The sequence below is a fragment of the Sphingomonas sp. GC_Shp_3 genome (assembly GCF_026540945.1).
Taxonomy (GTDB): Bacteria; Pseudomonadota; Alphaproteobacteria; order Sphingomonadales; family Sphingomonadaceae; genus Sphingomonas.
In genome coordinates this window covers 1-55,002 of record NZ_JALNUT010000012.1, presented here as the reverse complement: position 1 = coordinate 55,002, position 55,002 = coordinate 1, and the positions used below count along the sequence as shown (strand labels likewise).

Here is a 55,002-nt window from a genome sequence, read left to right as displayed (position 1 = left end):
TGGGACGTGGTAGCGCGCGCGAGGCGGAAAGGCAGCACCGATGCGGCGCTCCGCGACATCTGCGTCAACGATGTCGCAGCGCTGCTCGCCACGTTGCCCGATCTTCGCGCGATCGGCTTCAACGGTGGGGCGTCCTTCACGCACGGGATGCGGCAGATCCGCACTCAGGCCGAACAGTATGCGGTGCACTGCCTGCCCTCGAGCAGCCCGATGCACACGATCGGCTTCGAGGCAAAAAGATCCGCATGGCAGGCATTGGCATCGTATCTTCGATAAGCCGGCCGAAAATGTCTTCGTTTTGAGTCGCGGCGGAGGCTGCAGAGCCGCCACGGTTGGGACCAATTGTTACTGCACATTGCTGTTCGTACAAAAATTCCCGATCACTAAGGCCGCCTCATACCGCGCCACGGCAAAAACATTTTGTTGCGCACACAAGGTGGTTGACGCGATCTTTGGCATGGGCGAAGCAGTTGCACCATGAAAAAGCTGCTCCTCCCCGTCGCCGCCCTTGCCTTGGTCTCGCTCGCCGCGTGCGACAACAAACCGACCGTCGTCAGCACGACCGCGCCCGATCCAAACGCGGCTGAACTCGCCAAGCGTGGCCCGGTCGAACTACCACCGATGATGACCAAGGAAGTCACCTTCCGCTGCAAGGACCAGAGCGTCCACATCGTCGACTTCTTCCAGGGCGACAAGCAAGTGCTCATCAAGCCCGCCAAGGAAGGCAGCGTGACGACCCTGACCGCCGACAAGGCAGGCGATCCATACAAGGGTTCCGGTTACGAAATGACCGGCGGTCCCGATGGAATTACCCTGACTGAGCCAAACAAGCCCGCTCAGGCTTGCAAGGCCTGAAGCGCGCGGGCGGCAATGTCCGCCTAGCCAATCTGCGCGCCGCGATATAGCGTTCCCGCTGCGGGAGGTTGGTTCGTGTCGACAATTGCGGTCTACAGCCTCAAAGGCGGCGTGGGGAAGACCACGCTTGCCGTAAACCTCGCTTGGTGCGCCGCGACGCTATCGTCCCGGCGCACTTTGCTGTGGGATTTGGACGCACAGGGCGCCAGCACCTTCATGCTCGCGCCGCCAACGGCTGCCAGCGTGCGCGAAACGGCGCACTCGGTTTTCCTTAAAGATGCCGAGGCAATCGACCTCGTGCGTCGAACGGCAGTGCCGCGGCTCGACATCATCGGCGCCGACACCTCGCTGCGCCGCCTTGACGTGCTCTTCCACGAACTTGACCGCAAGAAGCGTCTGCAGAAGCTATTGGCCGGACTGCGCAAACGGTATGACCGCATCCTGCTGGATTGTCCGCCCGGCCTGACTGAAACGAGCGATCAAGTGATGCGCGCCGCTGATCTTATCATCGTACCAGTTATCCCCTCGCCACTGTCCGAGCGGGCGTTTGCGGATGTGATGAAACACCTTGCTGGTAAATCAAACGTGCTGCCGGTCCATTCGATGGTCGATCGCCGTCGAAAGCTGCATGCAGCAGCACTGGCCGCGCATCCCGACTGGCCGGTGATCCCGATGACGAGTGTGATCGAGACCATGGCGACCCGGCGCGAAGCGGTCGGTGCATTTGCCGCAAGATCTGCAAGCAGCAAGGCGTTCGCGCAACTCTGGCAGGCGATCGAGCGCCGTCTCGCCGCATGAGGTCGATACCGTGAGAACACCGCGCAGCGAGACTGCCGCCAGCAAGACGCAGCTAGACCCGCAGCTCGTGCTTGGTGCCTATTCGGTCGGCGTGTTCCCGATGGCCGACGCTCGGGATGCCGACAGCGTCTATTGGGTAGAGCCGCGCCGGCGCGCAATCTTGCCGCTAGACGGATTTCACCTTTCACGTTCGCTGAAGAAGACGATCACGGCAGATCGTTTCCGAGTCACCGCGGACACCGCCTTCCCCCAAATGATCGAACTGTGCGCGCAAAGCGTATCCAATCGGCCCGATACGTGGATCAACGGTCAAATCGAACGGGTGTTCTGCGAATTGCACGCGATGGGCTTCGCCCACTCCGTCGAGATCTGGGACGATACGAAACTGGTGGGCGGCCTCTACGGGCTTGCGCTCGGCCGCGCGTTCTTTGGTGAGAGCATGGTCAGTCGCGCGCGCGATGCGTCCAAGGTCGCGATCGCCTGGTTGGTGGCGCGGCTTCGGGTCGGTGGCTTTTCGCTCCTCGACTGCCAGTTCATGACCGACCACCTCGCCTCGCTCGGCGCGGTCGAGGTATCGCGCGCAGCCTACCTTGCGTTACTGTCGTCTGCGCTTGAGGGGTCCGTCGGCGTCGCTGGTGCATTATCCCCATCAGGGCCTGCCGACTTTTTTGCGCTGGAGCGCACCGTGGCGGCTTCGTTACCGATGGCTACAGTATCCGGGCCGCCCGCCGGGAAGGTCATCGCACAACTTTTGGGCCAAACATCATAGATCGCGTTCGGCACCACATTCAGAGATGGCCGCTCTTTATAGAGCCAACCTGAAAACACGCGATGCCACTTCTGATCGTATTGCCGCACGTCAAGCTGCACGAATGCGCCGGTGTAATGATCAGGCTCCCAGGGAGCAGTCTGCTCACAGGCACGCAAGCGGATCACAGCATCACCGATCCGCGCCGACTGCCCCGGTTTCAGCGTTACTTCGCGCGTTGCTCCATTGCGCTTGTTGAGCACGCCGAGAACCGCCACGCGCTGCGCCATCGGTGTCGCGCCAAGCGACGGATCGGTTGCGTGATCGACATCGACGGTCACGATATCAGACGAGCCGCTTTCCTCTTCCAGCGCCGTACGCGGAGCCGAGGTTTCGGCAGGCGCCGGCCCCGCCTGCTCGCTCTTGCCGCACCCGCCGCAGGCGAGCAGCGCGCAGAGCGCCGCCCCGCCCAGCAGCCGCGTCATCACGCGTCGGGCGTCCAGGCTTCATAGTCGCCGGTCGCGGGGGCACGATGACCGCCCTTCTCCAGCGCTCCGGGCGGTCGGTACGCCAGCGCGGTGCCGGTCATGTTCGGCAGGGGATCTTTCTGCCACGGGCGCGGCGCAGGCATGGCCCGGCTAGGTATGTCGTCGACCTGATGGTGCAACCAACTGAACCATTCTGGCGCGATCCGGCTCGCGTCGTTCGAGCCCTCGTAGATTACCCAACGGCGTGGATTGCCGGCGGTATCCTTACCACCTTCGTAATATACGTTGCCGAGCGCATCATCGCCGACCCGCGCCTTGCCGCGCAGCCCGATAATGGTGCCGAGAGTGGCGCCGTTCCACCACGTAAACGGATTGAGGTTCAGTCCCATAACCGCCGCTTAGCCTGTGCTGCGGCCGTCATCAACCGCGATCATCGTGCGTCACGACCATTCCGCGCCCCACGACGGTGGTCAGACGGCCATCGCGACGACGACGGCGAGCGGCCCCTTACCGCCATCGACGATCCTAGCCGTCAGCGGCTGTTCCGGCTCGACCTCGTCGAGCCCTGCGCGACGCAGCGTCTCCATATGGATGAACACGTCGCTACCATCGCTCGCACGCACCAGGAAACCATAGCCTTTCAGACGATTGAACCATTTGACCTGCACCGGCTCGAACGTACCGGCGGTCTCGATAAGCGCAGTCGGGTCTACCCGATCACCGCGCTCACGAACGCGCGCAGGCGGTTCAATGGCGCTGCTGAGATCGATTGTCAGAATCTCACTCGCCTGCAAACCGCGATCGCGCGGCACGGCAAGGCAATCGATCCGCGCGCCCTCAGGCAGGCTACGCCGCCCGTGCAGACGCAGAACCGAGAAATGGATCAGGATATCACCGGCGGCGGGATCGTCCGCGACGAGAAAGCCAAAGCCACGCGTCACGTCGAACCATTTCACGACGCCGCTGTACGGCTGGCCTTGTTGCTCGCCTGGTGTCAACGCTTCATCCATGTCGCTCCAGCCGCTGTCGCCCGCAGCGGTAATCATTTCATTACGCATGCCCAACGATCCCCCATGAGGAGATTAGCACGTGCGCTCACGATGAAAAAGGTCAGTCTAGCGCTTCAACCTCTTGGTCAGGCGTCGAATCAACGATTTTCCTCGCGAGGTCTATATCGTGACCGGCGCGGATCATCGCGGCAATCTGCTTTTGACGGGTTTCTCGGTCCGGAATGGCGTTTCCGAACGGGCCGATGCGGCGGCGTCGTGCGAAAGCCAATGCCGCTGCCTGTTCGCCCGCCGCGACCGCCGGTGCGATCGCGGCGGCATCCTCCTCACCAACGCCAGCCGCGCGCAGTGCACCCGAGACGCGGCGACGGCCAAGCCCCCGGCGTAACATTGCGCCAGCGCGCGCCTCGCCGAATGCACGGTCGTCGATATAGCCAAGCTCCGCCATGCGTTGGGCGAGTCCACGCGGATCGGCCGCGTCGCCTTGCCAACCCCGTTCGCGGATCTTCCGCGTGAGGTAGTCGGCCAGACGCGCGCGCGTGGTCGCGAAGCGTTCCACATACCGCAACGCAAGCCGTTCGAGGGCAGCGCTGTCGAGCGGCGGCGCCTGACGGCGGCCCTTGGGGTCGGTATGGAACATTGCGCCATCATTGTGCCACAGTCGAAACCGATTTTGAACGCTTGGCGAAAGCAGGGGTGCACGCTTAGATCGCGGCGGAGATGGCTAACTTCCGCAAGCAAGGGCGCAGACGATAATGACGACGAACATTGCGGGCTCGGGAAAAGCGCTGGAACGGCCGGCCTTCGACGCCACCCCCACCGATGACGCGCTCCCGCGGCGCCTGGCTGATTTCGAGACGCTGGGCGAGGCGCTCGACTATGCGGCAGCCGGAACCCGCGGACTGAACTTCCATGATGCGCGCGGCAATCTGCTCCAGCCGTACCCCTTTGCAGACCTGCGCCGCGACGCTCTGGCGACCGCGCGTCGTCTGATCGCCTCTGGTATAGCACCGCAAGACCGTATCGCGCTTGTCGCCGAAACCGGGCCGGAGTTTGCCGCACTGTTTTTCGGCGTGGTTTACGCGGGCGCATGGCCGGTGCCGCTGCCCTTGCCGACGTCTTTCGGCGGCCGCGAATCATACATCGAACAATTGCGGGTTCAGCTTTCGAGTTGTGACCCGAAGCTTCTCGTCTACCCGCCCGAACTTGCCCAGATGGCGGGTGAAGCCGCTCGCTTGGTCGGCATTGACGGCGTTGACTGGACCACCTTTGCGCAGCATCCCGCGCCTGACGTCACGCTTCCGACCGCCGCGACCGACGACATCGCCTACTTGCAATATTCCAGCGGCTCGACTCGCTTCCCGCATGGTGTCGTCATCACGCACCAGGCTTTGCTTAACAATCTCGCCGCGCATAGCCACGGGATGCGACTGGAGGCGCAGGATCGCTGCATATCGTGGCTGCCCTGGTACCACGACATGGGGCTGGTCGGCTGTTTCCTGTCGCCGATCGCCAATCAGGTTTCGTGCGATTACCTCAAGACCGAGGATTTCGCCCGCCGGCCGCTCGCCTGGCTCGACATGATTTCCCGCAACCCTGGCACATCGATCAGCTATTCGCCGACGTTCGGCTACGATATCTGCGCGCGCCGCATCTCCAGCCAGACTCGCGCCGGCGACCGGTTCGACCTGTCGCGCTGGCGGCTGGCCGGTAACGGCGCGGACATGATCCGCCCTGACGTTATGCAGGGGTTTGTCGACGCTTTCACGGACGCGGGTTTCAAGGCAAGTGCGTTCCTGCCGAGCTACGGCCTTGCCGAAGCGACGCTGGCAGTGTCGATCATGCCACCGACCGAGGGCATCCGCGTAGAACTGGTTGAAGAGACGCAGCTTTCCGGCGTTCCCGCCGGTCAGGACCGGCCGCAACGCTACCGCGCGATCGTCAACTGCGGCAAGCCGGTCCGCGACATGAAGGTCGAGATCCGCGAGGAAGACGGGACGGCTCTACCCGAACGCGCGATCGGCAAGGTGTGGTGTTCCGGCCCATCGGTGATGGTGGGGTATTTTCGCGATGCCGAGGCGACCGAGTCGTGCCTGATCGACGGCTGGCTCGACACCGGCGACATGGGCTATCTGTCGGACGGCTACATCTACATCGTCGGTCGCGCCAAGGACATGATCATCGTCAACGGGCGCAACCACTGGCCGCAGGATATCGAGTGGGCGGTCGAGCAATTGCCCGGCTTCAAGGCGGGCGACATCGCGGCCTTCGCGATCACCACGCCGGGTGGCGAGGAGACGCCCGCCGTGCTCGTGCAGTGCCGCAGCTCCGACGATGCCGAGCGCGTGCGCCTGCGCGACGAGATCCGCGAGCGAGTGCGATCGGTGACGGGCATGAACTGCGTGATCGAGTTGATCCCGCCGCGCACGCTGCCGCGCACCTCCTCGGGCAAGCTCAGCCGGGCGAAGGCGCGTAATCTTTACCTCAACGGCGAGATCAAACCTTACGATCTTGCCGCTTGAAGTTGCCGGAAGCCGGCGTTAAAGACCGCTTCCGCACAGGGGTGTAGCTCAGTTGGTTAGAGCGTCGGTCTCCAAAACCGAAGGCCGTCGGTTCGAGTCCGACCTCCCCTGCCACTTCTTATCGCCGCGCTTGATTTTGCGGATCGCCGGCAGTAACGCTTTCCCATTCCGAAATCGGGAACATACGTCTTCGGCCCCTTGGCGGGGCCGGACGGCGGGCCCATGTCCCCGGCTCCGGCGCTAACCAAGGCGAGTGCAGACAGTGGCCAAAACGACCCCGATCGAATTCTACAAGCAGGTACGCGCCGAAACCGCCAAGGTGGTGTGGCCGACCCGGCGCGAGACGATCATGACTGGCGTTATGGTGATGATCATGACGACTCTGCTGGCAGTGTTCTTCTTCGGCATCGACACGATCTTCGAACTGATCGTCAAATATCTGCTCACCCTCGCGAACTGATTACGGGACGACACATGGCACGCTGGTACATCATCCACGCCTACTCGGGTTTCGAGGGCAAGGTTCGCGATTCGATCATGGCCGAAGCGACCCGCATGGGTCTCGAACAGCTTGTCGAACAGATCGAGGTGCCGACCGAAACCGTCACCGAGGCGCGGCGCGGCAAAAAGATCGCGGTCGAGCGCAAATTCATGCCGGGCTACGTGCTAGCCAAGCTCAACATGAACGACGACGTGTACCATCTCGTCAAGAACACGCCGAAGGTGACCGGCTTCCTCGGTTCGATGGGCAAGCCGCAGGCGATCAGCGAGAGCGAGGCTGCGCGCATGCTCAACTCCAAGGAGGAAGCCGCTGCCGCCCCGAAGGCGAAGGTCAAGGTCGATTTCGAGATCGGCGACTCGGTCAAGGTACTGGACGGTCCGTTCGCAAGCTTCAACGGCCTGGTCGAGGAACTCGATTTCGATCGCAGCCGCGTCAAGGTGTCGGTGTCGATCTTCGGTCGCGCAACTCCGGTCGAGCTTGAGTTCGAGCAGGTCGAACGCAGCAAGTAGGCTTGCAGCGGTAATCGCGGCAGCCGGTCGCGTGGATAGCCGCTGTGTATAGCTAACGATGACATTCAGTTCGTACAGCACGGCGGCTTTCGAGCCGCCGCTATCGTTCGTTTAGCGATTCGCGCTTGGCGACGACTAGCCAGATGATGCGGATTTGCTTCAAACCTCCCCGGCCAAGCTTGGGTGTCCGTGCGGATTAGGTAGCGCACGGCGTGAACACTCAGACGATCAGCACACGCTCACTGCAATCCTACGCGACAAGATCAAAGCTTCGCCGGCAGCGAAGACTTACACGAAGATCACAGGATTAGTGTGATCACTACGGGCCATCACGTTTCGGCATCCATACCGACGTGTCGGTAGCGCGACAGATCTCCCGCTCCATGCGTGAGCGATCGCGCGCCGGGGCCTTCCCCAAAGCTCCGGCGCACCCGCTCCCCCGATCAGGAGCCTTAGAACTTCACCCCGCCACGCAGGCCGATCGTGCGCGGCGTGCTCGTCACGATGTACGACCGCTGTGTGCAGACACCGCACACCTGGAAGCGCGAAAGCTGCGCGCGTTCGTCCCACAGGTTCTGCGCAAACAGTTCGAGGCTGAACGTCGCCCATTCAGCGCCCAGCGCGAGATCGCCGGTGGTATATTGCTTCAGCCGCCCCTGCGTCGCCGCATAGGCCACGCGGATGTCGGACGAGGCTGAACTCTGGTGCGCGACCAGCACCTGAGCGTAAGCCTTGGCCGCGCCGACCGGCACGGTATAACGCGCGGTGCCGTTGATCTTGAAACGCGGTGTGATCGGCAGGCGCGTACCGCTGGGCGCGAGCAGATCGTCACCCGAACAGGTCGAGATCGCGGTCGTGCACAGGTTGCTGGTGGTCTTCGCGTCGTTGTACGCGCCCGCCGCAGTCAGCGCGAGCCCACCGAGCGTCAGGCTCGCGTCTGCCTCAATACCACGAATGCGCGCATTCGGGCCGTTGTTGATGATGGTGAAGCTGTTCGGCCCAAGGAAGCTGAACTGGAACTTGCGCCAGTTCTGCTGATACAGCGCACTGCTGACGCGCAGCTTGCCACCAAACAGCGTCGCCTTCGCGCCGATCTCGTAATTGGTCAGGTAGTCCGGGTTGTACGGCGCGATATCGCCGCGCCGGTTGATGCCGCCCGGGCGGAAGCCGCGCGACCAGGTGCCGTACAGCAGGAACTGCTTGCTCGGCTTCCACGTCAGGTTGAGCTTGTGGGTGAAACCCTCGCCGCGTGCGGTGATCGGCTCGATCCCGGCGCCCTGCACGTAATTGGCGAGATTGGTGCAAGGCCCGCCCCGCACGGCTGCGGGCAGCAGCACGCGGGTGGTGCTGCTCGGCTGGTCGCCATAGCCGGTCAGCCGCAGCCCGTCGGTGGCGAAGCAGCGCGCCACGCCGGTGCCCGAGGACAGCGCCCCGTTATAAGGCTGCGCGGTATAGCCGTCGCCAGGATTGCGACCGAAACCGTAAAAGCCGATCAGCGAGTTGTCGTAGATGAACGCGCGTCCACCGGCGGTGAGTGTCACGGTCGGCACGATGTCGAATGACGCTTCGCCGAACATCGCATAATCATTGTCGACGCGGTGCTGCTGCGTCAGCCACAAGGTGCCGGGATGGCCGTTGACCGATAGATCCGGCGCGAGATTGTCGACCTGATAATCCTGGTGGATCGCATTGCTCTGCCGTTGATAGAACAGCCCGGCGGTGACGCGCAGCCGCTCGTCCTGCGGGGACTGCACCCGGAACTCCTGGCTCAGCTTCTTGAAATGGTCACTGGCGACGATGTGCTGGCGCGGGTCGATCTGCTGGCCGGCGGCGTTGGCATAATCGCCGTAGTAGAAGATGCCGCCCGACGATGCGTAGATCTGGTCGTACGCCTCGGCATAATCGGTGTAGTCGCTCGATTGCTGGTCCTGCCGGTCGAGATACGCGCCGGCATAGGTGACGTCCCAGTTGCCGACCTTGCCCTCGATCGTCAGCGCGGCCTGGATGAAGCGATCGTGGCGATATTCCTGGAAGAAGCGCTGGATCTGCAAGTCGCCGACCTGCGGGTCCATCGCATAGGCGCCGTGATACTTGGCCTCCTGATACAATACGGTCGGTGTTACGGTCCAGCTATCGTCGAGGTCGATCTTCAGCGCAGCGCGACCGCCCCACAGATCGGACTCGTTGTAGTCCTTCTTTACAAAGGCCTTGTTGTCGATTGTGAGACCGTCACGCACGCAGCCATCCGCGGTCAGCGTGGTGCCGCAGAACGAGCGGGTGCCCGGCACGTTGTCGATATAGCCGGCGTCGCGCTCGTAGAAACCGGACACTCGGAAAGCCATGCTGGCGTTGATCGGGGCGTTGATGAGGCCTTCGACCTTGCCGCCCTGCCCGCCATGCGCGACCGTGTTCACCTCGCCGTCCATCCGGCCGTAAAAGTGGCTGAGGTCGGGTTTGTTGGTGATGATGCGTACCGTGCCGGCCTCTGACGAGGCGCCGTAGAGCGTACCCTGCGGCCCGGCGAGACTTTCGATCCGCGCGACGTCGTAGATGTGGATGTCGAGCGTGCCGCCGATCGTGGTGATCGGCTGTTCGTCGAGGTAGAAGCCAACCGAGGGCAGCGAGCCGGAATGGTTGCCGTCGCCACCCGACGCCACGCCGCGCATATAGACAGTGGTCGATCCCGGCTGTGTCGTCTGGAACGAGACGGAGGGCAGCAACTGGGTATATTGGTTGAAATTGCTGATGTTGAGCTGGTCGAGCTTCTTGGTGCCAATCGCCTGGATGCTGATCGGAACGCTTTGCAGGCTCTCCTCGCGCTTCTGCGCGGTGACGATGATGTCGCCATTGTCGGGCTGCTGATCGGCCTCGGGCGGGGCGGTCGGGGCAGATTGGGTCTGCGCCTGCACCGTGGCCGGCAGGAACGCCGCGGACGCCAGCAATACCGACGCGACTGCGCCTGCCCCAAATCTCATTCCCGCTTCCCCCTAGGAACCAACTGTTCTTGTAAGGGTGTGCGGCGGTGCAACAATCGTCAACAAGGACCGTTGCGGGCGTGTCATTTCGCTGACGCTGCGTTGCGGATATGCAACGCTATAATGCTGATGCGTGCGGGTACATCGTCAGAACGTCACCCAACGTGGCACGAAGCGGATCAAGATAGAGCGCGAACGGCAACCACGCCGCCTTGCCCTCGCTGAAGATCGGGCGGCGGACCTGTTCCGAACTGGCAGTACGCACGGCACGCTCTGTTTGGTGGAAGGCAAGACAGGCCGGCTCGTACTCCAACCCGCACGCATCCAGCAACGCGCGGACCTGTGCTTCGGTGTCGTCGACCATGGTCTCGTAGAACACCCGGTACGGTGGGCGGGGCATGGCAATGTCGAGGTGATCCATCAGCCGCACGTAATCGCGGTAGTAGCGACCCATCTCGGCGAGATCGTAGCTGAACGCCTGGCCGCGCGCGAAATGTTGTTTGAAGTTGGAGAAACAGCAACCGAGCGGATGGCGGCGCGCGTCGATGATCTTCGCATTGGGCAGGATCAGCCGGATCAGCCCGGCGCGTGCCCAGTTGTTGGGAAGCTTGTCGATGAACAACGGCTTGTCGGTGCGGCGCTGGATCGCAGCGCGGCGAAGGTAGTCAGCACCGATGGCGGCGAGTTCGTCAGCGGACAGGGTGGCGACGCCGGCCGGATAGTCCGCGATGGTACGGGCGAGCGCCGGGATGTCAGGCAGTTCGGAGGTCCCTTCCACCAGCGAATGGCTCGACAGGATCTGTTCGACCAGCGTCGATCCCGCGCGCGGCATGCCGAGGATGAAGATCGGATCGGGCGCGGGGCACCCCTGCCCTTCGCGCCCCGCAAACAGGTCGGCGGTAAAGGTCGCGATGCTGTCATCGACGAAGCGCGTCGTCTCATCCGCGTCATACTGGACGGTGGTGCGACGAAGCGCGTTGCCGGCGGCGTAATGGCGGAACGCCGCTTCGGCCTCGCGGCGATCTTCGTACGCCTTGCCGAGTGCGAAATCGAGGTGGAAGCGGTCTTCGGTCGAGATGTCGGCTTGCTGCAACGCCGCCTCCATCACGGCGATATCGGCATCGTCGAAGCGGATCGTCTTGAGGTTGGCGAGGCTCCACCACACTTCGCCCAAGCCCGGCGCGAGATCGAGCGCGCGGCGATAGGCGGCGATGCCGTCCGCCTGCCGCCCGACCGTCTTGAGCATATGGCCGTAGCTCATCCATATGCGCGGCTGGCGCGGCATCTGTGCGAGCACCTGTTCGTACAACACGATCGCCTCGTCGAAACCGCCGATCCGCCCGAGCGCCGCCGCCTTGAGATTGGCGTGACCGGGATGATCCGGCTCATCCTGCGTGACGATGTTCAGTTCGGCGATCGCCTCCGCAGGGCGATTGAGCCGATGCAGGACGACCGCCAGGTTGGCGCGCGCGGCGGTAAAGTCGGGCGACAACTCCAGCGCGCGGCGCAGCAACGCCTCGGCGTCCTTATAGCGGCCGATCCGCCCGGCAAGCTCCGCCATCATGCGGATAGCGGCAACATCGAACGGATCGTCCTTCAGGTGGGCGCGCAGGCGCGGCTCGGCATCGGCAAGACGATTGTCGTGCAGCGCGAGCGCCGCTTCGAGCAGGCGGGGTGGCCAGCGCAGGCTGGTCTGGTCGGGAGAGATCGAACGGTCCATTGCGTCCGGTTCTAGCGCCTATCGCTCGCACGGCCAGATGGATCATGAAATGCCGGTGAACCCAATACGGCTCGTCGCTCAGGCAACGACCCGCCAGATCACCAATGCGACGAAGTGGTGGTCGGCACGATCACACGCAAAATATTTCCGACGAACTTTGCGCAGACGCGAAATTAAAATACAGTCCCATATTATCAAAAATATTAAGCAACGCTCTGTTTTTGCATAAGAACTTCGCGACGTTTGCAATCTCGGCCAAATTCGCGTTGCAACGCATCAACATCGTCGCCTCCATGCTGCACCTGCTTCGATTGAAGTCCGTCGGGCGGAACATCAAATGCTGCTTATAAACGTGTCTTAAGAATAGGTCGCGCAGATGAAGTCCTCGCCAAACGCCTTCCGTTCAGACAATGCTGTTGGCGCCACCGCACGCGCCTTGCCGCGTGCGTTCTGGAGCACGACCCCGTTCAAACGCAGCCGCCAAAGCAGCGATCTCGGTCATGAGGGCGAAGTGATGCGCGCTCTGACGCTGGCGGTGCCGATTTCGCTCGCGCTTTGGGCGCTATTGATCGCGGCAGCCGTATACCTGTTCTGACGAACGTGGCGCGCCGCCCCGCCGGGCAGACGCGCCGACCGGGTTATTTAGAGAGATCGCTGAACAACGACATATAATAGGTGATCGACGGCGCGACGTTGGCGATCGGCGCGCGTTCGTTGAGGCCATGGCTGAAATCCTCCGAGGCCTTGGTGAACATCGGGCTGGCGCCATAGCTGTCGACTCCATTGGCACGGAACCACATGCTGTCGCTTGCGCCGGAAGCCTGACTCGGGAAGACCGGCACGCCGGGATAGACGCTGCCCAACGCCTTCTTGACCGCGCCGACGAAATCCGCTCGCACCGGTGAGGCCGCCGTCGCAACCGAGCCTTCAGTCACGTCCTTGAAGGTCACAGCCGGGTCGTTCGCCACCCGCGCCAGTTCGGCCATGATGTCCGACGGCTTGTGACCGGGGAAGATGCGGCAATTGATGTTTGCGGTCGCCCGCTGCGGAAGCGCGTTTTCGGCGTGGCCACCCGAGATCAGCGTTGCCACGCAAGTGGTGCCGATCCGACCGACCGTGGCCGGGTCCGCCGCCAGCGTCTCGATCGCGGCCTGATCTTCCGGGTTCGCGGCGAACGCACGCATCGCCGCGCCGATCTCAGGAGTCTCGTACTTCGCCGATTCTGTCAGCGAGGCGCGCGTGAGGTCGTTGACTTCGGGCTTAAAACGATACGCACCGATCCTCAGCAGCGCGGCCGACAGTTCGTAAATCGCATTCACCTTGCGCGGGGCGGACGAATGACCGCCGGGATTGGTAACCGTCATCTGGAAGTCGGAATAGCTCTTTTCCGCACCCTGCCAGGTGAAGTAGCGCGGCTTCCCCGTCACCTCGTCGAGCACGCCGCCGCCGCCGTCGATGTTGAGCACGATGTCGGCATTGCGGAGTTTGTCGGCGATGATCTTGCCGGTCTTCATCGTAGTTTCCTCGTCGCCGGAAAATTCGATGATGATGTCGCGGCGTGGCTTGTAGCCTTCGCGCTTCAGCTCGATCAGGGCAGCGACCGCGATCGCGCCGTCGAACTTCATGTCGGTCGCCCCGCGCCCGAACAGATAGCCGTTCTCCACCACCGGCGTGAACGGGTCACGCTGCCAGTCCGCGGGTTTGGCCTCGACCACGTCCATATGACCGGAGATCACCAGCGGCTTCGCCTTGGGGTCGCTGCCCGGCCAGCGGGCGATCATATAGGCGGTGTCGTCGACCGGCGTGATCGTCACGTCCGCAGCGTTGAAGCCGCCGGCGACGAGCTGGTCCTTGATGTACGCCAGCGTCTGCGGCGTCTGGTTGCCGGGGCCACGCACCGATCGGAAGGCGATCGCCTTCTTCGCCATTTCCAGCGCCTGCGCATCAGCGACCGGGTGCGATGCGACCTTCGCGCTCGCGGGTACGATCGCCGCCGCCATCATCGTTCCAAATGCTACGCTACGAAGTACCACCGCCGTTCCCCCTTGGCTTTAAGTGGCCAAGCTATGGGATTGCTGCACCGCGTCAATCGGAAAGCGGCATCTGCGCGGGCGGAAGCGGTTCGGTGCGCAACATTCCATCGAGGCCGCCGAGCGTTTCGCCCGCCGCCTCGGCAAGCTTTGCCTCCAGCGCACGGTAGGCGGCGAGCACCGTACGGCCGGTGTCGGTCAGCCGCGCGCCACGCGCCTTGCCGCCGCCCGCCGTGGTATCGACCAGCCGGTCCCGCCAGCAGCGGTTCATGCTGTCCACCAGCAGCCACGTGCGCCGGTAGCTCATGCCGAGGGCGCGGCCCGCCGCCGAGATCGACCCGTCGCGCGCTATCGCCTCGAGCAGATCGGCCTTGCCGGGGCCGATCGCGGGTTCGTCACCGCAGTAGAGCTGCGCCTTCAGCTTGAGCGCACCGACGCGCAGGACGCTCACTTGCCGATCAGCACGTCGCTTGCCTTCACGATCACCGTCACGCTGTCGCCGACAGCAAGGCCGAGGTCGGCGATCGCTTCCTCGGTGATGCTCGACGTGATGATATTGCCGCCGCCGATATCGACCTTGACCGTGCCGTTGACCGCACCCGGCGTAATCGCGGTGACGGTGCCGGTGATCTGGTTACGTGCGCTGATCTTCATGTGTTTGCTCCCCAATGTGCGGCGCGTACGTTAGCATGTGTGGCAAGCGAAGGTGAAGAAGGTTACGGCTCGGCCATGGCGAAGACGCACCCGTTCCACTCGATACACACCCACCAGATGATTCGCGCTGGCGCCTGTACGCCGCGCGCCGGCGTCGGCGATCCTGCCGCCAACGCCGCGGCGACGATCGCGCTGGCGCACGCCGGCAATGCCGAGGGCGCGGACCTGCTTGTGTTCCCGGAGCTTAATGTCACCTCCTACGCGGTCGACGATCTGCATCTGCAGGACGCTTTGCAGCGCGCGACCGACACGGCGCTCAGCGACGTCGTCGCGGCCAGCGTCGATCTGCGGCCGGTCTTGGTGGTCGGTGCCGCGCTGGTGCGGGGTGCGCGGCTGTATAACTGCGCGGTGGTGATCTCGCGCGGGCGGGTGTTGGGCGTGGTGCCCAAGACGTTCCTGCCCAATTACCGCGAATATTACGAGAAACGCTGGTTCGCGAGCGGGGCCGGGCTGAGCGGGCTGGACATTACTGTGGCGGGGCAGACCGCGCCGTTCGGCACCGACCTGATCTTCGCCGCGTCGGACCTGCCGCACTTCGTGTTCCACGCGGAAATCTGCGAGGATTACTGGGCGCCCACCCCGCCTTCCACCGCTGGCGCGCTGGCAGGGGCGCTGGTGTGCTGCAACCTGTCGGCATCGAACATCGTGATCGGCAAGGCGCGCGAGCGGGCGTTGCTGTGCGCGGCGCAGAGCGTGCGAGGCGTGTGCGGCTATGTCTATTCCGCCGCCGGGCCAGGTGAGAGCACCACCGATCTCGCCTGGGACGGCCAGGGCATGATCCACGAACTGGGCGAACTGCTGGTCGAATCGCCGCGCTTCGCGGAGGCGCCCGGAACGGTCTATGCCGATATCGACTGCGGGCGACTGATCGCGGAGCGGCTGCGGGTCGGCACATTCAACGATGCGGCGGTGTTGGCCGGGCACCCGGAGACGCGATTTCGGCGGATCGCGTTCGAGCATCGGCCTGATTTCGCCGACGTCGGGCTGCGCCGCCAGATCCGCCGGTTCCCGTTTGTGCCGAACACGCCCGAACGGCTCGACGAGGACTGCTACGAGGCTTTCAACATCCAGGTGCAGGGTATCGCCAAGCGGATGGCGGCGGCGCGTGCGCAGAAGCTGGTGATCGGCATTTCGGGTGGGCTCGATTCGACGCACGCGCTGATCGTCGCCGCCAAGGCGCTCGACCGGCTGGGCCGGCCACGCACCGACATCCTCGGCTATACCATGCCCGGTTTCGCGACCAGCGACGGGACCAAGGGCAACGCATGGGCGCTGATGAACGCGCTCGGCATCACCGGGGAGGAGATCGACATCCGCCCCGCCGCACGCCAGTTGCTCGCCGATATGCGCCACCCGTTCGCAGGCGGCGAGCCGGTGTACGACGTGACGTTCGAGAACGTGCAGGCGGGGTTGCGGACCGATTATCTGTTCCGGCTTGCCAACCATAACAATGGCTTGGTGGTGGGAACGGGCGATCTGTCTGAACTGGCGCTGGGCTGGTGCACCTACGGTGTCGGCGATCAGATGAGCCATTATGCGGTGAACGCAGGCGTGCCCAAGACGCTGATCCAGTTCCTGATCCGCTGGTGCATATCGAGCGGGCAGTTCGACGACGAGACCAACCACGTCCTCGCCGCGATCCTGGGCACCGAGATTTCGCCGGAGCTGGTCCCGGCGGATGCGAACGGACTGATCCAGAGCACCGAGTCGAAGGTCGGGCCATATGCCCTCAACGACTTCTTCCTGCATTATGTGGTGCGGCACGGCATGGCGCCGTCGAAGATCGCGTTCCTCGCACTGCATGCCTGGGCCGACGCGGCGGCGGGGCGCTGGCCGCGTGATCTGCCCGATGAGGCCCGCGTTGCCTATGATCTACCGGTGATCCGCGAATGGCTGGAAAAATTCCTGCACCGCTTCTTCGTGACGAGCCAGTTCAAACGCTCGGCGATCCCGAACGGGCCGAAGGTATCGGCGGGCGGCGCACTGTCCCCGCGCGGCGACTGGCGCGCGCCATCGGACGGAACGGCGGCGGCATGGCTGAAGGAATTGGCAGACAATCTACCCTGACGTGCCGGTAGGCGCTGCCTTCCAAGACACAACGCAAGACGACCGGCCCGCAATGCCGCGGCCGGTCGCTGAACATGCTTATCGCGGAAGAAACGCGGCGCCGCGCGCCCCGCCCTTACTTCTTGCGGGCTTTCCGCGCGGCGTACTTGGCGTCGCGAGCAGCTTTCTTTTCAGCGTCGGTCATTTGCGCCTTCTGCGCGGCTTCCTCGGCGGCGCGCTTGGCCTCTTCGGCCTTGGCGATCTTGTCGAGTTTGGCCTGTTCAATCGCGGCCTTCTTGTCGGCGCGCTTCTGCGCCTCGGCGGCTTCCTTGACCTCGCGCGCGGCAAGGCGCTGCGCGACGACCTCGGGGTCGAGCGGCGGCTTCGCCTTCAGCTTCTCGAGTGCACGCTGCTTGGCATCCGCCGACAGCGATGCGCGATCCTTGAACGAAGGTTCCTTATAAGCCATGCGGCGGTCTTACGATCCCAGTCATAGAGAGGAAGTGGCGGAGAGGGTGGGATTCGAACCCACGGTGAGCTTGCACCCACGCCGCATTTCGAGTGCGGTACATTCGACCACTCTGCCACCTCTCCGCGAGGTCATATGATGCCAATCTGCGAACGTGCCGCAGATCCGCACCGGTCGGTGAGCGGGCGCCTCTAACGCAAAGGCGGTGGGCGCACAAGTCCGATCATCGCAATCTTCTTGTGCGGCCGCGAACATGCCCTAGATTGGGCTCATGCAGCGATCGACCCTTTCCGTTCCGCCGTTCGACACGGCCACCCCCCTGCCCCCGGTCGCGCACGCCCGCTTTGCGATCGGCGACGTGGTCCGTCACCGCAGCTTCGACTTCCGCGGCGTGATCTTTGATGTCGACCCGGTCTTCGCCAACAGCGAGGAATGGTACGAGTCGATCCCCGAGAGCGCACGGCCGCGCAAGGACCAACCGTTCTACCATCTGCTCGCCGAGAACATGGAGTCGACATATGTCGCCTATGTCAGCCAGCAGAACCTTGTGGCCGACGATACCGACGAGCCGGTCGATCATCCCGCCATCTCCGGATTGTTCACCGATTTCGCGGATGGCCGCTACACGCTCCGGCGCGAGCATCGCCACTGATCTGACCCGGGCATTCTGCTCGTCTCCGCCAAAGGGCGGCAGGCGGCGACGCGGCAACGGGCGGCGACCATCTCCGGTCGCCGCCCGCCACCCGTCACATCACCAACGCAGCGTCGCGCGGGCGTAATAATAGCCGCCGTTAATGCCGAACGGTGAGAACGTCGGGTACACGTTGGATGAATAGGTCCGTGAGCCCGAGGCAAGCTGTGCCCCGCGAATGTTCTCGAACGATGTCTTGGTCGGATAGTGGTTGGTCAGGTTGTTCGCGCCGATCGAAAGTTTCAGCGGCTTGAGAACCTGCAAACCGAGCTCGAGATCGGTGAGGAACGCTGGGGCAATGCGGACCTCGTAGTCGGCGCCCTTGAGCGGACTGTTGCCCGGCGTGGCGACTAGGTTCTTGGTCACCGAATAGAAACTCTCGCGCAGGTTCACACTGAACTTGCCAAGCTCCCAATACGCCGCCGCCGTCGCGCGGAACTTCGGTGTGCTCTCCTCAAGCTGGCTAACACTGTAGCGGTCGATCAACTGCGTCTTCGTCGGCTGCGTGGTGCTGGTGTAGAGCGCGGACGGCAGCGCGTTGATGCCCAGCACCTTGTTGTCGTTGTAGTTCGCGGTGAACGACCAGTCGACATGGCCGAGGTTGTCGAAATCGGTCGAATAATTCGCCACGAAATCAATACCGCGCGTCCGCATCTTCACGCCGTTCACGAACGACTGGATCGAGACCGAACCATCGATGTTGCGGGTGCCGAGGTTGTTGAGCAACACATAGCTCGGGATGCTGCCGCCAAGCGCGCCGGCGACCGCATCGAGCACGACCTGCTGGTTCTGGATTGCATAATTGTCCGCGTTGAACGGCTGGCAACCCGTGGCGGTGACACCCTGCGGGCAATAGCCGCCGCTGAAGCCCGAAAAGCTGCTCGAGATGACGATGCGGTTGCGGATTTCTATCCAGTACCCGTCGAGCGTGAAGGTCACGCGCGGGGCGGGATTGACAACGAAGCCGAGGCTGAAGTTGGTCGACTTCTCCGGCTTCAGCCCGCCGAAGCCAAGCGACGCCGCACCCGCCGAGTTGGGCGGCAGCACGCCGCTGACCGAACTCGGGCCGACGTTGATGCCCGAGTAGAAGCCCTCCGCCAGCGTCGGCGCACGGAAGCCGGTGGAGACCGTACCGCGAACCGCAAATTCCTTCGACAGATCGAAGCGCGTCGTCAGCTTGAACACCGTGGTGTCGCCGAAATCGCTGTAATGTTCGTGGCGGACGGCGCCGTCGATCAACCACGGCTCGATCGGCTTGACGCTGACGTCGAGATATTGCGCGAACACGTTACGCGTGTTCGAACTGGCATCGTTCGGGCTGTACCCGAAGAAGGACTGCGCGCCGCCACCATAATAGGAAGCGGGATCGCCGGCGAGGAGCTGGTATTTTTCATGCCGGTACTCGAGACCGCCGGCGACGTTGAGATCACCAGCCAGCCCGATATCGAACGGGTGGGTCAGATCGAGCGTGTTGTCGAGCTGACTGTTGACGAAATCGCCGTCGTGGAAGGTGGTCGGCGTAGTACCGGTCGCCTTGTAAAGCTGTGCGTTGGCCGAATTGAGCACGTATACGCCGACAAAATCGCGACCGTATGTCGATGCCACATCGAAGGTCGTCTCGCCGAGTGCGCCCTTGAAGCCGCCGGTGAACGAATAATCCGTCTCACGGATCGATTCCTGCGGCTGGAACCCGCCAGCATAGAACGGCACGCCGGCGACGCCGCCCGCCGCGATCGTGCCAGCGCCGCTCACCACGGTGTCGGGTGGCCGGGTGTTTTCATAGGCGCTGGCGATCTTGTGACCGTAGCTGCCGAAGCTGTAGAGTTCGAAATCGCCGAACTTGTAGCCCGCGTTGTACATCACCGAGGTTTGGTCGATCTTGGGATCGCCCTCGATGCGGTTGGTGTAGGGATAATATGGCAGGTTGAGGATCGCCGGATATTTGGCGAGATAGGCGACTGCGCCCGGCGTGTTACCATAGACCTGCGGGTTGACGTCGCCGCGGAAGCTGTAGTCCTTAAACTTCTTCTCGGCGGTGACGTTCAGGTACGCGCCGTCGAAGGGCGCGATGCCGATGTTGCCGCTGATGGTATAGGATTTGCCCCCCTGATCGAAATACTGGCCGCCGGTCGCGCTCAGTACGCCGCCATGGTCGGCGGTCTTCTGGATGAAGTTGATGACGCCGGCGATCGCGTCGGTACCGTATTGGGCGGCGGCGCCATCCTGCAGGACTTCGACGTGATCGATCGAGTCGGGCAGGATGAAGCTGATATCGGGCGCGGCGCTGCCGCCATAGGGGCCGCCGGCGACCGACACGTTGGCGGTACCGTGGCGGCGCTTGCCGTTGACAAGGATCAGCGTGTGGTTCGGGCTGAGGCCGCGCAGCTTGAGCTGGAGGTTGTGCGCCTGAAGATCACTGCCGAACGACTGCGCCTGGATCGACGGCAGGTTCTGCGCGAGGCTCTGGATCAGGTCGGGCGATCCGGTGCGCTTCAACGCGTCGTTGCCGAGGATCTGGATCGGCGCGGGGCTGTCCGCCGCGCGCATGCCGGTGGTTCGCGTGCCGGTGACGATGATGTCGGTTCCGTCGCTGTCGGCGACCTGCGGATCGGCGGGCTCGGCGGCCGGCGCGGGATCCGCCGGTGTTGCGGCGGGCGCGGTCTCGGCGAGCGCTGGCGCGACCCAGGCCATCGCACAGGCCAGCGCAGCCAAGGATATCGAATGTCGTGTCATCAATGTCTTTCCCCCAGGTGAATGCATTCCGTCAGACGTCCACTCCGATATTCTGTTCTCATTGCGCTCCGTTCGCGATGATCGGCACATCCCGACAATCAATAACGGTCGGCGGAAGTCACACCTTTACCTGCCGCAAAGCAGCATCTTCAAAATGTTCGCGTTCTTCTTACACCCCTTGAGGCAGCCGCGTCCTAATCTGACGCGACCACCGGTCAAACACTACGCTCAGCTGCCGCGGCACTTACCCGAAGCCGCTTGACGTCATGTCGACACGCGAATGACGCCATATCGATCGCCGCATTGCAACATAAACATCATGCCTTGAGCGCCACTATCTTCAGGAAAACCAGTTTCTCAGGAATGTGATGCATATGTGCAACGGTTCGCCCGATCCGCGATCGGTGCGGTTCTGCGGTTGACAGCGCGGCCACCGTGCCATAGCTGGCGCTTCTTTCCCGCGCCGGGTCCGTCCTGAGCGTGGGGTATCGATGTTTTGAAAGTGATGAGGGCCATGTTCGCAATCGTGCGCACGGGCGGCAAGCAATACCGCGTTGCCGCTGGAGACAAGATCGTCGTCGAAAAGCTCGACGGTGAAGCCGGTGCGTCGATCACGCTCGGCGATATCCTGCTTGCGGGCGAAGGCTCGGAGCTGAAGTCGATCGAGGGGCTGACCGTCTCTGCAGAGATCATCGCGCAGGCGAAGGCCGATAAGGTCATCGTCTTCAAGAAGCGTCGTCGTCATAACTATCGCCGCAAGAACGGGCATCGTCAGCAGCACACGATCCTGAAGATCACCGCCATCGGCGGTGAGTCGGCGCAGGCGTAAGGAGTCTCACGATATGGCACATAAGAAAGCAGGCGGTTCGTCGCGCAACGGTCGTGATTCGGCCGGTCGTCGTCTTGGCGTGAAGAAGTTCGGTGGCGAGATCGCCATTCCGGGCAACATTCTCGTTCGTCAGCGCGGTACCAAGTTCTACCCGGGCACCAACGTCGGCATGGGCACGGACCATACCCTCTTCGCGCTCGTCGAGGGCCGCGTAGTGTTCAAGGAAGGCAAGCTCGGCCGCAAGTTCTGCTCGGTCGAGGCGCTGGCGCAAGCCGCAGAATAACGGGTAACCGGACGGGTTGCCCACCAGGGCGACCCGGATGTCCACAGACATCGAATAAGGGAGACGGGTCGCCCCGGCTCCCTTTTTTCATGCTCCCTCCACGGCACTGTCGTCGCCATGTCATCCCGGCATGGCAGACGTCCGCGCAAAGACGAGGAGAGTTTTCAAGATGTTCGCCCGGACTTCCAGATTGACGCTGCGCCCCGGCTGGCCCGAGGATGCCGCTGCCGTCGCAGCAGCGATCGCGCATCCGTCGGTCGCCGCCAATCTGTCGCGTGTGCCCTGGCCCTATACGGAAGCCGATGCCCGCACGTGGCTGGCGATGCCGCGTGGTGCGACCGACCCCTGCTTGCTGATCTTGGCGCATGAGCGGGCCGAGCCGAGCCTGATCGGCGCGATCTCGATCGAGGCGGTGGCGAACGGCCCGCCTGAACTCGGCTATTGGTTGACGCCGTCTGCCTGGGGGCGCGGTTATGCCACCGAGGCCGGTCATGCCATGCTGCACATGGCGCGTCACGCACTCGGCATGACGCGGCTGAACGCGCGGCACTTTATCGACAACCCTGCCTCGGCACGCGTGCTCGCCAAGCTTGGCTTTCGCGAAACCGGTCGGGCCGCGACTTTCTCGCGGGCGCGTGGCCGTGAGGTGGCGAGCGTCACCATGGCGTGCGACCTCGCCGACTCGCCGCCACAAGACATGCCACTCGCGGCCTGACCGGTCGGTCAGGCCGCCACCGCCGCACGCGGCAGCACCGCCGCCGCATAGTCGCTTTCCGCCCGGGCGATGAGCGCGCGATCGTCGCTGTTCCACGGATGGAAGCCGGGCAGGAAGTAGCTCGCCCATGCGCCGAAGATCTTGCGCACCATCCCCGGCCGCACCAGCGCGTAGCCAAGCGTACCAAGGTGCGCGCGCGGCCCGGTGATACCATCCTGCCGCAGCAACTCGATGATGCCGAGATAGCGGCCGACGAAGAACTTTCGCGCGGTGGTGAGCATCACCAGCGACTTGAACAGCCAGCGCCGCGTGCGCGACCAGTCGCGCGTCGCATGCAACCAGGTGTCATAGGCGACGCCCTTGTGCTCGATCTCCTCGGCGGCGTGCCAACGCCACATCGCCGCCGCCTGCGGCTCCGCCCCCCCGTCGAGATGGCGCGGATCGGCGAGCAGCGCGTGCGCGAGGATGGCGGTAAAATGCTCCAGCGCCATCGTTGCCGCCAGCCGTGCGATCGCCGGCTTGCCATCGGTCAGCGCCAGCGCCTCGTCGACATGGGTATCGAGCAGCGACACGTCATACCCCTGATCGGTGACGTGGCGGTTGAACGCGACATGCTCGCGCGTGTGCAGCACCTCCTGCTTGATGAAGGCGTTGATCTCGGCGGCCAGACGCGGCGGCGTACCCTCGCGAAAGGCGCGCACGCTATCGACGAAGAACCCCTCGCCTTTCGGAAAGGTGATCGACAGCGCATTGTAGAAGGCGGTGGCGACCGGATCGTCGTTCATCCACCAGCGCGTCCGACGCATGCCTCGGCCAAAGCGCAGATCGCGCGGCGTGATCGTCAGATCGGCAGGCGTGGTTGCTTTCGCCATGAAAACCTCCAGACAGAATGCTTGGGGCCATGAACTAGGTACTACTTACACCCGTGTCAATAACGCCGAAACGCCTGAATCAGGAACAGTCGCGTCTGGCCGCGATCGATGCCGCGCGCGACCTGCTGATCGCCGATGGCCCGCAAGCGGTGACGCTGAAGGCGGTGGCGGCGCGGATCGGGCGGACGCACGCCAATCTCCTCCACCATTTCGGCAGCGCCGCCGGGCTGCAAAGCGCGCTCATTACCCACCTCGCCGATACCATCACCGCGCGGATCGGTGACACCGCCAAGCGCGCCCGTAGCGGCGACGCCGATCCGCGCGAGGTGGTGGACCTTACCTTCGATGCATTTGCGCACGGCGGCGGCGCGATGGCGAGCTGGATGATCCTGTCGGGCAAGCACGACGCGCTCGACCCGGTGCTGAGCGCGATCCACCGGCTCGTCGACGATCTTGCCGAGGGCGACGATGCGGCACGCGTGCGGGCGGAGACGTTGCAGCTGGTGCTGGCGGCGATGGGGGATGCGTTGCTTGGAGGTGCGATGGCGAAGGCGCTGGGCGTACCGCGCGAGAGTGCGCGGGAATTGGCCACGCAGGCGCTGGTGGCGTCGCGGTTGGTGGCCGGGTAGTGCGGCTGGGTAGCGCCGCGGCATAGCCGCGTCGTCGGCCCTCGCTATGGCAAGGCCGGCCGGGCGCGCTTCACCCCCTCGCTTTAGCTGCGCTAAAGCGTTAGGCAGCGCGCTATGCATTTTCTCGATCAAGCAAAAATCTTCGTCCGCTCGGGCGCGGGCGGCCCCGGCGCCGTCAGTTTCCGGCGTGAGAAGTTCATCGAATATGGCGGCCCCGACGGCGGCAACGGTGGCAAGGGTGGCGACATCATCTTCGAAGCGGTCGCCGGTCTCAACACGCTGATCGACTTTCGCTACACCCAGCATTTCCGCGCGCCACGTGGCCATGGCGGCTCGGGCAGCAACCGCACCGGCGGCGGCGGCGACGATCTCGTCATCAAGGTGCCGGTCGGCACGCAGATCATGGACGAGGAGCGCGAGGAAGTGCTGCTTGATTTCACCCACGCCGGCCAGCGCGAGGTGTTCCTGCGCGGCGGCGACGGCGGGCGCGGCAACGCTACCTACAAGACCTCGACCAACCGCGCACCGCGTCAGCACGGCACCGGCTGGCCGTATCAGGAGGCGTGGCTGTGGCTGCGGCTCAAGCTGCTTGCTGACGCCGGGCTGGTCGGGTTGCCCAATGCGGGCAAGTCGACCTTCATCAATGCCGTTACCAACGCGCAGGCCAAGGTCGGCGCCTATGCCTTCACCACGACGCGCCCGCAGCTTGGCGTGGTGCGCCATCACAGCCGCGAATTCGTCATCGCCGATATTCCCGGGCTGATCGCGGGTGCGGCCGAGGGCGCTGGCATCGGCGACCGTTTCCTCGGCCATATCGAACGGTGCAAGGTGCTGCTCCATCTGGTTGACGCCAATGACGAGGATGTTGCGGAGAGCTACCGCATCGTCCGTGACGAACTCGAGAATTACGGCGGCGGGCTGACCGACAAACCGGTGGTGGTCGCGCTCAACAAGGTCGATACGCTGGACGATGAACTGATCGCCGCGCTGCTCGCGGAACTGGAGGAAGCGAGCGGCACGGAAGTGATCGCGATTTCAGGCGCGGCCGGCACCGGTACCGATTGGGCGCTAGACCGTCTGCTGGAGGCGATCGGGCCGGACGCCGCAACGGTCGACGAGCACGATGATGGCGAAGAGTCGATCGAGTGGTCCCCCGTCTGAACCGCAAATATCGAGTCGCCTGCGAAACGAGGGAGCCTTGTGCGAAGATGCGCGTTTGATCGCCGCGCAGCAGAAGTCGCTGCTCAATTTCAGGAGTGAACCGATGAAGCTGATGATGCTCGCCGCACTGGCGATCGCTACCCCAGTCGCCGCTTTCGCCCAGACGACGCCGGCTCCGGCCGATCCCGCCATGGCGCAACCGGCAACCGACGCAGCGCAGGCCGCGCCTGCTGATCCCGCAGCCACTCCGGCAGACCCTGCCGCTTCGGCACCGGCGGCTGGCTCGCCGCAGATGGGCGTACCAATGTCCTCGCCCGCGCCCGCCGCACAGGACAGCTATCCTGTCTGCTCAGCGACCGTGCATGACCAATGCCGCGAAGGCGCTGGTGGCAAGCACATGGGCGGCAGCCACAAGATGATGCATCGCAAGCGCAAGTGAAGTCTCAGGGCGGGTGCCGCAGCGCCCGCCCTGCTCACAGTGCGACGATGCGCGTGGCGATCCGCTCCGCTTCTCCCATGTCGTGAGTGACCATCAGGATTGGCAGACCCAATACATCCCGGACGTGCTCGATAGCGATGAGGATCTCGTCCCGCCGCGCCCGGTCGAGCGAGGATAACGGCTCATCGAGCAACAGGAACTCGGGCGCGCTGAGCAAAGCCCGACCAATGCTGACCCGCTGCGCCTCGCCGCCCGACAGCGTTCTCGGCCAGCGATCGAGCAGATGCGCGATGCCGAGGAAGTCGATGCCGCCAAAGTCAGGCGCAGCCCCCCGAACACCATAGCGCAAATTGTCCCGCACCCGCATGTGCGGGAACAGCCGTGCTTCCTGGAAGACGTAGCCGACGGAGCGCCGTTCTGGTGGCACGTTGACCCCTGTGGCAGACTCGTACAGCGTTCTGTCGCCGACACGGATGTGCCCTTCGTCCGGCGGCAACAAGCCCGCGATCATGTTCAACACGCTCGTCTTGCCCGCACCCGACGGCCCGAACAACACGGTCGCGCCTTGGTCAGCCTCAAGCGTGACAGCGATTTGCGCATCACCGAGGCGCTTACGGAGGCGCACGTCAAACGCCACCCTGCCCCCTTCCTGCGCGCCGAACGAGCACTTCGGATGCGACCAGCGCAAGCAGCGACAATATCACCGAAATTGTTGCGAGCCGCCACACCATAGCGTCACCGTCGGGTTGCTGGAGCGCGCTGTAGATCGCGAGCGGCAGTGTCTGTGTCTCGCCCGGAACGTTCGACACGAACGTGATCGTCGCGCCAAATTCGCCGAGACCGCGCGCAAAGCCGAGCACCAGACCCGCCAATACGCCCGGCAAGCTCAACGGCAGCGTGATTGTCCGAAACACCCGCCATCGCCCGGCACCAAGCGTACGCGCGGCATTCTCCAGCTTTCGATCGACCGCTTCGATCGACAACCGTATCGCACGCACCATCAGCGGCAGCGCCATCACACCGGCCGCGATCGCAGCGCCGCTCCAGCGGAACAACACGGTGACGCCGAACCAGTGGTCCAGCCAGAAGCCGATCGGCCCCTGTGGCGCGAACAGGATCAGCAGCACCCATCCCGTCACCACCGGCGGGACCACCAGCGGCAGGTGTACGACGGCATCGACCAGCAACTTGCCGGGGAAGGCGACCCGCGCGAGCAGCCACGCGAGCGCAAAAGCAATCGGCAACGTTGCCGTGATCGCAACGGCGCCGATGCGGAGCGACAATACCACGATGTGCCATTCGGCCGCAGTCAGCATCGACGCCGCCATCCAGGTCGCACCCGGGCGATCATTTCACCGAGAAACCGTACCGTACGAAGATCGCTTTGCCGGCAGCACTTAACAGGAACCGCCGGAACCCCTCTCCCTCCGGATTGTTCGACGACGCCAAGCGCGCGATTGGATAGGTGATCGGCGGGTGCGTGCGCTCCGGGAACACGCCCGCGATTCGCACTTTCGACGAAGCGCGCGCATCAGTCGCATAGACGATGCCGAGCGGCGCAGCACCACGCTCGACCAAAGCCAAAGTCGCCCGGACGTTTTCGGCCGACACGATACGCGGCTGAACCGCCGCCAGCACACCCAGCTTCGTCAGTGCCTCTCGTCCGTATTTGCCAGCTGGCACCGAGGCGTCGGCCATCGCCAATGGCCCTCCAGCGAGGAAACGTGCCAGCCGAGGGCCGCCAGCGGGCGCACGCATATGGCTGTGTACCGGGGCGACGATCACCAGCCGGTTGCCGAGGAAGGTCGCGCGGCTGGCAGGGACGATGAGCTTCCGCGCCGCGACTTCGTTCATCCAGCCCTCATCGGCGGACACGAACAGATCGGCGCGGGCGCCCGCCTCGATTTGTCGGGCGAGCGCGGAAGAGCCTGCGAACGATACCACCGGACGGGGATGGCCGCGCGCCGCCCAGCTATCGGCTGCGGCGTTCATTGATTCCTGCAGGCTGGCGGCAGCGAGCACAAGCGGCGGCACGGGTGCTGCCGCAACGGCTACGCTCGGAATCGAGAGCAGGACCAACGTGGTGAGGCGACACAAGAAACGGATCAACATATCTGCCGGTATACAGCATGCGCGGCGCAGCGCTACATGTTGACCCGACCGGTGCGGGCGAGCTTGCCCCAACCGACCTTCGGTCCGCGCAACGCCTGGGTTATCGCCTTCAGCACCACGTAATACATCACCTGCCGATAGCCGATCCGCTGCGGTATCAGCAGCAGTAACAGCTTCCAGTTTTCACGTCGTTCGAGCGCGAAGGCGATGGTGGCGGCGAGCAGATCGATTGCGGTAAACACCAGCCAGTAGATCAGCATCGTCTCGACATCGTGCTGGGTCTGCGCCCAGCCGTGCGCACGCACCGCGATGTAAGTCATGATGAAGCTGATGATCAGCGCGAGATCGATGATCGGCGAGATCGCCGCCAGCACGATCTGGAACAGGATCGCTTGCGGCAAGCCGACCCGGGCAAGGCCCGCAGGCTTGCCGCGCGCGATGACGATGCCGTGCTTCCACAGACACTGCAGCGTGCCGTAGGCCCAGCGGAAGCGCTGCTTGGCGAGACCCTTCAGCGTTTCCGGACTTTCCGTCCAGGCAACCGCATATTGGTCGTAGGTGACCTTCCATCCGGCGCGCTGAATACCGATGGTGAGATCCTGATCCTCCGCCAGCGTATCATCGGGATAGCCGCCGACGCTGCGTATGGCCTCCAGCCGCCACGCGCCGACCGCGCCCGGCACCACGGTCATCGCGTTCAGCCGCGCAAGCGCACGCCGTTCAAGATTTTGGGCGGTGATATATTCGAGCGCCTGCCAGCGGGTAATCAGATTTACGCGGTTGCCGACCTTGGCATTTCCCGCCACCGCACCAAGCGCGGGATCAACAAACCAGCGCGCCAGCCGCGCAATCGTAGTCGGCTCGAACTGGGTATCTGCATCAAGCGCGATGACGATCTCGCCAGTCGCCAGCGCCATGCCCTGATTGAGTGCGCGCGCCTTGCCGCCATTCTCCAGCGTCAGCAGCCGTACACGCGGTTCATCCGCGAATGCGCTGCGAACCACCGCGCTGGTGCCGTCGCTCGATCCGTCGTCTATGACAATCACTTCGAGCCGCACGTCGGTACTCGCCAGCACACCACGCACGGCGCGCTCGATCACGGTTTCCTCGTTGAATGCCGGGATCATGACCGTGACGAAGCGGCTCGGGTCTATTGGCGGGAAGATCGTCAATCCTTCGCGCCGAGCCTGAATAAGCGCCAGCGCCGATAGCGTCAGCGCACGCCCGATACCAATTGTGATCGCAAAAAAGAAAATCCAGCCAAGCGCGACAACTGTATTGCCGAGTGCGGTAAACACGAACAGGTCCGCCGACGATGCAAGCCGGTCGCTCTCCGAGATCGGCGGCATCGCGACATCACGCGGAATACCGGCGAGCGTCGAGACCGGAACGAAACGGATGCCGCGCGCCTTGAGCTCGCGAATGATGATGGGCAGCGCGTCGACCGTCTGCTGACGATTGCCGCCACCGTCGTGGAGCAGGATGACATTGCGGCTGCAACTCGCATCCGATTGCGCATTGCACACCGGCGGCGGGTACGCCTCACTCACGACCTTGTCGATAATCTCCTGCACGCCCGGCCGCTTCCAATCATCCGGGTCGACATGGAGACCGACAGAAATGTAGCCACGATTCTGCGCCTGAAGCACCGGCTCGATTTCGTCCGCCGTGGTCGGCTCGGCATCGCCGAAATACGGCGCGCGGAACAGCCGGAGCGATCGCCCGGTGAACGCCTGGAACAGCCGCTGCGTGGTGTTGAGTTGGAACGCCGTCTCGGTATCGGTCGATCCCGCCATATTGGGATGCGTATAGCTGTGGCTGCCGACCTCGTGCCCCTCACGCACCATCCGTTCCAGCAAGGAGCGCTGCGTCAGTGCGTTCTCGCCGATGACGAAAAACGTGGCGGGGACATGCTCGGCCTTCAGGATATCGAGGATCTTCGGCGTCCAAGTCGGATCGGGTCCGTCGTCGAACGTCAGCGCGACATAGCCCGGTTTGTAGCCGGTGCGCTGCACCACGTACGGCGACGGCAGCCGGGTGAAATCGACGCGGTCGATCAGCCCGTTGGTGGCGGTGGCGTTGCGTTGCCCGGTAACCGGGGTGCCGGCGATCTTGAGGATCTCGCCATTGCCGTCGATATCGACATCGGTGCCGACAGGGATCGTGTTCATCACCGAAGGCGCCGGTAGGGTGCGATGCGGCCGCCCGAAGATCGACCACAGCCCCGGGTCCTCCGAACCGAGCCGCCACAACGCCACCGCGCCGAGCTTGGCGCGATTGAGGAACTGGATCTGGTTATAGGCGGAAGGCGCATCGAGCATCCACAACACGTGGCGCACATTGCCCTCCTGATAGGCGAAACTGGTGTTGCCGCTGGTCTTGTCAAACACGGGCGTCGCGCCGGACTCGCGCGCGGCCTCCCACGCTTCGTCGATCGCCACCGGGTCACCGCCGGCCGCGCTGTCGCTGTGCCAGTCGTAACCGTAATTGCCGATCGCCACGACGATCTTGTTGCGGGGCAAGCCGTTGGCGGCACGTGCGACCGCGCGTTCGAACCAAGCCTGCGATGCGATTGGGCCGGGCGGGCTGCTCAGTTCGTGTTCGTCATACGCCATCAGGAACAGCCGGTCGACGACCGGAACGAACGCCTTGAGGTCCCAAGAATCCTCGCCGACCGGTACCGCGATGGCGATGATCCAGCCGCGCTTGGCAAAGCGGGCCTTGGCCTCGCGCAGGAAGGCGCGGTAATCGGGCAGCGCCTTGCGGGGCAGTTCCTCGAAATCGAAAAACGCGCCGCCCGCCTGATTTGCGGCAAGCCACGGCTCGAGCTTGTCGAGCAGCGCGCGGCGCTGCGCCGGGTCGTGCAGCAGCGCCGTCATGCCGGCACTATCCCAATCGCCCTGCAAAGCGTTCTGGATCATCGGCAGCAGCAGCGGGCGGCGCTGAGCGCGGTTGAGGATTTCCTTGCCAGCCGTATCGCGGAACACGGTGATGTGATGGTTAGCGCCCGTCACGCTCACCCAACCGGGGATCAGCCAGTCGAGATCGTTGACATGGCGGCGCAGCGATGAGGCGCTCGATGGGTCCCACGGCACATGGAAGGCGATGGCGAGCGGTGCATTGTCACCCGGCTGCACACCGCGCGCCGGCGCGCCGGTGAGCGTGCGTGCGTAATCCAGCAACTGGCGGCGCGTCCGCTTCAGCAGCGGCTCATGCGGCGGCGGCAGGCGGACGAGCGCGGGATGTTCGGCGCTGACCGGCAGCAACGGCGCGCGCGGCACGACGCCGATCGACAGCGCAAGCGCGACGATCGACAGAATGATAAGTGCAATAAAGGCACCGACCGCGACGGCAAAGCGCCGCCGCCTGCGTCCCGACGCATCGAAGAAGACCGGCGCGTTCGACATAAACCCTTACATTCTCCCGTTTCGGACCGACCCTAACAGCGTGTTTGCGACCCCGAAAGCAGGCTTGGCGATGACAAAGCGTTCATCCGGGTTCCTGCGTAGGCATATCACGCCGGCGCTCGTCCACCCGGAGCGCGTACAAGGCGAGCGATGACCTGCTCCAGGCATCTTGCCGCATTTGCCGATTTAACGCTTGCCCACGCCAGACCATCCCGCTAGGGGCGCTCTCCTGCAATGTGTCGGGGCGTGGCGCAGTCTGGTAGCGCACTGGTCTCGGGGTCCAGGGGTCGTAGGTTCGAATCCTATCGCCCCGACCATTGCAGCATTCCCCAAATCATCGGTGACCCTGAGCTCCCGCCGCGCGTTAGCGGCGGCGCAGGATGTGATGCATCGTGCACCGGCGACGTGTCGCATGGAAGCGGCGATGCGCAGTACGCACCGCCGCCGCACCTTCCCGAATCAGCCCTTCTTGGCGAGCGCCTTGACCGCCGCCATCGTGCCCGAGACGTGACCCTCCGGGCTCGGCTCGGACAGGACGTAAGCGATCGTGCCGTTCTTCGCGATCACGAACGACGTGCGGTTCGTCCAGCCGGTCTTTTGCGGCAGCGTCACATCGTAACCGCTGATCGTTGCCGGCGTTGCGACGCCGACCGGGAACTTGTTGCGGCACTCCTGCACCGAGAATTCCTTGATGCGATCGACGTTGCCCGCGGTGAGGCCGATCAGCGTAGCGCCAAGCTTCTTATACTGGTCGGCGGCTTCGGCGAACTCATGCGCCTCGATCGTGCAGCCGGAGGTGAAGGCGGCGGGGAAGAAATACAGCACCACCGGCCCCTTCTTCAGCGCGTTCTGAAGTATGAAGGTGAAGCTCTTGCCACCCACCGCCGCTTGCGTGGTGAACAGCGGGGCCTTGGCGCCGACCGCGATCGCGGCATGGGCGGGCGCGACGAACGCGAGCGAGGCGGCGGTGAAGGCGGCTACGAACTTCAGCATCGGGGATCTCCTGTCGAACAGATCGAACCCGCTTGCTCTACGCGCTGCGGTGGTGCGCCGCCAGCATGATCCTTCCCGCTTTGGTTTATCGGCCAAGCAATGCTATCGGCACGACATCCTCCTGATGACAGAATGGTCGACGTGACAACGCCTCTCGAAAAGATCCGTAATTTCAGTATCATCGCGCATATCGACCATGGCAAGTCGACGCTGGCCGACCGGTTGATCCAACAGACCGGGGGCCTCAGCGACCGTGAGATGTCCGAGCAGGTGCTCGACAATATGGATATCGAGAAGGAGCGCGGCATCACCATCAAGGCGCAGACGGTGCGCCTCGCCTACAAGGCGGACGATGGCGAGACGTATACGCTGAACCTGATGGACACGCCCGGCCACGTCGATTTCGCCTATGAAGTGTCGCGTAGCCTGGCCGCGTGCGAGGGCGCGCTGCTGGTGGTGGACGCCGCGCAAGGGGTGGAGGCGCAGACGCTCGCCAACGTGTACCAGTCGATCGAGCATGATCATGAGATCGTGCCCGTCATTAACAAGATCGACCTGCCCGCCGCCGATGCCGACAAGGTGAAGGCGGAGATCGAGGAGGTGATCGGCCTCGACGCGAGCCAGGCGGTGCTGACCTCCGCCAAATCGGGCATCGGCATCCGCGAGACGCTGGAGGCGATCGTCACGCGCATCCCGCACCCCAAGGGCGACGCCACCGCGCCGCTCAAGGCGATGCTGGTGGATAGCTGGTACGACCCGTATCTCGGCGTCGTCATCCTGATCCGCGTGATCGACGGGGTTCTGAAAAAGGGCCAGCACGTCAAGTTCATGCAGGCCGGCACCGAGCATCTCGTCGACCGGGTCGGCTGCTTCCGCCCCAAGATCGAGCAGCTCGCCGACCTCGGGCCGGGCGAGATCGGCTTCATCACCGCGCAGATCAAGGATGTCGCGCAGGCGCGCGTCGGCGATACGCTGACCGATGTGAAGCGCCCTGCCCTCGAGGCGCTGGCGGGCTTCAAGGAAGTGCAGCCGGTGGTGTTCTGCGGGCTGTTCCCGGTCGACGCCGCCGATTTCGAGAAACTGCGCGAGAGCATTTCGCGGCTGCGGCTGAACGATGCGAGCTTCTCGTTCGAAATGGAGACGTCGGCGGCGCTGGGCTTCGGCTTCCGCTGCGGGTTCCTCGGGCTGCTGCATCTGGAGATCATCCAGGAGCGGCTGACGCGCGAATACGACCTCGACCTCATCACCACCGCGCCGTCGGTGGTGTACGAGATCGAGCTGACGCATGGTGGCGGCCATATCGAGCTGCACAACCCCGCCGACATGCCCGAACCCAACAAGATCGAGAGCATCGCCGAGCCGTGGATTCAGGCGGTGATCTACGTGCCCGACGAATATCTCGGCTCGATCCTGAAACTGTGTCAGGACCGGCGCGGCATCCAGAAGGACCTCACCTATGTCGGCGGGCGCGCGCAGGCGACGTATGAACTGCCGCTCAACGAAGTGGTGTTCGATTTCTACGACCGGCTGAAGTCGCTGTCGAAGGGCTATGCCAGCTTCGATTATGTCCAGATCGGCTACCGCGAGGGCGATCTCGTCAAGATGGGCATCCTCGTCAACGAGGAGCCGGTCGACGCGCTCAGCATGATCGTCCACCGCAGCACGGCGGAAACGCGCGGGCGCGGCATGGTCGAGCGGCTGAAGGAACTGATCCCGCGCCACATGTTCAAGATCCCGATCCAGGCGGCGATCGGCGGCAAGGTGATCGCGCGCGAGACGATCAGCGCGATGCGCAAGGACGTGACCGCGAAATGCTATGGCGGCGACGCGACGCGCAAGCGCAAGCTGCTCGACAAGCAGAAGAAGGGCAAGGCGCGGATGCGCGAGTACGGCTCGGTTTCGATCCCGCAGGAAGCGTTCATCGCCGCGCTGCGCATGGGCGACGAAAATTAGGAAGCGCGTCAGGCTAAGCGCAGCTTAGCCTCGGATCGAAACCGGCCCGGCCGGCGGCGCCTTAGCGCCGTCCGACGACGCGGCTTTGCCGCGGCGGGGTTGCTTTACTAAGCGCATCATCGTGACATTACCGTATTCCAGTCAATGGAAAATCCGGCGGCAGAAAGCTCTTTGCTAAGCGCTACTTTCCATGCGCCCGCCTCATCAAACTTTTCATATACGACACCGCCAAAATCGGTTGGTATCTCTAATTCTGATCGAACTAGAGCGCACACACGATTTCGATTTAGCTTACCAATAAAATATCCTAACTCTAATATAACATTTTGTCGTGCCCTCGCCTTTGCTTCTTGACCATTTGCGGCACCGGAATCGTCTGGCGTCAAAATTACGACAGCAAATCCAACGTCGGAGTGATGCTCAATTTTTTCAATTATCGTTCGCCCTTGACTGGCTTGTTCGTGCAGAATGATAGGCTTTATTGAAAGAGACGATAAAAATCGTGCAACCGCTTCTTTTGCTTCGCCATCATGACCATGAACAATAAAAGCACTTTTCAAGTCGCCGCCAATCGCAGCTACGACGCTAACGGATTCGTCAGAGACTTCAGATAGGCGCTCTTCGAGCGCTGCAATCGCGGAACACAAAGTCGATTTTGATTCATCTAGAGATTTCTTTGCGTAATCCCTTACATCTCCAATTGTATCCGGATCGTACCCGGCCATGAAAATACCTCCGGTGTACACCCCAGCTGCCGACTGATATCTTTTGTATTCAACGCTACCTTGCTCAAAAGTCCTCGTTAGAGCTTCTTCTATAGAATTTGTAATCCTAATTGTTTCCGGATCACCGTGCTTCGTCATTATTCTGTTTACGTCAAATTCTTCAATTTCCGTCACGCGCTTCTTTAGGCGAGCGACCCCACGACGAAGCTGGTCGGCGGTCATTTCCGGTTGAACAATAACGGGTGTTTGCCGTCTCGCCATAACGTCTCCGATCTATCTGGTCTCCATAAGCCGGAGCCACGGATCGATCTTTGACATTAGAAACGTGCAGGCTCAACTACGTCCAACATTCTGGGTTTGTGATCTGTTTGATCACTCGGCTCAGGCGATTACACGTCACTTGGGACGCTTTAACAGTTCACCCCCCACGCCAAGCCGCCCAAGTCTCCTCCTTCGCCGCCGCCTCCCACATCGCCTGCGCCTTGGCGATCTGTCGCTGCGCGTCGCGCTGTGCCCGCTCCCGCGCGGCGTAGGTCGGGCCGCCCCAGAACGAACGCGGCCGGTCGTAGTGCGGGTTGGTGTCGGGACGCGGCGGCGCATCTTCCCGCGCCCAGACGTCGCGGCGGACCTCCTCCATCATCTTGCAGAATTCGCTGGCATAGGTCGGCGCGGACTCTGCGCCGGCGATGCTGTCGGTCCATAGCTCAATCGCGCGGGCGCCGAGCCCCGCCGAGCCGAGCATCAGTTCGATGCAGGTGAGCTGGCGCACGGTGAAGTCGGCGGCGACCACCTCCCCGGCGCGGCGGGCGCGGCGTTCGTAAGCGATCTTGGCCTTGTAGCGATCGAGCGTGGCGGCGAGCCAGGTGAGCCGCTCCATCTTCTCTTCCTCGGGCAGATTGTCCTCGGCCTCGGCCGCCTCGCGCGCGGCCTTGCAGACCGGGCAATGCTCCTGCGCCTCGCGCTCGATCGTCTCGCGGCTGCGGGTGCCGTGGGCGAGGCCGGGGCCGCCGTAGCGATCGGCGAGGTGGTGGCGCAGGATGAACATGAGCAGCCGGTCGCTATACTTGCGTTTTTCGCCGACGATCTCGCCGCGCCAGAACACGGGATCGGCGACGCCTTCGGTGGCGCGGTCGATGGCGATATCGGCGAGGCGCTGCACGCCGTGATCAAGGGCTGCGGTCCAGGCGGCGCGGAAGCTTTCGGCGCCGGGCTGGCGGCGGAGGTAATAGGCGCCCTCCGCGCTCATGTTGATGCGTTTGGCGGCGGCCTTGACCGAGCCGAGTTCGGCGAGCGCGTCGATAAAGGCGCGTTGCCGCTCGGGCGTCCAGCCGTCGTAGCGGGCCTTGCGCGGGACGGGCTCGAACTCGGGCACCGGGCGGAGCGTGGGGGTGAGGTTCTGCATGGGGTGCGCCGCTAACCCGTTTGGTTCGTGTAGGACAGCGGTGTTGCGGGGCGATCGGCCGGGCGTGCGGATCGCACCGTTCGTCGCCGGGGGGCACGCTCGTTTCGGGGGGATAACATTAACGCCCCTAGGAATAGACTCAGGTGGGGGTCGCGGGGGTATCGGCGACCGATCCGTCTTGAGGAGGATGGTGTGCGTTCGAGGGTTCGGCTGTGGCCGCTGCTGGCGGCGGGGTGTGCGGGATTGGTGGGGATGGCGGCGCCGGTGGGGGCGCAATCGTCGGGTCCGGTCGCGACGAACGGCGTCGGCACCGCCTTCGAGCTGGCGTTCTGGCAATCGGTTGGCGCGAGTGCCGATCCGTCGCTGTATCAGGCGTATCTGGAGCAATATCCGACCGGCACGTTCGCCGCGCTCGCCCGTGCCAAGATCGCGGGGATGCGCCGGGCGGAGCCGGTGTCGGTGCCGGTTGCGCCGGTTGCCCCGGTCGCGCCGGTGCCCGTGCCGGCGGCGGTCGCGGTCGCACCCCCGGTTGCGCCTGCGCCGGCGCCGACGCCGGTTGCCGCCGCGCCCGAACCGGCGATGCGGATGATCCCGGCGATGATCGCGCCGTTCCCGGTGCCGGCCACGCCCGCGCCGCCGCCGGCGGGATCGGTGATCGGCAACGCAGCGCTGCTTGCAGCACTGGCGCAGTCGCAGATCGGCGGGGCGGTACCGGTCGCATCCGCCACCGCCCTGCCCGCGCCGCCGGTGCTCACGCCGGTGCCGGCGATCGCGGTACCCGACCGGTTCTGTTCGGCCGAGGCGCGCAACCAGTTCCACGACACCGTCTACAAGCCGGCGATGACGCTGGCGGCGGCGAACAACGCCGCGACGATCCGCTACCTGCAGACGCTGGACGCGCAATATCGCGCGTCGGGCGCGCAACGCGATGCGGCAGGGATGAACGCGGTCGCGGCGGGATCGAAGGCATATCAGCCGGTAGCGGGCGCGGCGTTCGCCACCAGCAACGTCTATCTCAAACTGTTCGACCGGATCATGGCGACGCCGATCACGCGGTGTCGCGCGTCATGAGGCGGATGCTGGGCGGCGCGGTTGCCGCGCTGGTCGGCCTGAGTGGCCATGCCGCCGCCGCGACGGAAGGGCCGGCGGTGTGCTGGGACGATCGCACGCTGTCCGCGGCAAGGGTGGTCGAGTTCCGCGAGATCGGGCTCGACGTGCAGTTGCGCTGCCGGCTGATCGGGCTGGACCTGACGCCGGGCTATGTTCGCGTCCTGGAACGCTACCGGGGCGATTTCGACGCGGCGGACGGCGCGATCAAGGCGCATTACCATGCCGACGACGGCCGCACGGGATGGATCGCGTATCAACGCTACATCACCCATGTCACCAACATCTACGGCGGCGGCGCGACGACGGTGACGCACTGCCAGACGTTCGCGAGCGTGCTGGGCGAACTCTCCTCCCCGGAGGTGCCGGCAGGCGCGCTTGGTGCGGTGGTCGCCGCGATGGTCAAGGATCCGCACGTCGACGCGACGATCTGCGGGTAAACGCAGGCGGCGGGGCGTCGAAGCCCCCGCCGCCTGCGCCTGGACTCACAGACCGTAGGACAGCCGCAGATAGCCGAACTGGCCGGGCAGATCGTAGGTGGTGGGATCGAAATTGGCGCTGTCGCAGGTGTTGCACGACGGTGGCGCCTTGTTGAACACGTTGTTGACGCCCGCGGTCAGCCGCAGCTTGCTGTTGAGCCATGCGGGTGAGAAATACACCTGCACGTCGCCGTAGAAGGTCGCGCCCATGCGGTGACCGTCGCTTTCGTACACCGCGCTGATGTAGCGCGCGGTAAAGCTCGCGCCGAATGCCGCGCTCGACCAGTCGAGCGTCGAGTTCAGCTTGAACTCGGGGAACGCCTGATCGGTGTTGAGGCAGCGTTCGGTGCCAACGCAGCGCAGCGTCGGCGCGTTGAGTTCGGCGGGTGGTGCGACGTCGTACTTGATGATGTACGCCGCATTGGCGCTCAGCCCGATCGTACCGCCGTAGACGGCGGGCGAGCGATACAGGAACGTCGCGTCGAGGCCGGAGGTGTTGATCGCGTTGAGGTTCTGGAGCGTGCCGTTGATGCCGGCGACTTCACCCGACACGGTGCGGGTGATGTTGGCGCAACTAACCGGATCGCCGTTGAACGCGCAGCGGTTGAGCGTGAGCGTGCCGGGGACCGAATCGACTGCGTTCTTGAGCTCGATGCTATAGTAATTGACCTCGAGGCTCATGCTGCTGGCGAAGCTGCCGCGCGCCCAGGACGGGCTGTAGACACCGCCCGCGGTCCAGGTGGTCGCGGTTTCGGGTTTAAGCGCGGTCGAGCCTTGCGAGAAGATGCCGATCTGCCCGCCCTGCGACTCCGCGTAGCTGCCGTTGGCCGGTACGCCGTTGGCGATGCAGTTGGCGCGGACGGTCGCGTTGCTCTGGAACGCGCCACCGCTCGCGCTGGTGCACGGATCGTTGATGGTCGCATCGAAGCGCGAGCGACCGGCGTAGAGTTCGCCGAGGCTCGGTGCGCGCAGGCTTTCCGCATAGCCGCCCCGGAACAGCAGGTCCGGCACCGGCTTCCACAGGCCGGATGCGGTGAACACGGTGTTGCCGCCGAACGTCGAGTAATCCGAGTGGCGGACCGCGCCGTCAAACTCGAGCCGGTGGAAGAACGGCATGTTGGCGAGGATCGGCACGCGGATTTCGCCGTAAACCTCGTCGGTATTGTAGCTGCCGCGCGCCGGGCTGGTCGGTACGTCGGCGCCGAGCCCGGCGACGATGACCGGATCGGGATCGTAGCTCGCGCGCTGATCGCGATGTTCATAGCCGATCGCCACACCGACCGCGCCGGCCGGGAGTTGGAACAGATCGCCCGACAGGTTGGCGGTGAAATCGGCGAGGCGCTGCTCGCTCTTGTCGTGTTCGTCGAACGTCACGTACTTGAGCATCGCCGGCGTGATCGTGCCGGGACCACCCACCGCCGCGCCGCCGAAGATGTTGAACGGCACGCAGTCTCCGGTGCAGTTCGCCACCGGACCGAGCGCCTGCGCGAGCCTGGCCGCGTTGAGGTTGCCGGTGAAGATCTGGTGCGCGTCGTTCAGGCCCCAGACGCCGTTGACGTCCCAATACCATTTATGTTCGCCGACGTGGAACGACCCGTCGAGCGTGGCGGATGCCGTGAAGGTGTTGACGTCCTGCGAGAAGGTGCGCTGACCGCCCTCGACGAAGCGGCGGTTGATGCCGGTATAGTTGGCCGGCAACGCCGAAGGGGTTCCGTCCTGATTGACCCCCGACGAGAGCGTGACACCGAAGGGATTGTACGGGTTGGTCGCGTCGATCGAGATGCGGTCGAGCAGATTGCCGTTACCGGCGCCCGGCCCGATCGCGAGCGGCAGGAACGCCGCTTGGGTGGTCGAATTGCGCTTGTTGTAGACGAGCTTGGTGCGGAAATGGACCGCGTCGGACAATTCCTGCTTGAAGTTGAAGAACGCGCCATAGCGTTCGTTGGGGGTGAGCAGATAGTTGAACGGCGAGAAGTTGAACCGGCTCGCGTCGGTAAAGGTCGTGAAATCCGCCGCTGTCGGGTTGCGGCCGGTAACCGGCGCCTTCAGCGTCAGGTTGGTGCCGACGCCGATCAGATTGCCGACCGCCGCGCTGACCCGGTAGCGGCCGAGCGGCGGGGTGCCGCTACAGCCGACGCCATCCGGGAAGTTCGGGTCGACGCAGCTCGTTGCATAGGGTGCGGGATATTGTGAGATCGCGCGGTCGGCGGTGCGGACCGGGTCCTGCTTGGTGTAATAGCCGCCGAACACCGCGGAGGTACCGCTGTCCGGCTTCTGGATGCCGTAGCTCAGCTCGTAATTCTGGGTGTGGCCGTCGCCCTGCCGATAGGTGCCGAACTGCGCATTGGCTTGCAGACCCTTCTGGCTCTGCTTGGTGATGATGTTGACCACCCCGGCGACCGCGTCCGAGCCGTACAGCGGCGATGCGCCCGATTGCAGCACCTCGACTCGCTCGATCATGTTGGTCGGGATTTCGTTGAGATCGACCGAGGCGGGGATGCCGCCCGCCGACGAGCCGTTGACGTAGCGGATGCCGTCCACCAGCACGAGCGTGCGCTTCGCGCCGAGGTAGCGCAGGTCGATCTCCGCCGCGCCCGAGCTGACGCCGGTGCCGTCGGGCGGGCCGCCGATGTTGCCCGCGTTGTTGACCTTCGTGTTGAGGCCGCCGCTCGCACTCGGCAGGCGTTGCAGCACGTCCGCGATCGAGGAGAGGCCGGTCTTGCCGATCGCCGACTGGTCGACGGTAAGAACGGGTTTGTCCTGATCGAGCGGATCGCGGCGGATGCGCGAACCGGTCACGACGATATCGTCGCCACCTGCGGCCGGCACGTCAGCCGGCGCGCTGACCTGCGCACCGGCCGGCATCGCGAGCGTTGCCGCCGTGATCGCAACCATGGCCGCGCCGGAAAATGTCCTGAACTTGATCTTGAGCATCGAATATGTCCCCTATTCGCGCTTCAAGACACCCCCTCTGTTATCGAGCGGCATAGAGACGCAACTTTATAAGGGTGACAAGTGCAGGAAAGTCACACTAGGCCAGAATCGGTCCGAATATCGGTTTATCTGCAGGAATATGTGACCCATTGCTGTCGTGGGTGCACCGCAGGAATGGGATATGCGGTGACGCGAAACGGCCCGCCGCACGTTTGCGCAATCAGCGGTTTCGCTGTCCTGAACCGCGGCGCAGGATCACGTACAGCGCGCCGGTGCCGCCGTGGCGGGGATGGGCGTTACGGACGGCGGCGATATGCGCGCCGTGGCGTGAACCGGCCAGCCAGTCCGCGATGGCCGCGCGGATCGCGCCGCGCGCGTGCGGGCGCTCGCTCTCCGCGCGCGGCGGCTTGCCGGTGATGACCAGCAACACGCGCTGGCCGCTCGCCACCGCGAATTCGAGCGCGGCGTCGAGCCGGGCATAGGCCGAGCCAAGCGTATGGCCGTGCAGGTCGATCGATGCGTCCGGCACCGTACGACCGCGCGCGAGATCGCGATCCCACGACCCGTCTAGCGTGTTGGCGGTGATCGGGCGTGGCGGCGCGGCGACGACGGGTGGGTGCAGCGGCGCCGGCACCCGCCCGCGCACCTTCTTCAGCGGCGCGGGTGGTGGGGGTGCGACCGGCTCCGGTAGCCTGACCGGGACAGCAGCCGCGCGCGCCGGGCGCGGTGCAACGCGCATCGGGCGGACGCTGGCGACGACGCGCGCCCACAGCGCGGCCTCCTCAGCGCTGAGCGGGCGCTTTCCCATACGGCCTTTCCGACGCGAGCCGCGCGAGCGTTCCCACCGGCAGCAGCAGGAACGCGGTGCCGTGCGCGGACATGCCGCCGGCGGTCACCTCCGCCTGCTCGCCGCCGCCCCAATAGGTGTCGAAGCGGTTGGCGCCCTTGATCGCGCCGCCGGTGTCCTGCGCCACCCAGATGCCGTTCGCATCGGCGCGGTCCATCGACAGCAGCACCGGCGCGCCGAGCGGAATGAACTTCGGATCCGCCGCCACGCTGACGCCACCCGTCACCGCATAGCCGAGCGCGCCCATTGGCGGCGTATCGAGTACGCGGAAGAACACGAAGCTCTTGTTCTCGCGCATCAGGTCGCGACCCTCGGCGGGGTGCGCGCGCAGCCACGCGACGATGCCCTGCATGGTCGCCTGCCCCGGCGCTAGCAGACCGCGTTGCCGCATCAGCGCGCCGATGCCGGTGTAATCGCGGCCGTTCTGCGTGGCATACCCCACCCGCATTGACGCGCCATCCGGCAGACGCAATCGCCCTGAACCCTGGATCTGGAGGAAGAACAGTTCGACCGGATCGGCCGCCCAGGCGAGCACTGGCGCCCGGTTGGCGAGCGCGCCTTCCTCGATCGCGGCACGGTCGAAATACGGCACGAAGTTGCTGCCATCGACCCGGCCGCGAATCTTCTTGCCCTTCAGGCTATCGCTGAACGCACCGAGATTGACGTCGACGAGATCATCGGGGCGACCGTAGATCGGCGCGTCATAGCCGCGACGATGGTCACGCGAGGCGGCGATCTCCGGTTCGTAGTAACCGGTCGCGAAGGCCTTGCCGTCGCCGACCTGCACCGTCTCGAGATATTGCGCGAAGAAGCTGCGCGCCTCGCCCCGCGCGACGCTCGCGGCGGCATCGCAGGCGGGCACCCAATCCACGCCGCGCGTCAGGCCCGAAGAATCGGTGCGCTTGCGCAAGCTCGGGCAGGACAGCCGGAACGCGGCGAGCGACCGTGCGGCCTGCGCCTCGTCGATGGGAAGCGAGTAGATCGGCGGCCCTGCCACGACGCCCGCATCGCGCGCATCCGGCCCGGCGGAGGGCGCGGTGGTCGCAACCGGCGGCAGCGGTCGGGATGCGACCGGCGGACGGTGCACCGGCGCCATACCGACAGCGGGCAGTCCCGCACCTGGCCGCGCCTGTTCCGACGGGCTGACGCACGCGCCGAGCACCATAGCCGTCGCGAGCGCTGCCCAGCGCTTCCCCCGCTGCATCATGCCCGCGCTCAAGCTTCGTCGGTGTCGGCGAGCTTCCAGTTCGGATCGCTGCTCTTGAGCGTCCGTGCGAAGGTCCAGATATCATGCGTCTCGACCGCATCGGTCATCGATCCGGCCACAACGACGCCGTCGCGATCGCGCGTGACGGCAGCGATGTCGGCATCGAAGCGCACCGTAATTCGCGCCGCCTTGCCGACCAGCGACGCATCGGTGATCGACGCCCGCTCGATCGTGACAAGGCGGTTGTCCAGCGTGTGGCCGGCGTCCGCCCGCTCGGCGATGGCGCCAGCAAAGGCGTCACGCACATCGGCTTCGGTCAGCCAGTCGAGCTGCTGCTCGTCACCCTGCCAATAAGCCTCCAGGATCATCCGGTAGGCGGACTGCGCGCCTTCGACGAAGCGTGCGACATCGAAACCCGGCTCCGCCGCGACGATCGCGCGCAGGCCGGCTTCGGCACGCGGCGCGATGTTGCGGTTGGCGAGTTCGCGCGGCTGCGCCTGATTCTCGATCGGACGCGGCAGCACCGTTACCGGCGCGCGATCCTCCGCGGGCTTGGGCAAAGGCTGCTCATGCCCGGTCCGCTTGCCGAGAACCATGTAGAGACGCAACGCCAGAAAACAGGCGACCATCCCGAGCAGAACGACGTAAAACACTTTGCCTCCTGAACTTCGGCGAAACTCTGATATAGGCGCAACGCACGACAGTTACAAACGGCGCCGCCGCCACACGTGTTGAACTGCCGCGCCACCCCTGCTAGGCGCCGCGCTTCGGCAGCGCCAGCGCTTCTGGCTGCATATCTTCGATGAGATTAAGGGCGAGTTCCATGGACGAACAGGACGACGGCATCATCACCAGCAACGCGCCGTTCGCGAGCGGCGAGGACGAGGCACCGCAGGCCGGGCTGATCTCGCAATACGTCAAGGACCTGTCGTTCGAGAACCCGAACGCGCCGGCGATCTACCAGACGGCGAGCGCCCCTTCGATCGACGTGCAGTTCAACATTGCCGCCAATCAGGTCGGCGAGGACGTGCACGAGGTCGTTCTGCGCATCGAGGTCCGCGCCGAGAGCGAAGGGACCGTCGCGTTCCTGGTCGACCTTTCGTTCGCCGGGCTGTTCGGCCTGCGCAACATCCCCGCCGAGCATGTCCAGCCCTTCCTGCTTGGCGAAGCGCCGCGTCTGGTGTTCCCGTTCGCCCGCCGTGTGCTGGCCGACGCGGTGCGTGACGGCGGTTTCCCGCCGCTGATGCTGGAGCCGATCGACTTTGGCGCATTGTACCTCCAGCAGGCGGCGCAGCAGAACGGCAACGTCAACGTGACCGGCCACGCCTGATCGCACGTAACGAGCCGAGCAGCGAACGATGAACCTCGCGCGCGCGCTCGGCTCGATCGGCGGGCTGACGCTCGCCAGCCGTGTGCTGGGGCTGGTGCGCGATTCGCTGTTCGCCCGCTATGTCGGCGCAAGCTTCGCGTCCGACGCTTTTTTGATCGCGTTCCGCCTGCCCAACATGTTTCGCGCGCTGTTCGCGGAGGGCGCGTTTTCCGCCGCGTTCATCCCGATGTTCAACAAGAAGGTTGGTGACGAGCGCGGTAACGGCCTGCCCGATGGCATCGCCTTCGCACAGGACGTGCTGTCGGTGCTGCTGCCGATCCTGATTGTGATGACGGTGATCCTCGAACTCACCGCCTGGCCGGTGACGCTGACGCTGTCCGGCGGTTTCCACGACGTGACCGACGCGCAGTTCGCGCAGGCGGTGATGTTCTCGCGCTTCACCATACCCTATCTGATGCTCATCAGCATCGTGTCGCTGCTCGGCGGCATCCTGAATTCGCTGCACAAATTCTGGGTCAACGCGGCGGCGCCGATCCTGCTCAACATCACGCAGATTGCCGCCTTGCTGCTGTTCCACAGCCCCGACCCGATCGTGACCGGCCGCAATCAAGCGATCGCCGTCAGCGTGTCGGGCGCGTTGCAACTCGCGTGGCTGGCCTGGGCGTGCCGCGCCAACGGCGTCGGCATCCGCCCGCGCCTGCCGCGCCTGAGCCCCGACGTGAAGCGCATGCTCGCGCTGATCTGGCCCGCCGCTGCAGGGGCCGGCGCGGTGCAGATCAACCTTGTGGTGTCCTCCGCGCTCGCCGCGCATTTCCTGTCGCACGGCTCGGTGACGTATATCTACATGGCCGACCGGGTGAACCAGTTGCCGCTCGGGCTGATCGGCATCGGGCTTGGGACGGTGCTGCTGCCGATGATCTCGCGCCAGCTTGGCAGCGGGCAGGAGGCGGCGGCGATGGAGACGCAGAACCGGGGCATGGAGCTGGCGCTGCTGCTCACCCTGCCCGCCACGGTCGCGCTGATCGTGTGCGGCGGGCCGATCGTCGCGGCGCTGTTCGAACACGGCCGGTTCGATGCCGCCGACACGCTCTACACCGCGCAGGCGCTCGCCGCCTTCTCGATCGGGTTGCCGAGCTACATCCTCGTCAAGGTGCTGACCCCCGGCTTCTACGCGCGCGCCGACACCAAAAGCCCGGTCCGCTATGCGACGGTGTCGATGGTCGTCAATCTGGTGCTCAACCTCGTCCTGATCCTGCCGTTGAAGCACATGGGACCGCCGCTGGCGACAGCGCTCGCCTCCACCGTCAACACCGCACTGCTGTACCGGGCGCTACGCCAGCGTGGCCATTTCGCCCCTGACGCGCGGTTGCGGCGGCGGGCGTGGCGGCTGGCGGCGGCGGCGCTGGCGATGGGGCTGGTGCTGTGGCTGCTGCAAGGGTTGCTGACGCCCTATACGCACGGCAGTTGGACGGTGCGGACGGGTGCGATGGCGGTGCTGGTCGGCGCGGGTGGCGTGGTCTATGCGATCGCCACCTTCGCTCTCGGCGCGTTCACCCGCGCCGACCTCGCCTTCCTGCGGCGCCGTCGCGCCGCCTGACACGAAAGACTGCAATGCGCGTCGTCTCCGGCATCCAGCCCACCGGCAATCTCCACCTCGGCAATTACCTCGGCGCGATCAAACAGTGGGTCGCGCTTCAGGACCAGATGGGCCCGGACGACACCTGCCTGTTCTTCCTCGCCGACCTGCACGCGCTGTCGCAGCCGGTGGTCGCGGCGGAGTTGCACGCCAACACGATCGAGATGGCCGCCACCCTGCTCGCCTGCGGCATCGACCCGACGCGGTCAATCCTGTTCAACCAGGCGCGCGTCCCCGCGCATAGTGAGCTCTGCTGGTTGCTGAGCGGCACCGCGCGGATGGGCTGGCTCAACCGCATGACGCAGTGGAAGGACAAGGCGGGCAAGAGCGGCGAGACGCAATCGGTCGCCTTGTTCACCTACCCTGTCCTGCAAGCCGCCGACGTGCTGCTCTACAAGGCGACACATGTGCCGGTCGGGCACGACCAGAAGCAGCACCTCGAACTGGCGCGCGACATCGCCACTAAGTTCAACGGAGATTTCGGCGTCGAGCTGTTCCCGCTGCCCGAGCCGCTGATCTCCAAGGCGGCGCCGCGCATCATGAGCTTGCGCGATGGTTCGGCGAAGATGTCGAAGTCCGATCCCTCCGACGCATCGCGCATCAACCTGGTCGACAGCGACGACACCATCGCTGCCAAATTCCGCAAGGCGAAGAGCGACGCCGACGTGCTGCCCGAAACAGTGGCCGGGCTGGAAGGTCGTGCGGAGGCGCTCAACCTCGTGACGATCTACGCCGCGCTTGCCGGCGTGGAGCCGGATGCGGTGCTGGCCGAGCACGCCGGCAAAGGTTTTGGGGCGTTCAAGCCCGCGCTGGCCGATCTCGCCATCGCCACGCTCGGGCCGCTGCGGGACCGGTTGACCGCCCTGCTCGCCGATCGCGCGAGTGTCGCGACGACGCTGGCGGACGGCGCAGCCAAGGCGGCGGCGCTCGGCGCACCGACCTTGCGCGCGGCGCAGGCGGCAGTCGGCCTGCATCTGTAGGCGACACCCTTGCGGGACGTGCCACGCGGCACAACATGAATGGGAGGTTTGCAGGGGCGGTCGTCGCAACGATCCGTCCTATGCAGATGTCCGTTCAACCGTTATTCATGCCGGATGCGGCATTGTGACGGCCGTGGTGCTCCATCGCGAGCGTGTCGCTTCCAACAAGGTCGTGAAATCATGAAGATGTTTTCTCTCGCTGCCGTCGCGCTTCTGGCGCTCGGCGGCTGTGCGCAGCCGTTCGCGGCGAAGGTTTCCCGTTTCCAACAACTTGCGCCTGCGTCCGGCCAGACCTTCGTGGTGCAGGCGGTCGATCCGAACCTGCGCGGCGGGCTCGAGTTTACCGAATACGCCAATATGGTCGCCGGCAAGCTTCAGCAGCAGGGATACCGCCCGGCGCAGGGTGGCCCGGCCGATCTGATCGTCAAGGTCGCCTACGGTGTCGATCATGGCCGTGAGCGCACGGTGACGACGCCGGGCATCGGCGGCTTTGGCGGATACGGTGGGTATGGCGGCTTTGGTGGGTTCGGCGGCTGGGGCGGCCCGCGCTGGGGCTATTACGGCCGCAGCCGCTTCGCCTATGGCTTCAACGATCCGTTCCTGTTCGGCGGCGGCTTCGGCCCCGACGTGTCGAGCTATACCGTCTACACCAGCGAGCTGATGGTAACGATGGAACGGGCCGACACCGGCGCGCATGTGTTCGAGGGTACCGCTAAGGCGCAGTCGCGCACCGACGACCTGCCCTATCTGGTGCCGCGTCTGGTCGAGGCGATGTTCACCGGCTTCCCGGGGAACAGCGGCGAAACGGTGAAGATCACGATCGCGCCCGAGAAGAAGGGCTGATCTGAAGTTCGGGGGAGCGGGTTTTGGCCTGCTCCCCCTGGTTGCTGCCGCGTGTTTGGTGCAGCAGCGGCGACGGCAAAGCCGCCGCCGTCGGTCGGGTTCGCTGGCGTGACCCGCCGGCCGTGCCGGGTAGTGCGGCCTTGCCGCACCGGCCAGCAGCGTGCTGGCCTCTACCCGTCAGTCCTCCTTGGCGATCGTTACCTTCAGCCCGTCCAGCGCGTCGCTGAACGGAAGCTGGCACGACAGGCGCGAGGTGGCGTTGCGGTCGCTGGTGGAATCGAGCAGATCGTCCTCGTCCGGGCTCATCGCCGGCAGTTTGGCCGCAAAATCCGGGTCGACATGGACGTGGCATGTGGCGCACGAACAGCAGCCGCCGCACAGCGCGAGCAGTTCGTCAATGCCGGCGTCGCGGATGATCTCCATCACGCTGTGGCCGGTCTGACCGTCCAGTGCGCGTTCTTCCCCTTCGCGGGTCACGACGATAAGCTTGGGCATTGAAACGTCTCCGGGTGCTTTCGCGCCCGCCATGCCGCGCACGCCGGGCCAAATCAAGGATGCTTCCATGGGCCTGACTGCCGAACAACTGCGCAGCGAACTGGATTCGCTGGCCCGGCTCGAACCGGCGTTCGCCGCCGCGATCCTGCGCGCAGGGTATCCGGCGCCGCGCATCAACCCGCGCGGCCATGCCACCTTGCTGCGTACCATCGTCGGCCAGCAGGTCAGCACGCTGTCGGCGGACAGCACCTATCGCAAGCTGGAGGGGCTGGTCGGATCGCTCGACGACCCCGACAACATCGCCCGCGCCAGTGACGAGACGCTACGCGCCGCCGGCCTGTCGCGGCAGAAGGCAAGCTATGCGCGCAGCCTTGCCGAGGAGGTCACGAGCGGCCGGCTCGACTTCGACGCGCTGCCGGCGGACGACGAGGAAGCGATCGCCGCACTGGTGCGGATCAAGGGAATCGGTCGCTGGTCGGCGGAAATCTACCTGCTGTTCGCGGAAGGGCGGCTGGATATCTGGCCGGCGGGTGATCTGGCCGTGCAGATCGAGATCGGACGCCTGCTGGGGCATGAGGTTCGGCCAAGCGAGAAGCGGGTGCGCAAACTGGCGGAGGCGTGGCGGCCACATCGCGGCGCGCTCGCGATCTTCACGTGGCATCATTACAACAGCGAGATGGTGGTGATCTGATGCCGGGCGCTGCGGCCAAGCCGCAACGCCCGGCACGGCCGGCGGGTCGGCGCCAACGCCGAACCCGGCCGACGGCTTCGCCGGCGGCGGCACCCGGCCCTTCCATCACACCATCAACAGCCTTGCGCGCGGGGGACGCTTCGGCTCAAGACCGCTGCCAAAGCGCAGCAATTCAGGAACCTCTTCAATGAGCAAATGGACGATCGGCATCATCGGCGGCTCCGGCCTGTACGCGATCGAGGGGTTGCAGAACGCGCAGTGGCGTCGCGTCGAGACGCCGTGGGGCGAACCGTCTGACGAACTGCTGTTCGGCTCGATCGGCGACGTCGATCTGGTGTTCCTGCCGCGCCACGGTCGCGGCCACCGGATCAGTCCGTCCGAGCTCAACTTCCGCGCCAATATCGATTCGCTGAAGCGCAGCGGCGTGACCGACATCCTCGCGATTTCCTCGATCGGCAGCCTTCAGGAACAATATGTGCCGGGCAAGTTCGTGATCGTCGACCAGTTCATCGACCGCACCGTCGCGCGGGTGTCCAGCTTCTTCGGCACCGGCATGGTTGCGCACGTGTCGATGGCGGAGCCGGTCTGCCCGCGCCTGTCGGGTTTCGCGGCGAAAGCCGTGGCGGCAGCGGGCGGCAGGGTAGCCACCGGCTGCACCTATATCGCGATGGAGGGGCCGCAATTCTCAAGCCGGGCGGAGAGCCTGCTCTACCGGCAATGGGGCGCAGACGTGATCGGCATGACCGCGATGCCCGAGGCCAAGCTCGCGCGCGAGGCCGAGATCCCTTATGCCTTGATCGGCATGGTGACGGATTACGATTGCTGGCGGACCAGCGAAGCGCATGTCGAGGTGAGCGAGGTCATCAAGCAGATGCAGGCCAACGGCGACACTGCGCGCAAGACGGTGTCGGCGTTCATCGCCGCGCTGCCGGAGCGCCGCGAGGCGTCGCCGCTCGACACCGTGCTCGACCATGCGCTCATCACCGCGCCCGAAGCGCGTGATCCGGCGTTGTTGGCGAAACTGGACAAGATCATGGCGCGCGTGCTCGGGCGCTGACAAACATTCGGAGAGACTGACATGGCCGGCATGAGCGCGTTCGACTGGGCTGACCCCTTCTTCCTCGACGATCAGTTGGAGGAAGACGAGCGGATGATCCGCGACACCGCGCGCGCCTATGCCGACGACAAGCTCGCCCCCCGCATCGTCGCCGCCTTCCGCGACGAGGAGACCGACCCGGAGATCTTCCGCGAGATGGGCGCGCTCGGCCTGCTCGGCGCGACGGTGCCGGAGGAATATGGCGGTGTTGGCGCCTCCTACGTTGCCTATGGTCTCGTCGCGCGTGAGGTGGAGCGGGTCGACTCCGGCTATCGTTCGATGATGTCGGTCCAGTCGAGCCTTGTCATGTACCCGATCCTCGCGTTCGGATCGGAAGCGCAGAAGACGAAATACCTGCCGCGTCTGGCCACCGGCGAATGGATCGGAGCGTTCGGACTGACCGAGCCGGATGCCGGCTCCGATCCGGCCGGCATGACCACGCGCGCGGTGAAGACGTCGGACGGCTACCGCCTGTCGGGCGCGAAGACGTGGATCACCAACGCACCGATCGCGGACGTGTTCGTGGTGTGGGCGAAGTCCGACGCGCATGGCGGCGCGATCCGCGGCTTCGTGCTTGAGCGGAGCATGGCCGGGCTGTCGACGCCCAAGATCGACAACAAGCTGTCGCTGCGTGCCTCCGTCACCGGCATGATCGTCATGGAGGATGTCGAGGTTGGCGAGGACGCGCTGTTCCCCGAGGTCTCCGGGTTGAAGGGGCCGTTCTCCTGCCTCAACCGTGCGCGCTACGGGATCAGTTGGGGTGCGCTCGGCGCGGCGGAGTTCTGTTTCCATGCCGCAAGGGCATATGGCCTCGATCGCAAGCAGTTCGGCCGGCCGCTGGCGGGGACGCAGTTGTTCCAGAAGAAGCTCGCCGACATGCAGACCGAGATCGCACTGGGGCTACAGGCAAGCCTGCGGGTCGGGCGATTGATGGATGCGGGCCGCTTCGCGCCGGAAATGGTGTCGATGGTCAAACGCAACAATGTCGGCAAGGCGCTCGATATCGCACGGGTGGCGCGCGACATGCACGGCGGCAACGGCATTTCGGGCGAATATCAGGTGATGCGCCACCTGATGAACCTGGAGACGGTCAACACCTACGAAGGCGCGCATGACGTCCACGCGCTGATCCTTGGGCGCGGTATCACCGGGATCTCGGCGTTCTAGGCTGCCGGTCGGAACAGGAGTAGGACCATGACCCGCTTCACCGTCAACAATCAGCCGGTCCAATACCGGCTCGACCCGAAGACGCCGCTGCTGTGGGCGCTGCGCGATGCGTCCAATCTGACCGGCGCGAAATATGGTTGCGGCACGGGGGATTGCGGCGCGTGCATCGTCGATGTCGATGGCGAGGCGGTGAAATCCTGCCAGACGATGATCGGCGCAATCGAGGGCAGTTTCGTCACGACGATCGAAGGCTTGTCGCGCGACCGCTCACACCCAGTGCAGCTCGCGTGGCTAGCCAGGAACGTCACGCAGTGCGGCTTCTGCATTCCCGGCATGGTGATGGCGGCGGCGGTGTTCCTCAAGAAGAACCGCAACCCCAGCGAAGACGAGATCCGCGCCGGCATCACCAATCTGTGTCGGTGCGGGGTATATCCGCGTGTGGTCGATGCCGTATTACAGGCGGCGCGCGTGGCGCGTGGTGACGAGAACATCGAAGCGGGCGCATCGCCCGGAACCTCCCCCGATGAAGCGGCAAAGCGAGTGCCTGCATTGACGCCGACACCGCAATGAATCCTTTCTGGATGCTGTCACGATAGTTCAGACAAGGATCAGCGGTCGGACTGCATACCGCATCATCGGCCACGAATCATTCGCTGGCCCGGAGGAGGATTTCCCGATGCGTAAGTATCTGCTTGCGGCGATCATGGCCGCATCGGCGCTGGTGCCGGCGGCGGCATTCGCGCAGGACCATCGCGAATGGCATGGCGGCGGCCAGCGTGGCGACGGCGGGCAGCGCGCGCAGGGCCAGCCCCGGCCGCAGGCACAGCCCCAGGCTCAGCCGCCTGTGCAGGCTCAGCAACCCGCCCAGGTGCAGCAGGGCCAGGGGCGCTGGCAGGCGCGTGGTAACGATGGCAACACTCGGCCGCAGTATCAGGGTGATCGCGGCTGGCAGGGCGGCGGCAACGCCGGCGGGATCGGGCAGCAGCCACGGTCGCAGGGTTTCGGCGCTGGCCGCGAGGGCTTCCAGGGCCGCGACGGCGATGGCCGCAATTGGCAGGGCCGCGACCAGATGCGCGCGGTCGGTCAGGGCGGCGATCAGCCGCGCGCCGGCTGGCAGGGCGGCGACCGTGGCGATCAGGGCCGACCGGGCAATCCCGCCTGGCAGGGCAATCGCGATCGTCCCGGTGGCCCCGGTTGGCAGGGCAACGAACCGCGCCGTGATGATCGCGCGGATGGGCGCGGCGGCAACTGGCAGGGGCGGCGCGACGATCGCGGGGGTGCGTTCGGCGACAATCGCAGCCGCACCGACTGGAACCGCGGCCCCGGGTGGAACGGCCGTGACACTGGCGGGCGCGACTGGAACCGTGGCTGGCGGCAGGACAACCGCTACAATTATAACGCCTACCGCAGCAGCAACCGGGGCGCCTACCACCTGCCGCGTTACTATGCGCCGTCGGGCTGGGGCTACGGCTACCGCCGTTTCGGCGTCGGCCTGACGCTCGACTCGATCCTGTACAACCAGAGCTACTGGATCGACGATGCGGCGGATTATCGGTTGCCGCCCGCCTACGGCCCATATCGGTGGGTGCGCTATTACAACGACGCGCTGCTCGTCGACATCTACACCGGGCGGGTCGTCGACACGGTGTACGACATCTTCTGGTAAAGCGAGCGGCGAGGCCGGACGAAGCATCGTCCGGCCTCTTGTTTTCCGCGTCACTTCCGGGTGAAAAGCACGCCCATGTTCTTCAAGAAGAAATCGACCAAGGCTTCGCCGGTGCGCGCCTTCTATGGCGAGTCGGTGGGTGCCCGGCTCGAAGCCAATCCCGCCACCACGCGGGGCAGGAGCGACGCGGTGCAGTTGTTCTACCATCCCGACTTCCTGAGCGCGGAGCAATGCCGACGGCTGCGCGCGATGATCGACGCGAACCGCCGCCCCTCCACCGTGCTGAGCACCGCCGAACCCGATTACCGCACCAGCGACAGTTGCGACATGGATCGCTGGTCGCCCGACGTGCGCCCGACCGACGAAGCAATCGCCGGGCTGCTCGGGCTCGATCCGGTGCATGGCGAGACGATGCAGGGCCAGCGTTATGCCCCCGGCCAGCAGTTCCGCGCGCATTGCGACTGGTTCAGCGAGGATCAGCCCTATTGGCCGGCGATGCAGCAATGCGGCGGCCAGCGCACCTGGACGGCGATGATCTACCTCAACGATGTCGAGGAAGGCGGCGCGACGTGGTTTCCGCTGGCGGGGCTACGCGTCAACCCGAAGCGCGGGCTGCTGATCGCATGGAACAACATGAACGCGGACGGCAGCCCCAACGACAACACGCTGCACGAAGGCGTCGCGGTAATGAAGGGCACGAAGTATATCGTGACCAAGTGGTTCCGCGAGGGCAACTGGATACAGGAGTAGGGCTCCCCCCTCCCCTCGCGACCTACCCTCCCGCTTACGCCCGCGTCACCTGAAAGCCGGCGAAGCTCTGCCGTACCGGCATCAGTTCCAGCGTGTTGATGTTGAGGTGCGGCGGCAGTGTCGCAACCCAGGCGATGGTCGCGGCGATATCCTCCGCCGTCATCGGTTCGGCACCGCCGTACAGGGTGTCGGACGCCTGTTGATTGCCGCCGGTGCGCACCAGGGTGAACTCGGTTTCGACCATGCCCGGCTCGATCGACGTCACCCGCACGCCGGTACCGGCGAGATCGGAACGCAGGCCGAGGCTGAACTGGTGGACGAACGCCTTGGTGCCGCCGTAGACGTTGCCGCCGGTGTACGGATAGGTCGCCGCCACCGACGACAGGTTGATGATCGCGCCCTTGCGCGCGACCAGCCCCGGCAGCAGGCGGTGCGTGACGGTGGTGAGCGCGGTGACGTTGGTGTCGATCATCGTGCGCCAGTCGTCGAGCTTCGCCTCGTGGGCGGGCGCGGTGCCGAGCGCGAGGCCGGCATTGTTGACGAGCAGGTCGATCTCACTGAACGGCGCCGGCAGTGCGGCGAGCGCCGCCTCGAACCCCGCCTCGTCGCGCACGTCAAATGCGGCGACGTGGACGAGCTCGCCCACTTCGGCGGCAAGCGCCTCGAGCCGGTCGGCGCGCCGGCCGGTCGCGACCACGTGCCAGCCCGCGCTCGCCAGTTCGCGCACGGTGGCGGCGCCGATGCCGGAGGTGGCGCCGGTGATGAAGGCGGTTGGCATCGGCAGGACTCCTTGGGGTTTACGCCGCGGTCATGTCGCGGACGCTGTCACGAATGCAAGCCCGACGCGCGGGGTCGCGATTGGTTCACATGCGATGCCGTCAGAACAACAGTTTGCGGACCGAAAAGCGGATCGTCCGGCCAAGCGGGTTGAGATAGCCCGGCTGGTAGCTGATCGGCGTCACGCCTTGCGCGTCCGTCACGGTCTGGCGCGTGTCGAACAGGTTGGTGATGCCGAGCGCCACCCGCATGCCGCGCACCCACGGATGCGCCCGCACCAGTGGCAATTGCTGGCCGAGATCGGCGAACAGCCGCAGGTTGATGGTGCCAAGCGCGGAGAAGCGCAGCGGGTTGGGGTTGCCGATCGTGCCGCCGGTCACATCCGTCGCGCTCTGCCAATCGGCGGAGAGACGCGCGCCGAAGCCGTTGTTGCTGTAACCGGCCTGCCCCTCGATCTCGTGACGCGACTGCCCGCCGCCCGAGCCGACCGTGTCGCCGTTGAGCAGATCGAGCGACGGACCGCCCGGCGCGACCAGCACGCGATCGGTGAAGTGCCAGGTATGATAGACCGCGAACTGGAGCCGACCGCCCGCCTGCCCGCCGCGTCCACCACCACCGAAGCCGCGACCGCCACGACCGCCGCCGAAGCCGCCACCGCCGCCCCCGCCCG

The 55,002-nt window shown here is 64.9% G+C and carries 53 protein-coding genes, 3 tRNA genes and 2 pseudogenes (1 of these 58 only partly in view); 31 read left to right on the top strand and 27 right to left on the bottom strand.

Annotated elements, in window-relative coordinates; genetic code table 11:
• The 4 genes from OXR00_RS17360 to aat all read left to right on the top strand — a co-directional run.
• Positions 1-276, top strand: the 3' portion of a protein-coding gene (locus tag OXR00_RS17360) for a DNA-deoxyinosine glycosylase (protein WP_267389492.1). Its footprint begins 258 nt before the window's first position; only the last 276 of its 534 coding nucleotides appear in the window; its start codon lies beyond the left edge, outside the window; its stop codon occupies positions 274-276.
• A 201-nt stretch (positions 277-477) separates the two neighbouring features.
• On the top strand, positions 478-855 hold the full coding sequence (locus tag OXR00_RS17355) for a hypothetical protein (RefSeq protein WP_267389491.1): 378 nt from the start codon (positions 478-480) through the stop codon (positions 853-855).
• Positions 856-930: 75 nt separating this feature from the next.
• Positions 931-1,653, top strand: coding sequence for a ParA family protein (locus OXR00_RS17350; RefSeq protein ID WP_267389490.1), 723 nt, complete (start codon positions 931-933; stop codon positions 1,651-1,653).
• 100 nt (positions 1,654-1,753) lie between these two features.
• Entirely contained in the window at positions 1,754-2,422 is a 669-nt protein-coding gene (aat, locus tag OXR00_RS17345) for a leucyl/phenylalanyl-tRNA--protein transferase (protein ID WP_267389532.1), read from the top strand.
• Positions 2,423-2,457: 35 nt separating this feature from the next.
• Here the strand turns inward: aat and OXR00_RS17340 are convergent.
• The 4 genes and pseudogenes from OXR00_RS17340 to OXR00_RS17325 all read right to left on the bottom strand — a co-directional run.
• Positions 2,458-2,691: pseudogene (locus OXR00_RS17340) on the bottom strand (DUF2155 domain-containing protein); the annotation flags it as partial.
• A gap of 194 nt (positions 2,692-2,885) precedes the next feature.
• The gene (locus tag OXR00_RS17335; RefSeq protein WP_267389489.1) at positions 2,886-3,278 is read right to left on the bottom strand and encodes an NADH:ubiquinone oxidoreductase subunit NDUFA12; all 393 of its coding nucleotides are present in this window, start codon (positions 3,276-3,278) and stop codon (positions 2,886-2,888) included.
• A gap of 81 nt (positions 3,279-3,359) precedes the next feature.
• Entirely contained in the window at positions 3,360-3,899 is a 540-nt protein-coding gene (locus OXR00_RS17330) for a cold shock domain-containing protein (RefSeq protein WP_267389531.1), read from the bottom strand.
• 100 nt (positions 3,900-3,999) lie between these two features.
• Entirely contained in the window at positions 4,000-4,536 is a 537-nt protein-coding gene (locus OXR00_RS17325; protein ID WP_267389488.1) for a RecX family transcriptional regulator, read from the bottom strand.
• Positions 4,537-4,651: 115 nt separating this feature from the next.
• On the opposite strand from OXR00_RS17325, the gene OXR00_RS17320 reads away from it, so the two are divergent.
• From OXR00_RS17320 to nusG, 4 genes are all read left to right on the top strand, one after another.
• Complete coding sequence (locus OXR00_RS17320) at positions 4,652-6,418, top strand: fatty acyl-AMP ligase (RefSeq protein ID WP_267389487.1); 1,767 nt, start codon at positions 4,652-4,654, stop codon at positions 6,416-6,418.
• Positions 6,419-6,455: 37 nt separating this feature from the next.
• Positions 6,456-6,532, top strand: a tRNA-Trp gene (locus tag OXR00_RS17315).
• Positions 6,533-6,680: 148 nt separating this feature from the next.
• On the top strand, positions 6,681-6,878 hold the full coding sequence (secE, locus tag OXR00_RS17310; protein WP_242150872.1) for a preprotein translocase subunit SecE: 198 nt from the start codon (positions 6,681-6,683) through the stop codon (positions 6,876-6,878).
• A gap of 14 nt (positions 6,879-6,892) precedes the next feature.
• Entirely contained in the window at positions 6,893-7,429 is a 537-nt protein-coding gene (nusG, locus tag OXR00_RS17305) for a transcription termination/antitermination protein NusG (RefSeq protein WP_242150868.1), read from the top strand.
• Between the two features lie 452 nt (positions 7,430-7,881).
• Here the strand turns inward: nusG and OXR00_RS17300 are convergent, their stop codons facing one another.
• Both OXR00_RS17300 and OXR00_RS17295 read right to left on the bottom strand, forming a co-directional pair.
• On the bottom strand, positions 7,882-10,404 hold the full coding sequence (locus tag OXR00_RS17300; RefSeq protein ID WP_267389486.1) for a TonB-dependent receptor: 2,523 nt from the start codon (positions 10,402-10,404) through the stop codon (positions 7,882-7,884).
• A gap of 118 nt (positions 10,405-10,522) precedes the next feature.
• On the bottom strand, positions 10,523-12,124 hold the full coding sequence (locus OXR00_RS17295) for a tetratricopeptide repeat-containing sulfotransferase family protein (RefSeq protein WP_267389485.1): 1,602 nt from the start codon (positions 12,122-12,124) through the stop codon (positions 10,523-10,525).
• 376 nt (positions 12,125-12,500) lie between these two features.
• Here OXR00_RS17295 and OXR00_RS17290 point away from each other — a divergent pair, with 376 nt between their 5' ends.
• On the top strand, positions 12,501-12,719 hold the full coding sequence (locus OXR00_RS17290; protein ID WP_267389484.1) for a hypothetical protein: 219 nt from the start codon (positions 12,501-12,503) through the stop codon (positions 12,717-12,719).
• Between the two features lie 43 nt (positions 12,720-12,762).
• On the opposite strand, the gene OXR00_RS17285 is transcribed toward OXR00_RS17290, so the two are convergent.
• From OXR00_RS17285 to OXR00_RS17275, 3 genes are read right to left on the bottom strand one after another with little or no spacing between them, the layout of a single operon-like run.
• Positions 12,763-14,157, bottom strand: a complete 1,395-nt coding sequence (locus tag OXR00_RS17285; RefSeq protein ID WP_267389483.1) for a M20/M25/M40 family metallo-hydrolase — start codon at positions 14,155-14,157, stop codon at positions 12,763-12,765.
• A 52-nt stretch (positions 14,158-14,209) separates the two neighbouring features.
• Positions 14,210-14,596 carry a LysR family transcriptional regulator gene (locus OXR00_RS17280; RefSeq protein ID WP_267389530.1) on the bottom strand — a complete coding sequence of 129 codons (387 nt, stop codon included), beginning with the start codon at positions 14,594-14,596 and terminating at the stop codon, positions 14,210-14,212.
• A gap of 5 nt (positions 14,597-14,601) precedes the next feature.
• Positions 14,602-14,808, bottom strand: coding sequence for a TOBE domain-containing protein (locus OXR00_RS17275; protein ID WP_242150854.1), 207 nt, complete (start codon positions 14,806-14,808; stop codon positions 14,602-14,604).
• Between the two features lie 75 nt (positions 14,809-14,883).
• Here OXR00_RS17275 and OXR00_RS17270 point away from each other — a divergent pair, with 75 nt between their 5' ends.
• The gene (locus tag OXR00_RS17270) at positions 14,884-16,935 is read left to right on the top strand and encodes an NAD(+) synthase (protein ID WP_267389482.1); all 2,052 of its coding nucleotides are present in this window, start codon (positions 14,884-14,886) and stop codon (positions 16,933-16,935) included.
• A 115-nt stretch (positions 16,936-17,050) separates the two neighbouring features.
• Here the strand turns inward: OXR00_RS17270 and OXR00_RS17265 are convergent, their stop codons facing one another.
• Together OXR00_RS17265 and OXR00_RS17260 are read right to left on the bottom strand one after the other, a co-directional pair.
• Complete coding sequence (locus OXR00_RS17265) at positions 17,051-17,383, bottom strand: DUF6481 family protein (protein WP_267389481.1); 333 nt, start codon at positions 17,381-17,383, stop codon at positions 17,051-17,053.
• A 35-nt stretch (positions 17,384-17,418) separates the two neighbouring features.
• Positions 17,419-17,508 (bottom strand) — tRNA-Ser (locus tag OXR00_RS17260).
• 146 nt (positions 17,509-17,654) lie between these two features.
• Here OXR00_RS17260 and hspQ point away from each other — a divergent pair.
• Entirely contained in the window at positions 17,655-18,035 is a 381-nt protein-coding gene (gene hspQ / locus OXR00_RS17255; protein WP_242150846.1) for a heat shock protein HspQ, read from the top strand.
• A 99-nt stretch (positions 18,036-18,134) separates the two neighbouring features.
• Here the strand turns inward: hspQ and OXR00_RS17250 are convergent, their stop codons facing one another.
• A complete protein-coding gene (locus OXR00_RS17250) occupies positions 18,135-20,807 on the bottom strand; it encodes a TonB-dependent receptor (protein WP_267389480.1) in 2,673 nt (890 codons plus the stop codon).
• A 514-nt stretch (positions 20,808-21,321) separates the two neighbouring features.
• Here OXR00_RS17250 and rplU point away from each other — a divergent pair.
• From rplU to OXR00_RS17235, 3 genes are all read left to right on the top strand, one after another.
• A complete protein-coding gene (gene rplU, locus OXR00_RS17245; RefSeq protein ID WP_242150840.1) occupies positions 21,322-21,636 on the top strand; it encodes a 50S ribosomal protein L21 in 315 nt (104 codons plus the stop codon).
• Positions 21,637-21,649: 13 nt separating this feature from the next.
• Entirely contained in the window at positions 21,650-21,919 is a 270-nt protein-coding gene (rpmA, locus tag OXR00_RS17240; protein WP_242150837.1) for a 50S ribosomal protein L27, read from the top strand.
• 169 nt (positions 21,920-22,088) lie between these two features.
• The gene (locus OXR00_RS17235) at positions 22,089-22,634 is read left to right on the top strand and encodes a GNAT family N-acetyltransferase (RefSeq protein ID WP_267389479.1); all 546 of its coding nucleotides are present in this window, start codon (positions 22,089-22,091) and stop codon (positions 22,632-22,634) included.
• 8 nt (positions 22,635-22,642) lie between these two features.
• Here the strand turns inward: OXR00_RS17235 and OXR00_RS17230 are convergent, their stop codons facing one another.
• The gene (locus tag OXR00_RS17230) at positions 22,643-23,506 is read right to left on the bottom strand and encodes a metal-dependent hydrolase (RefSeq protein ID WP_267389478.1); all 864 of its coding nucleotides are present in this window, start codon (positions 23,504-23,506) and stop codon (positions 22,643-22,645) included.
• A 53-nt stretch (positions 23,507-23,559) separates the two neighbouring features.
• Between OXR00_RS17230 and OXR00_RS17225 the strand changes: the two genes are divergently transcribed.
• From OXR00_RS17225 to OXR00_RS17215, 3 genes are all read left to right on the top strand, one after another.
• Positions 23,560-24,135, top strand: coding sequence for a TetR/AcrR family transcriptional regulator (locus OXR00_RS17225; protein ID WP_267389477.1), 576 nt, complete (start codon positions 23,560-23,562; stop codon positions 24,133-24,135).
• A gap of 114 nt (positions 24,136-24,249) precedes the next feature.
• On the top strand, positions 24,250-25,296 hold the full coding sequence (gene obgE, locus OXR00_RS17220) for a GTPase ObgE (RefSeq protein WP_242150827.1): 1,047 nt from the start codon (positions 24,250-24,252) through the stop codon (positions 25,294-25,296).
• A gap of 37 nt (positions 25,297-25,333) precedes the next feature.
• The gene (locus OXR00_RS17215) at positions 25,334-25,735 is read left to right on the top strand and encodes a hypothetical protein (protein WP_267389476.1); all 402 of its coding nucleotides are present in this window, start codon (positions 25,334-25,336) and stop codon (positions 25,733-25,735) included.
• 34 nt (positions 25,736-25,769) lie between these two features.
• Here OXR00_RS17215 and OXR00_RS17210 read toward each other — a convergent pair whose 3' ends face one another.
• From OXR00_RS17210 to OXR00_RS17195, 4 genes are read right to left on the bottom strand one after another with little or no spacing between them, the layout of a single operon-like run.
• Positions 25,770-26,372 (bottom strand): ATP-binding cassette domain-containing protein, encoded by a 603-nt coding sequence (locus OXR00_RS17210; RefSeq protein ID WP_267389475.1) that lies wholly within the window; start codon positions 26,370-26,372, stop codon positions 25,770-25,772.
• A complete protein-coding gene (modB, locus tag OXR00_RS17205) occupies positions 26,362-27,051 on the bottom strand; it encodes a molybdate ABC transporter permease subunit (protein WP_267389474.1) in 690 nt (229 codons plus the stop codon). Before modB ends, OXR00_RS17210 begins: the two co-directional genes overlap by 11 nt.
• A 31-nt stretch (positions 27,052-27,082) precedes the next feature.
• Positions 27,083-27,847, bottom strand: coding sequence for a molybdate ABC transporter substrate-binding protein (gene modA / locus OXR00_RS17200; RefSeq protein ID WP_267389473.1), 765 nt, complete (start codon positions 27,845-27,847; stop codon positions 27,083-27,085).
• A gap of 32 nt (positions 27,848-27,879) precedes the next feature.
• A complete protein-coding gene (locus OXR00_RS17195) occupies positions 27,880-31,254 on the bottom strand; it encodes a glycosyltransferase (protein ID WP_267389472.1) in 3,375 nt (1,124 codons plus the stop codon).
• Positions 31,255-31,494: 240 nt separating this feature from the next.
• On the opposite strand from OXR00_RS17195, the gene OXR00_RS17190 reads away from it, so the two are divergent.
• A tRNA-Pro gene (locus OXR00_RS17190) sits at positions 31,495-31,571 on the top strand.
• Positions 31,572-31,713: 142 nt separating this feature from the next.
• Here the strand turns inward: OXR00_RS17190 and OXR00_RS17185 are convergent.
• Positions 31,714-32,247 (bottom strand): peroxiredoxin, encoded by a 534-nt coding sequence (locus tag OXR00_RS17185; RefSeq protein ID WP_267389471.1) that lies wholly within the window; start codon positions 32,245-32,247, stop codon positions 31,714-31,716.
• Between the two features lie 141 nt (positions 32,248-32,388).
• On the opposite strand from OXR00_RS17185, the gene lepA reads away from it, so the two are divergent.
• Positions 32,389-34,200, top strand: coding sequence for a translation elongation factor 4 (gene lepA / locus OXR00_RS17180; protein ID WP_267389470.1), 1,812 nt, complete (start codon positions 32,389-32,391; stop codon positions 34,198-34,200).
• Positions 34,201-34,316: 116 nt separating this feature from the next.
• Here lepA and OXR00_RS17175 read toward each other — a convergent pair whose 3' ends face one another.
• Both OXR00_RS17175 and OXR00_RS17170 read right to left on the bottom strand, forming a co-directional pair.
• Positions 34,317-35,186, bottom strand: a complete 870-nt coding sequence (locus OXR00_RS17175) for a nucleotide-binding protein (RefSeq protein WP_267389469.1) — start codon at positions 35,184-35,186, stop codon at positions 34,317-34,319.
• 157 nt (positions 35,187-35,343) lie between these two features.
• The gene (locus OXR00_RS17170; RefSeq protein WP_267389468.1) at positions 35,344-36,327 is read right to left on the bottom strand and encodes a hypothetical protein; all 984 of its coding nucleotides are present in this window, start codon (positions 36,325-36,327) and stop codon (positions 35,344-35,346) included.
• Between the two features lie 192 nt (positions 36,328-36,519).
• On the opposite strand from OXR00_RS17170, the gene OXR00_RS17165 reads away from it, so the two are divergent.
• Together OXR00_RS17165 and OXR00_RS17160 are read left to right on the top strand one after the other, a co-directional pair.
• Positions 36,520-37,398 carry a hypothetical protein gene (locus OXR00_RS17165; protein WP_267389467.1) on the top strand — a complete coding sequence of 293 codons (879 nt, stop codon included), beginning with the start codon at positions 36,520-36,522 and terminating at the stop codon, positions 37,396-37,398.
• Positions 37,395-37,874, top strand: a complete 480-nt coding sequence (locus OXR00_RS17160; RefSeq protein ID WP_267389466.1) for a hypothetical protein — start codon at positions 37,395-37,397, stop codon at positions 37,872-37,874. Before OXR00_RS17165 ends, OXR00_RS17160 begins: the two co-directional genes overlap by 4 nt.
• Before the next feature lie 45 nt (positions 37,875-37,919).
• Here the strand turns inward: OXR00_RS17160 and OXR00_RS17155 are convergent, their stop codons facing one another.
• From OXR00_RS17155 to OXR00_RS17140, 4 genes are all read right to left on the bottom strand, one after another.
• Positions 37,920-40,847 carry a TonB-dependent receptor gene (locus tag OXR00_RS17155; RefSeq protein WP_267389465.1) on the bottom strand — a complete coding sequence of 976 codons (2,928 nt, stop codon included), beginning with the start codon at positions 40,845-40,847 and terminating at the stop codon, positions 37,920-37,922.
• A 220-nt stretch (positions 40,848-41,067) separates the two neighbouring features.
• A complete protein-coding gene (locus OXR00_RS17150) occupies positions 41,068-41,655 on the bottom strand; it encodes a Smr/MutS family protein (protein WP_267389464.1) in 588 nt (195 codons plus the stop codon).
• Positions 41,630-42,898: a murein transglycosylase A gene (locus OXR00_RS17145; RefSeq protein WP_267389529.1), complete on the bottom strand. Its 1,269-nt coding sequence runs from the start codon at positions 42,896-42,898 to the stop codon at positions 41,630-41,632. Before OXR00_RS17145 ends, OXR00_RS17150 begins: the two co-directional genes overlap by 26 nt.
• An 11-nt stretch (positions 42,899-42,909) precedes the next feature.
• A complete protein-coding gene (locus OXR00_RS17140) occupies positions 42,910-43,554 on the bottom strand; it encodes a Tim44/TimA family putative adaptor protein (protein WP_242150786.1) in 645 nt (214 codons plus the stop codon).
• Between the two features lie 170 nt (positions 43,555-43,724).
• Between OXR00_RS17140 and secB the strand changes: the two genes are divergently transcribed.
• From secB to OXR00_RS17120, 4 genes are all read left to right on the top strand, one after another.
• Entirely contained in the window at positions 43,725-44,231 is a 507-nt protein-coding gene (gene secB, locus OXR00_RS17135; protein WP_242150783.1) for a protein-export chaperone SecB, read from the top strand.
• A 28-nt stretch (positions 44,232-44,259) separates the two neighbouring features.
• Positions 44,260-45,828: a murein biosynthesis integral membrane protein MurJ gene (gene murJ, locus OXR00_RS17130; protein WP_267389463.1), complete on the top strand. Its 1,569-nt coding sequence runs from the start codon at positions 44,260-44,262 to the stop codon at positions 45,826-45,828.
• 14 nt (positions 45,829-45,842) lie between these two features.
• Positions 45,843-46,847 carry a tryptophan--tRNA ligase gene (gene trpS / locus OXR00_RS17125; protein ID WP_267389462.1) on the top strand — a complete coding sequence of 335 codons (1,005 nt, stop codon included), beginning with the start codon at positions 45,843-45,845 and terminating at the stop codon, positions 46,845-46,847.
• 180 nt (positions 46,848-47,027) lie between these two features.
• Positions 47,028-47,690 carry a DUF4136 domain-containing protein gene (locus tag OXR00_RS17120; RefSeq protein ID WP_267389461.1) on the top strand — a complete coding sequence of 221 codons (663 nt, stop codon included), beginning with the start codon at positions 47,028-47,030 and terminating at the stop codon, positions 47,688-47,690.
• Positions 47,691-47,867: 177 nt separating this feature from the next.
• Here OXR00_RS17120 and OXR00_RS17115 read toward each other — a convergent pair whose 3' ends face one another.
• Entirely contained in the window at positions 47,868-48,185 is a 318-nt protein-coding gene (locus tag OXR00_RS17115; RefSeq protein ID WP_267389460.1) for a 2Fe-2S iron-sulfur cluster-binding protein, read from the bottom strand.
• A gap of 67 nt (positions 48,186-48,252) precedes the next feature.
• Here OXR00_RS17115 and OXR00_RS17110 point away from each other — a divergent pair, with 67 nt between their 5' ends.
• The 6 genes from OXR00_RS17110 (at position 48,253) to OXR00_RS17085 (ending at position 53,555) form a co-directional block, all read left to right on the top strand.
• Entirely contained in the window at positions 48,253-48,876 is a 624-nt protein-coding gene (locus tag OXR00_RS17110; RefSeq protein ID WP_267389459.1) for a DNA-3-methyladenine glycosylase 2 family protein, read from the top strand.
• Positions 48,877-49,063: 187 nt separating this feature from the next.
• Complete coding sequence (locus OXR00_RS17105) at positions 49,064-49,933, top strand: S-methyl-5'-thioadenosine phosphorylase (protein ID WP_267389458.1); 870 nt, start codon at positions 49,064-49,066, stop codon at positions 49,931-49,933.
• 21 nt (positions 49,934-49,954) lie between these two features.
• Positions 49,955-51,139 (top strand): acyl-CoA dehydrogenase, encoded by a 1,185-nt coding sequence (locus OXR00_RS17100; protein ID WP_267389457.1) that lies wholly within the window; start codon positions 49,955-49,957, stop codon positions 51,137-51,139.
• A gap of 27 nt (positions 51,140-51,166) precedes the next feature.
• A complete protein-coding gene (locus tag OXR00_RS17095) occupies positions 51,167-51,709 on the top strand; it encodes a (2Fe-2S)-binding protein (RefSeq protein ID WP_267389456.1) in 543 nt (180 codons plus the stop codon).
• A gap of 106 nt (positions 51,710-51,815) precedes the next feature.
• A complete protein-coding gene (locus tag OXR00_RS17090; protein WP_267389455.1) occupies positions 51,816-52,805 on the top strand; it encodes an RcnB family protein in 990 nt (329 codons plus the stop codon).
• A gap of 75 nt (positions 52,806-52,880) precedes the next feature.
• A complete protein-coding gene (locus OXR00_RS17085) occupies positions 52,881-53,555 on the top strand; it encodes a 2OG-Fe(II) oxygenase (RefSeq protein WP_267389454.1) in 675 nt (224 codons plus the stop codon).
• 34 nt (positions 53,556-53,589) lie between these two features.
• Here the strand turns inward: OXR00_RS17085 and OXR00_RS17080 are convergent, their stop codons facing one another.
• Positions 53,590-54,333 carry an SDR family NAD(P)-dependent oxidoreductase gene (locus tag OXR00_RS17080; protein ID WP_267389453.1) on the bottom strand — a complete coding sequence of 248 codons (744 nt, stop codon included), beginning with the start codon at positions 54,331-54,333 and terminating at the stop codon, positions 53,590-53,592.
• 100 nt (positions 54,334-54,433) lie between these two features.
• A pseudogene (locus OXR00_RS17075) lies at positions 54,434-55,002 on the bottom strand (TonB-dependent receptor); the annotation flags it as partial.

What these genes read in the sequence shown, in the direction of transcription:
- OXR00_RS17185 (WP_267389471.1), bottom strand. Translation starts at nt 32,247, where the DNA reads ATGCTGAAGTTCGTAGCCGCCTTCACCGCCGCCTCGCTCGCGTTCGTC.
- OXR00_RS17090 (WP_267389455.1), top strand. Translation starts at nt 51,816, where the DNA reads ATGCGTAAGTATCTGCTTGCGGCGATCATGGCCGCATCGGCGCTGGTG.
- OXR00_RS17270 (WP_267389482.1), top strand. Translation starts at nt 14,884, where the DNA reads ATGGCGAAGACGCACCCGTTCCACTCGATACACACCCACCAGATGATT.
- OXR00_RS17115 (WP_267389460.1), bottom strand. Translation starts at nt 48,185, where the DNA reads ATGCCCAAGCTTATCGTCGTGACCCGCGAAGGGGAAGAACGCGCACTG.
- obgE (WP_242150827.1), top strand. Translation starts at nt 24,250, where the DNA reads ATGCATTTTCTCGATCAAGCAAAAATCTTCGTCCGCTCGGGCGCGGGC.
- rpmA (WP_242150837.1), top strand. Translation starts at nt 21,650, where the DNA reads ATGGCACATAAGAAAGCAGGCGGTTCGTCGCGCAACGGTCGTGATTCG.
- OXR00_RS17150 (WP_267389464.1), bottom strand. Translation starts at nt 41,655, where the DNA reads ATGGGAAAGCGCCCGCTCAGCGCTGAGGAGGCCGCGCTGTGGGCGCGC.
- OXR00_RS17170 (WP_267389468.1), bottom strand. Translation starts at nt 36,327, where the DNA reads ATGCAGAACCTCACCCCCACGCTCCGCCCGGTGCCCGAGTTCGAGCCC.
- OXR00_RS17155 (WP_267389465.1), bottom strand. Translation starts at nt 40,847, where the DNA reads ATGCTCAAGATCAAGTTCAGGACATTTTCCGGCGCGGCCATGGTTGCG.
- nusG (WP_242150868.1), top strand. Translation starts at nt 6,893, where the DNA reads ATGGCACGCTGGTACATCATCCACGCCTACTCGGGTTTCGAGGGCAAG.
- OXR00_RS17100 (WP_267389457.1), top strand. Translation starts at nt 49,955, where the DNA reads ATGGCCGGCATGAGCGCGTTCGACTGGGCTGACCCCTTCTTCCTCGAC.
- OXR00_RS17095 (WP_267389456.1), top strand. Translation starts at nt 51,167, where the DNA reads ATGACCCGCTTCACCGTCAACAATCAGCCGGTCCAATACCGGCTCGAC.
- OXR00_RS17330 (WP_267389531.1), bottom strand. Translation starts at nt 3,899, where the DNA reads ATGGATGAAGCGTTGACACCAGGCGAGCAACAAGGCCAGCCGTACAGC.
- murJ (WP_267389463.1), top strand. Translation starts at nt 44,260, where the DNA reads ATGAACCTCGCGCGCGCGCTCGGCTCGATCGGCGGGCTGACGCTCGCC.
- OXR00_RS17105 (WP_267389458.1), top strand. Translation starts at nt 49,064, where the DNA reads ATGAGCAAATGGACGATCGGCATCATCGGCGGCTCCGGCCTGTACGCG.
- hspQ (WP_242150846.1), top strand. Translation starts at nt 17,655, where the DNA reads ATGCAGCGATCGACCCTTTCCGTTCCGCCGTTCGACACGGCCACCCCC.
- OXR00_RS17235 (WP_267389479.1), top strand. Translation starts at nt 22,089, where the DNA reads ATGTTCGCCCGGACTTCCAGATTGACGCTGCGCCCCGGCTGGCCCGAG.
- OXR00_RS17320 (WP_267389487.1), top strand. Translation starts at nt 4,652, where the DNA reads ATGACGACGAACATTGCGGGCTCGGGAAAAGCGCTGGAACGGCCGGCC.
- OXR00_RS17160 (WP_267389466.1), top strand. Translation starts at nt 37,395, where the DNA reads ATGAGGCGGATGCTGGGCGGCGCGGTTGCCGCGCTGGTCGGCCTGAGT.
- modA (WP_267389473.1), bottom strand. Translation starts at nt 27,847, where the DNA reads ATGTTGATCCGTTTCTTGTGTCGCCTCACCACGTTGGTCCTGCTCTCG.
- rplU (WP_242150840.1), top strand. Translation starts at nt 21,322, where the DNA reads ATGTTCGCAATCGTGCGCACGGGCGGCAAGCAATACCGCGTTGCCGCT.
- OXR00_RS17085 (WP_267389454.1), top strand. Translation starts at nt 52,881, where the DNA reads ATGTTCTTCAAGAAGAAATCGACCAAGGCTTCGCCGGTGCGCGCCTTC.
- secB (WP_242150783.1), top strand. Translation starts at nt 43,725, where the DNA reads ATGGACGAACAGGACGACGGCATCATCACCAGCAACGCGCCGTTCGCG.
- OXR00_RS17120 (WP_267389461.1), top strand. Translation starts at nt 47,028, where the DNA reads ATGAAGATGTTTTCTCTCGCTGCCGTCGCGCTTCTGGCGCTCGGCGGC.
- OXR00_RS17175 (WP_267389469.1), bottom strand. Translation starts at nt 35,186, where the DNA reads ATGGCGAGACGGCAAACACCCGTTATTGTTCAACCGGAAATGACCGCC.
- OXR00_RS17335 (WP_267389489.1), bottom strand. Translation starts at nt 3,278, where the DNA reads ATGGGACTGAACCTCAATCCGTTTACGTGGTGGAACGGCGCCACTCTC.
- OXR00_RS17325 (WP_267389488.1), bottom strand. Translation starts at nt 4,536, where the DNA reads ATGTTCCATACCGACCCCAAGGGCCGCCGTCAGGCGCCGCCGCTCGAC.
- trpS (WP_267389462.1), top strand. Translation starts at nt 45,843, where the DNA reads ATGCGCGTCGTCTCCGGCATCCAGCCCACCGGCAATCTCCACCTCGGC.
- OXR00_RS17275 (WP_242150854.1), bottom strand. Translation starts at nt 14,808, where the DNA reads ATGAAGATCAGCGCACGTAACCAGATCACCGGCACCGTCACCGCGATT.
- OXR00_RS17080 (WP_267389453.1), bottom strand. Translation starts at nt 54,333, where the DNA reads ATGCCAACCGCCTTCATCACCGGCGCCACCTCCGGCATCGGCGCCGCC.
- OXR00_RS17145 (WP_267389529.1), bottom strand. Translation starts at nt 42,898, where the DNA reads ATGCAGCGGGGGAAGCGCTGGGCAGCGCTCGCGACGGCTATGGTGCTC.
- OXR00_RS17250 (WP_267389480.1), bottom strand. Translation starts at nt 20,807, where the DNA reads ATGACACGACATTCGATATCCTTGGCTGCGCTGGCCTGTGCGATGGCC.
- OXR00_RS17355 (WP_267389491.1), top strand. Translation starts at nt 478, where the DNA reads ATGAAAAAGCTGCTCCTCCCCGTCGCCGCCCTTGCCTTGGTCTCGCTC.
- modB (WP_267389474.1), bottom strand. Translation starts at nt 27,051, where the DNA reads ATGCTGACTGCGGCCGAATGGCACATCGTGGTATTGTCGCTCCGCATC.
- OXR00_RS17300 (WP_267389486.1), bottom strand. Translation starts at nt 10,404, where the DNA reads ATGAGATTTGGGGCAGGCGCAGTCGCGTCGGTATTGCTGGCGTCCGCG.
- OXR00_RS17110 (WP_267389459.1), top strand. Translation starts at nt 48,253, where the DNA reads ATGGGCCTGACTGCCGAACAACTGCGCAGCGAACTGGATTCGCTGGCC.
- OXR00_RS17265 (WP_267389481.1), bottom strand. Translation starts at nt 17,383, where the DNA reads ATGGCTTATAAGGAACCTTCGTTCAAGGATCGCGCATCGCTGTCGGCG.
- OXR00_RS17230 (WP_267389478.1), bottom strand. Translation starts at nt 23,506, where the DNA reads ATGGCGAAAGCAACCACGCCTGCCGATCTGACGATCACGCCGCGCGAT.
- OXR00_RS17195 (WP_267389472.1), bottom strand. Translation starts at nt 31,254, where the DNA reads ATGTCGAACGCGCCGGTCTTCTTCGATGCGTCGGGACGCAGGCGGCGG.
- OXR00_RS17290 (WP_267389484.1), top strand. Translation starts at nt 12,501, where the DNA reads ATGAAGTCCTCGCCAAACGCCTTCCGTTCAGACAATGCTGTTGGCGCC.
- OXR00_RS17295 (WP_267389485.1), bottom strand. Translation starts at nt 12,124, where the DNA reads ATGGACCGTTCGATCTCTCCCGACCAGACCAGCCTGCGCTGGCCACCC.
- aat (WP_267389532.1), top strand. Translation starts at nt 1,754, where the DNA reads ATGGCCGACGCTCGGGATGCCGACAGCGTCTATTGGGTAGAGCCGCGC.